This is a genomic window from Kineosporia mesophila (genome assembly GCF_021129235.1).
Classification (GTDB): Bacteria; Actinomycetota; Actinomycetes; order Actinomycetales; family Kineosporiaceae; genus Kineosporia; species Kineosporia mesophila.
This window is the reverse complement of the sequence record NZ_JAJOMA010000024.1, coordinates 57,672-110,871: the sequence shown is the minus strand read 5'-3', so window position 1 is coordinate 110,871 and position 53,200 is coordinate 57,672. Positions and strand designations below refer to the sequence as shown.

Genomic DNA, 53,200 nt, shown 5'->3' with positions numbered 1-53,200 from the left:
CGGTCCCCAGCGTGGTGGTTCGGGTTCCCGCACCCCGATGCGGCGGGTCGTGCTGCTCGTGGTGCTGGTCATCGCGGCGCTCGCGGGTGGGCGGTTCGGCCTGGAGGCCCGCCAGGACAACCCCGACTACGCGCCGCCGGTTCCGCGCGGGGGGTCGGGTGGTCGGGGGGGGGGTGTGGGGGGGGGGGGGGGGGTGGGGGGGGGGGGGGGGTGGGGGGGGTGGGGTCCGGGGTGGGGGCGGCGGGGGGGGGGGTGGCTGCAGGGGTGGCTGCAGGGGTGGCTGCAGGGGTGGCTGCAGGGGTGGCTGCAGGGGTCGGGTCCACGGTCGGAGCTACGGTCGGAGCCGCCGGGGTCGGGGTGGCCGCGGGGGTGGCCGCGGGGGTGGCCGCAGGGGTCGGAGCCGCCGGGGTGACCTCCGGGGCCACGGGGGCCGGGGCCTGCGGCAGGGCCGAGGCCCCGGCCGAGCTGGCCCCGGTGCCGGCCGCGGTGATCGCGGCGACCGAGACCTTGTACGCGACACCGTTGCTCAAGCCGGACACGACCGCCCGGGTGCCGCTGACCGGCTGCACGACCGGGGCACCGGACGGCGTGACGTACGTCAGCGCGTAACCGGTCACCGGCGCTCCGCCGGTCTCGGCCGGGGCGTTCCAGGTGGCGGTGAACGAACCGTCGCCCGAGTCGACCGCCAGGCTCGACGGCGCCTGCGCCACCGTCAGCGGCGTGACCGTCACCGAGGAAGAGGTGGAGCCGGTGCCCGCGGCGTTGACCGCCGCGACGCGGACCCGGTAGGTGATCCCGTTGGTCAGGCCGGTCACCGTGGCGGTGGTGGCGTCGACCTTACGGACGACGTCAGCCCCGGTGCCCGGGGTCGCCGTGAGCACGTACCCGGTGATCGGGGCGCCGCCGGTCTGGGTCGGCGCGCTCCAGCTCGCCGCGAACCGGGCGTCACCGGGAGAGGCCGAGAGCCCGGACGGGGCCGCGGCCACGGTGGACGGGGTCGACGTGACGGCGGACGACGCCGGGCCGCTGCCGGCCGAGCTGGTCGCCGTGACGGTGATGGAGTACGCGGTGCCGTTGCTGAGGCCCGTCAGGGAACCCGTGGTGCCGGTGACCTTCGTCGTGCGGGCCGCCTGGCCCGGAGCGCTGTAGGTGATCGTGTAGCCGGTGATGGCCTTCTTCGAGGACGGCGCGGTCCAGGTCAGGTTGACCCGGGAATCCCCCGCGACCGCGGTCACGCCGGTCACCTGGGCCGGAAGCTGCGCGGCGGCCTGGGCGGCGGCGTTGGCGGCCGCCTGCTCCATGGCCTTCTGGAAGGCGTCGATGAGATCGGAGAAGAATCCGCTGCTTTGACTGGTGGCGCTCTTCTGGGAAATGAAAGCCACTGGAACGGCGATGTCTTCGCCCTGACCGGCAGTACTGCCCGTCGTCAGGTGGACGGCACCGGGAGACGGCGCGTGGGTGCCGACCGCGAACGTGGCGACCAGAACTGCCGCCGCGGCCGCTGAGGCCAGTGTTCCGCGTGAAGAACGCATGAGGGTGGGCTCCTGCCAACTGGTGCGCCCGGATTGAACCGGGGTGAGCGAGTTACCTGAGCGTACACAGAGATATACTCTGTGTAATGAGGCCGTGAGAGTGACGACCCTTCCCGGCGCATCGTCACCCACCCGGACCAGAGCCTGTTACATACGGGTGATTGCATGACCCCATGAACCGCACGGAATGGATCGAGAGATACGCTTCTGCCTGGCGCGCGAGGAGTTCCGCGAACGTCGTGAAACTGTTCACCCCCGGCGCCGCGTACTACTACTCCCCCACGAAGGCGCCGCACCGCGGGCACGACGAGATTGCCGCCCACTGGAAGCGCGCCACCGACACCTTCTCCGAGCTCGATCTGCGGTTCGGCACCCCGATCAGCCAGGGCCGGCGCACCTTCGTCGAAATGTGGGCCACCCTGCGCGATCCGGCCTGGAACCCGGCTGCCCCGAACGACCTGGTGACTTTTCCCGGATGTCTCGTGCTCCGTTTCACCGACGAGGGCCTGTGCGAGGAACACCGCGAGTACTACAACACCGTGTTCGGCGAGAGCATCGCCGCACCGGCTGGCTGGGGCGAGTGATTCCGTAGTGCCGACACTGGATTTCGGACCCCATACCGGGCAGACTGGGTGAATGTCCGAGACCGTGGACGCCCCGGCCGAGCGGTCCGAGAGCCACCCCCGTAGTTCGGCCCGCCAGCGCATCGTCGAGGCCGCGACCGAGCTCTTCAGCACCCGCGGCTACGCCGCCACCACCACGCGCGACATCGCCGACCGCGTCGGCATCAAGCAGCCCTCTTTGTATTCGCATTTCGCGGTGAAGGCCGACATCCTCATCGAGGTGGAACTTCAGACGTTCCGCCCCACCGTGGAGCGTTTCGAGGCCCTGCACGCCGACAAGGCCCTGACCGCCGGCGACCGGCTGGGTCAACTCGTCGAGTTCGACGTGCGCATGCTCTGCACCGGCTCCTGGAACGTCGCCCTGCTCGGCTACCTGCCGGAGGTGCGCCGCGAGGGCCTGGCCGCCGGGATGGCCGCCCACTCGCACGAGCTGTTCCTGGTCTACCGCACCCTGGTCGGCGAGGCTCTGACTGAGAACGGCCGCACCGAAACCGATCTCGGCACCCTGACCGAGGTGGTCTTCAGCCTGGTCGAAGGCATCATCCTGCGGCGGGTGCATGACCCCCATCTCGACGCCGACCGCCTGGCCCCCGCCGTCCGCGACGCCGTGCTGGCCGTCGTCCGGTAGCTACGCCGCAATAGCCGGCGCACGGCCAAGCCCGCGCACGAAGCCCAACGACCTGTCCCTGGCCCGCTGACCCCGACGCTGGGGCCGCCACCTCCTTTTCCATGATCATACGATCCCCCGGCCTTCGGCCGGGAGGTTCCCCCACTTTCCCGGGCAACCTTGGCCTGATCACGGACGAAATGATGGGTCTAGCCGATTGCTGCTGCCCTGCCGAGAGTCTCGCGTTTCTCGCGGGCCCGGCGGCTCACCAGCAGGGCCAGCACCGTGATACACAGGGCCGCCACGCAGCTCCACCAGAGACTGGCGGCGCCGAACCGGGCCAGCGCCAGGCCACCGAGCCCGGCCGCCAGCACCCGTCCCACCGGCCAGCAGAGGCCGTGGACACCCTGGTACGTGGCTTCCAGGGAGCGAGGGGCGATGTCGGCGATCACCGTCGAGGCCACCGGGAAGATGCCCAGTTCGCCGACGGTCCAGAGCACGACCGCCAGGGCCCAGTGCCACCACTGGGTCGCGAAGACCTGCACCAGGTAGCCGACGGCGGTCAGAGCTACCCCGCTGCCCATCACCAGGGTCTTGGGCAGACGCTCCACCACCCGGATCATCGGGATCTGCAGCAAGCACAGCAGCGCCCCGTTGATCGTGAGCAAGGTGCTGTAGGCCGGCACGGAGAAGCCGTCGTCGGTCATGACGATCGGCAGGGTGGCCGTGCCCTGGAGGTACACGGTGAGGTACAGCGTCATGATCGCGGTGAACGCCCAGAGCACGCCGTCGTGGCGAACTTTCGCAAAGGCGTGCACCAGGGTCGGCGTCGCCACCGCGGTGGCGACGGTCGAGCGCAGCAACGGCACCATCACGAGCAGCACCGCCAGCAGCAGCACGGCCTCCAGGTAGAACACCAGCGCGAACGAGTACGTCGACAGCCAGCCGGCGAAGGCCGGGCCGATCGCGTAACCACAGTTGATCGCCCACATCCGCAGCGAGTAGGCCCGTTCCCGCAGGGCCGGCGGAACCAGCCTCCCGATGAGCGAGCTGAGCGCCGGCCCCGGCAGCAGCGACGTGGCCCCGTAGGCGAACAGCAACCCGGCCAGCGTCCCCGTGGAGACCGGCTGCGCCAGCGCCACCAGCAACCCCGCCGACGCGAGCTGCCCGGCGACCACCACCCGCACACCCCCGAACCGGTCGGCCAGGTAACCACCGCAGAGACTGGCCACGATCCCGCCACCCCCGAAGGCGGCCACGACCAACCCGATCGTGGCCGCATCGAGCCCTCGGTCGCGACTGAGCCAGGCCGACATCAAGGGAGCGACGAAGTGCCCGACCGCCAGCACCAGGGTGACCGCCCAGAGCGCCCAGAACGATGCCGGGAGCCCGTACAGGCCAGGCGGTCTCACCTGGTTACGGCTCATTGTGCTCTCACTCCAAGGATATTACCCCGGCCCCGAGCCACCCGGCCCAAGTCCCGAAGGGCCCCCGATCGGGGCCACAACGACCTCCCGTCGCCAGGACCAGGCCATCTCCCCGCCACCTCGACCTCCGACCCGCAAAGCGTCGCCCCGGACCGCCACGTCCCACGCCACGGCAGCCCGCCGGACAGCAGGCCACCACAGCACTCGGGCACCACAACACTCGAGCACCACAGCACCACAGCACCACAGCACCACAGCACCACAGCACCACAGCACCACAGCACCACAGAACCCTGACCAACGCAGCGCTCCAGACCTCAGGTCACAAGCGCCCGGATCACTGCGGCACACCAGATCCCCGGCACCACGCCACCCGAGCCCCGGACCACCAAGGCCCCCGGGGCTCAGACCACCGACGCCGCCGCGGTGCCCAACTCGTTTTCACGCCACTGGCGCCAGCTCGCCCAGCCAGCTCATGACCTCGTCGGACGTGACCAGGGCATCGCGCTGGAGGTAGTTGATCATTTTCAGGGCGTCGTCGTGGGCCTGGACACTCGAACCGGCGGTCAGGTCGGTGGCGACCCGGATGTGGAAGTCGCGCTGGTGGGCGTCGACCGAGGTGTAGAGGATGCAGATATCGGTGAACCCACCTATGAGGATGAGGTTTTCGACGCCGTACGACTTCAGCACGATGTCGAGCTCGGTGGCGAAGAACGAGGAGTACCGCCGCTTGCGGATGTGGAACTCTTCGCCCACCGGCCCCAGACCGGTCGCGATCTCGGTGCCCGGGTTGCCCTCGATGCAGTGCGGCCCCTCGGAACCGTCGAGCTCACGGCCGATGTCGGTGAGGTGGGACTTGTGCACCTCCTGGATCCAGACCACCGGCACCCCCTGGGCCCGGCACTCGGCGACCATCGTCTGGGCCTTCACCAGCTGCCCACGGCCGTAGGCCGCGGCCGGGCCGGAAAGGTCGCCACCCTGGAAGTCGACGACGACGAGAGCGGTCTTGCCACTGATGTTCATGCGGTCTCCTTGATCGGGACGGTCTCCAGCCAGTCGTAGACCGCGACGCTGCTCACGAGCGAGTCACGCTGCAGGTACTTCATGGCGCGCAGCGCGGCGTCGTGCAGTTCCTGGCCCGAGCCGACGACGAGGTCGCTGACCGTGCGGAAGTGGTAGTCGAGCTGGTGCGCGTCGACCGCCGTGTAGTGGATGCAGACGTCGGTCATGCCACCGATGAGGATCACCGTCTCGGCCTTGTACCCACGCAGCAGCAGGTCGAGCTCGGTACCGAAGAAGGCCGAGTAGCGGCGTTTGCGAATCAGGTACTCTTCCGGACGCGGTTCCAGGCCCGGGTGGAGCTCCGTGCGCTGCTCACCCTCGATGCAGTGCGGCCCCTCGGAACCGTCGAGTTCGCGCCCGATGTCGACCAGGCTCGGCTTGTGCACCTCCTGGATGAAGATCACCGGCACCTGCCGGGCCCGGAACGCGTTGACCAGCTCGACGGCCTTGGGGTTACGCACCTCGCGGCCCGGCATGTAGGTCAGCGCCGGGTTGTTGCCCGGGTAGGGGTTCTCGAGCCCACCACCCTGGATGTCGACCACCACGAGAACGATGTTGCCCACGGGCTTGAGGTCGTCGGCGGGTGTCCAGTCGGTCACCTGTAGCGGAGTGTCTGACACGGGTTTCCTTTCTCAGCTGAGGCGCACGCGCGGATCGAGCACCGCGAGCCCCAGGTCGACGAGCGTGTTGACGACGACGTACACCGCGCCCAGCAGCAAGCTGATCGTGGCGACGGAGTTGGTGTCGGCGGCGTTGATGGCTGTGACCAGGTACTGGCCCAGACCGTTCCAGGAGAAGATCTGCTCGACCACCACCAGGCTGGACAGCATCATCCCGATCTGCACCCCGAGCAGGCTCAGGACCGGACCGGCCGCGTTGCGCAGCCCGTGTCGCCGCAGCAGCTGCGACTCGGTCTCGCCCAGAGACCTTGCGGTGCGGGCATAACCGGACCGCAGGCTGGTGTCGAGACCGTCGGCCAGCACCCGGGCCAGAGCGACGCCCGGCCCCAGACTGGCCGCGGTGGCCGGCAGGATCAGGTGTTTCAGCGCGTCGAACGCGTACAGGATGTTGCCGGTGAGCAGCCCGTCGAGCACGTAGAAGCCGCTCAGCCCGCTGCTCGCCCCGTACGACGTGCGGCCCGCGACCGGCAGCCAGCCTAGCTGCCCGAAGAACAGCAGCAGACCACAGGTGGCGATCAGGAATGCCGGGGCACTGGCCGCGCTGAAGAGCACGAACCGGATGATGCCCCCGGCCCGCCCGCGCAGCGAATAGGCCCGGGCCAGAACCAGACCGATGACGATCGACAGGATCACCGTGACGACGGCCAGTTCGAGCGTGGCCGGCAGACGGCTGCTGAGCTCGTCGGCCACCGGGCGTTTGGTGCTCAGGCTGAGCCCGAGATCGCCCTGCAGCAGACGGGTCAGGTAGTCCCAGTACTGCACCACGACGGGCTGGTCGAGACCGAGCCGGGTGCGGGCCGCCGCGATCGCGTCGGGCGATGCGTTGCCCCCGACGTAGGCGTGCACCGGGTCTCCGCCGCCGAACCGGCTGACCACGAAGATCAGCACCGACAGCGCGAACAGCACGATCACCAGCGAACCGATCCGGCTCAGGGTGAAACGCAGCATGATCAGGCTCCTCTCGCCCGCAGGACGGACCGAAGCCCGTCGCCGAGGTAGTTGAAGATCAGCGACAGGAGACCCACCGCGACCGCCGGGAACACCGGGATCCACCAGGAGTCGAGCAGGTACTGCATGCCGGCGCTGGACATCAGCCCCAGCTCCGGCGAGGGCGCCGGTGAGCCCAGCCCGATGAAGGCCAGGGCCGCGAGAGTCATGATGACGCCGCCGATGTCGAGACTGGCGGTGACAAGCACGGTCGGCATCACGGTGGGAACCGTGTGCCGCAGCATCAGCCGGGCACCGTGCGTACCGCTCATGCGTGCCGCCTCGACATGCAGACTGCCTGCGGCCCGGCGGATCTCACCGCGGGCGATGCGGGCGTACAGCGGCCACCAGACGATCGCGATACCGATCATCGAGCTGCGCAGACTGGGCCCGAGCGCCGCCACGATGGCCATCGCGACGATCGTGGCCGGGAAGGCCAGGAACAGGTCGGTGATCCGCATGAGGAGACTATCCACCCAGCCACCGACAAAACCGGCGACGGCGCCGATGAGCAGGCCCAACAGGGCGCTGCCCCCGGTCACGACGAGCGCCGCGAACAGGCTGATGCGGGTTCCGGCCAGCACCCGGGTGAGCACGTCGAAGCCGAGGTTGTCGGTACCGAGCCAGTGCCCGCCCGAGAACGGCGCCAGATAGGGGGTGCCGGAGGGTACGTCGGTCGCGTAGGGCGAGAGCAGCGGACCGAGGAGCGCCAGCAGGACGACGATCACGAGAGCGGCGAGCGCCACGGTCTCCGGGGTCACCTTGCGGCGGGCCCGCGGTGCACCGGCAGAGGACGAGGTGGTCGCCGCCGGGCCGGAGGCGTCGGTTTCAGCTGAGGACGGCATCGAGCAACCTCCGACCGTAGTCGCTGGTGATGGCGGCGCCGAGATCGTCCGAGGGAACGCTCTCGACGATCGCGCCCTGGCTGATCACGACGACGCGGTCGGCGATCACCCGGGCCGCGGCCAGGTCGTGGGTGACGAAGAGCATGGGCAGTCCCAGGTCGTGCCGCAGAAGGTTGAGCAGGTTGAGCACCGAGCAGGCCAGGCTCACGTCGAGTGCGCTGGTCGGCTCGTCGCACAGCAGGAGCGACGGAGGCACCACCACGGCCCGGGCGATCGCCACCCGTTGCCGCTGACCGCCCGACAGTCCGGCCGGTTTCGCGTCGAGCACCGAGGCCGGCAGGGCGACACGTTCCAATGCTGTCCGGAGGTGCGCCTCGCGCTGGGACCGGTCGAGACCGGCTCCGGTGACGGTGTTCCCGAGCCGCTCCATCAGCAGCGAGCGCACGGTGAGCCACGGGGTCAGGGATGCACCCGCGTCCTGGAAGATGACCTGAACTCCCTCGCCGCGACGCCGGTCGACCACGACGTCGCCGGTGTCGGGCTGTTCGAGACCGGCCGCGATCCGCAGGATCGTGGACTTCCCCGAACCGCTCTCCCCCACCAGGGCGACGCTCTCGCGCGTCCCCACCCTCAGGTTCACGTCGTGCAGCACGTCTTTGCGGTGGCGCCGGCCGAAGCCTCCGGTGGAGAAGGACTTCTTCACCTTGGCCAGCTCGAGGGCCGGTGCGCCCGCCCGCGGGCCACCCTCGTCCTCTGCCCTGAAATCGCTCCACCGCAAACTGCCCTCGGTCCACTGACGTTCCAGATCCGCGTCCTGGATCCCTCGGGCCTCGGCCATCGACGCGACGACCGTGGCCTCGGGAAGCCCCACCGGGCGTCCCCGATCGGAATGCAGGGTGAGCCGCGAGGCGACCAGCCGCTGCGTGTAGGGGTTCTGCGGATTCTCGAGCGTGACGGCGGTGCTGCCGTGCTCGACGATCTTCCCCTCCCGGAGCACGGCCACCTCGTCACAGACGGCCCGGGCGACGCCCAGGTCGTGCGTGATGAACAGGACTCCGCAGCCGAGCTGTTCGCGCTCACGACTCAGCAGCTTGAGGATCTGCGCCTGGACGCTGACATCGAGAGCCGTGGTCGGCTCGTCCGCAATCAGCAGTGAAGGCCGTCGAGCCAGGGCCAAGGCGATCATCACCCGCTGACGCATGCCGCCCGAGAGCTGATGCGGGTAACTGCGCAGCACGGTGGCCGGTTCGCGGATCTCCACCTCTTCCAGCCACCGGGTGCTCTCCGCCGTGCTCCCGGCAACCAAGCCGAGCAGCCTCCCGATCGTCATGGTCGGGTCGAGCGACGACATCGGGTCCTGGAAGACGGTGGTGACCCGGTGACCGCGGACGCCCCGCCATCCCGTCTCCTTCGACGGGTCGAGCGGAGTGCCCGCGACGGTCACCGTGCCGTGGGTGGTGACGCCGCGCAGGTCCGTCAGCAGCCCCTGTACCGCGAGCCCGATGGTGCTCTTGCCGGAGCCGGACTCCCCCACCAGGCCGAAACATTGCCCCGGCTCGATGGTGAAGGAGACGTCATCGACCGCGGTCGTACGGGTGTAGTTGACGCTGAGGCTGGCGACAGACAGGGCGGCGGTCATGGTCAGTCTCCCGACGGGCTCAGGGACGCCAGCTGCAGCACACCGGTAATGACCGGGTTCCAGGACGCCTCGACGCCGGTGACGTCTTTCTGGAAGACAGCCGTGCCCAGGCTGTTCGCCACCGAGTACCAGTAGGCCGACTCACTGACCATCGACGCGGCGTCGCCGTACAGCGCGTCGTCGTCCTTCGTCGCGGCCTCGGCCAGCTTGTCGGCCAGACCGGGAACACTCGCACCGAAGAGGTCGAGACCACCGTCAGGCGTGTAGAAGACGATGCCCCAGGCATCCGGGCTGGCGGTGTCGGGGAAGCCTGAGAAGAACGTGACGTCGGGAGCGCCGGCGCCCTTGGCCAGACCCGAGTAGTAGGTGCCGGCGGCGTATCCCGTGCTGTCGGCCTTCACCCCGGCCTTATTCAGCATCGCCGTCAGGTTGTCGCACAGCGCCTGGCCGGACGAGCTGCTCTCGGCGTACCCGCACGAAATGGTCTTACCCTGGAGAGCACCCCCGGCCAGATCGGCGAGCGCACCCTCGTCGTAGCTGATCTTCTGCTGGTTCACGGACTCCGGCAGCAGGTTCTGCGGGAAGACCTGGGTGGTGGAGGTTCCGGTGTCGCCGAGCGCCAGCTTCGTCAGCTCGGGGAAGTCGATGCCGCCGACGAACTCCTTGCGGGTGGTATCGTCGCCGAGTTCGGGGCTCTTTGGGTTCACGAACAGCGTCGGCGTCTGCATGCTCGGGAAGGCGTAGGCCTCGAGGTTCCCGACCTTCTTCAGGGAGCTGAACGAGGAGCTGTCGGTGTACCCGATCAGCCCGTCCACCTCGCCCTTCTTGAGCTGGAGCTGCACGGTCGACATGTTCGAGACGACGTCGAAGTGGACGTCCTGGTAGCCGGGTTCATCACCCCAGTACTGGGTGTAAGTCTTCAGGTCGTACGAGACGCCCGGGTCGAAGCCGGTGTACGTGTACGGCCCGGTGCCCGCGTCGTGGGTGGCGAACCAGTTGTCGTCCTCGCCCTTCCACGGGTGTTCCTTCAGCGCGGCCGGGCTGATCATCTTCGGCCCGAACGGTGAGGCGAGCAGGTCGAGGAAGCTGGAGTTGGCGCTCTTCAGCGTGACGGTGACCTTGTAGTCGCCGTCGATCTTGACGTCTTTCACGCCCTTGACCATGTAGGCGGGGCCGGCGTCGACGTCGACCCGGCGGTCGAAGCTGGCCTTGACCGCGTCGGCGTTGAAGGGGGTGCCGTCGTGGAAGGTCACGCCCTCGCGCAGGGTGAAGGTGAACTCGGTGTTGCCGGCGTTGGCCTCCCACTCGGTGGCGAGCCGGCCCACGAGCTTCGGTTCGGCCTGACCGGGCCGGTAGTCGAGCAGTCCCTCGTAGGCGCTGTTCACGAGGTTGAGCTCGTAGCCGTCGTAGGCCGAGTCCGGGTCGGGTGTGGAGATCGCGCCGAGGAAGGCGAGGTTGAGGGTTGTGTCCGAGCTACCGGTGCTGGTCGTGCCCGGGGTGCTTCCGGAGCAGGCGGTCAGGGCCAGGGCAGTGACCGCGAGGCCTGCTGTGAGAGCGGTGAAGCGCATCCGATGAGGCATGGGGCCTGTGCTTTCTCGGGACGGCTGGACGGTGTGGGTCTATTAGCTATCGCTTGATAGTTACGAGGAGCGACAGTGGTCGTTACCTGGGGGTTTCTCGACAAGATCATCGAAATGTGCTCCGCATCACAAAGGGCTGGGGGCAGCTCACACCTCTGTCGCAGGACCAGCTCCTACGACGGGCGTCGAGTCGCGCCCCCACGGAGCTACCTTCGGAGAGACAGGCGCGCGATGTGTACACCTGGTGCATCCGGTACCGGATGTACCAGGTGTACACATCGACGCAGCCCCTCACCCACACATGAACCGACCGCGCCGCCCTCTGCCCATGAGCAGTGCCATTGCCCGAACCAGACCGCCACCAGCGAAAGCCATTGCCGCACAGACCAGCCACGACGCTCATCGGATACCCTCAAACCCGTCAATCCGACGCGAAAGGCTGACCATGCTGTCGCTGGACCTGCACCCGATCTTCCGGAGCAACCGGGACATCGACACCGCGCTTCGGACATTCATCGTCCGGGCCGCCGCCACCGGGCAGACGGCGGTGGAGATCATTCCCGGCAAGGGCAGCGGGAAGCTGCGGCAGCGGGTGATTACGTTCTTGAAGCAGCCTCAGGTGCGGAAGTTGTATGCCAGCTACGAGCTGGCTCCGGGGAACGACGGCAAGATCATCGTGCGCCTGTGAATAAGTGAACGCTGTCTGCCTCATCGTGAGCTCGCCGCCGACAGGGCGCCCCGCGCGGCCACAGGCGCGCCTCCCCCAGTTTCACGCAGCCTGATTTAGCCTCGTCGTGCATCTACTGCTGATACCTAGGTGCAGGACACGGGGGGGGTCATAGCGGTGGAGGACACACACAAGAGGCCAATCCTCCTGGTGGACAACAGCCCTACTGACGTCGAACTGACGGTGGGGGCGTTCCGGAAGAACGGCATTACGAACAACATCATCGTCGTCCACGACGGCACCCAGGCCCTCGATCTACTCCTGCCTTCCGATGATCACGAGCCGCTGCTGCCCTCGATCGTGCTGATGGACATCAACATGCCCCGCATGGGCGGCCTCGAAGCATTGCGCCGACTGCGAGCAGTCCCCACCACCCAGGCACTCCCGGTAATCATCCTCAGCGACTCCATCGAAGACCGCGACGTCCTGGAAAGCTGCCACCTGAATGCGAACGGCTTCGTCCAGAAGCCGGTCAGTTACTACAAATTCATCGAGGTCGCCCACCATCTCGGGGTCAACTACCTGAACATCGACCCATCCACCGACCCACCCACCCCCAGCCGGTAACCGCCGGCCCAGGATGAGTTGCCGGTTCCCGGCGCAGCCGGTGGAGCGCGACCCCGAAGGCACCGGCCGACCCACCAGCGCAGAAGACGCCCACAGCGTCCCCGATCCAGATCACTGCGCGGCCCTTCTCATCCGCGGTGGGACTGAGCAGCCCCGCCCAGGCGGCGTTGCCCAGCAAGACTCTTCGTGGTGGTTCCCGGTGACGACCGGATCGGCGGGAATCGGCACACGCATCTCCCTGGCGTCGCGCCGCCCGGAAGGGTTCGAAATCCCCGGACGGCCCCGAACACGGTGACACCGTCGGGTCTGGGTACGCGGAGCATGCGCCTTCAGTCGTGGCACTCGGAGAGGTCACCCAGTGAGCATGCTCGACAGTTTCGCAAGTGAATCAGCCCGTCCCGGATACGCGTCTTGATAGTGCCAAGAGGAAGCTTCATCAAAGATGCTACGCGGGCGTAGGAATGGTTGCCGAAATAGGCCAGCTTGATGGTGTCCCGCTGGATCGGGGAAAGGTGTTGGTCAAGGCATCGCCGGAGCCTTGCGGCGTCGAGATCACTTTGGAGGCGGTTCAGGACAGCCTCCTCGAACTCATCGTCAATGAGGTCAAGACCAGTCACGGTCCTGTGTTCTCGCGTGCGTGATCTTTCACTACTCCGCACCCGGTCCACGGCTCGCCTGCGCGTGATGACAGTGATCCACCCTTCGGCACTGCCCTTGGCGGGATCGAAGCCGTCGGCGTGACGCCACAGCTCGAGCATGACCTCTTGTGCGACCTCTTCGGCCTGGTGCCAGTCCCGCAGCACTGTTCGAGCCAGACGGATCACGGTCTTCCTGGTGCGGCGATGGAAAATTTCGAACGCCGGCGCGCTTCCTCGGCTCATCTGCAGCAGAAGGCTTTCCAGGGAGAGTGCCGCTTCCTGGTCGGAAGTCGGCCGGGGCCGAGATCCCTTTTCCTGCACATGACCGAGATGGGCAGGACGAGCGGGATCTACGGTTCCGGTAGAGAGGACAGGTTCGACCGCGTGATGCTGATCAAGCACGCAAAAAACCTTTCCTGGGCGCCGTCACACCGGCAGGTGAGAAATTGACGGCCGCTACGAGAAGTCGAGTTCCTGATGTGTGGGCTCGTTCTGAACCAATTCAGGTAACGGACTGGGCATGCCCAAACTTGACTCCACGTAGGGTATTCGCCGGATCGGCAACGTCAAGATGAAACGCACCGGTGGCGAGGATTGCCGGTGGATGCACCTGATGACTGCCATGCCGCCGGGGGCGCACGGCCTCGTCATCGCGCATCCTCACCGGTCATACGACGGCATTCGAACCGGTCGGTACCACTCTGCCCGGGTCTATGACATACCGGCTGGTTATCCCTTATGTGAGCGGTCTGTGGAGGCGTAGGGCGGCGGGTGGAAGTAGGTGGGCTCGTCGGCCAGCGGGATGCTTTCGTGGCTGGTGGCGCGGAGTGTGTTGATGATCCGCGGATGGTGGCGAGATTCGCCGGTCCGTGGCCGGTGCGGTTGCGACAGTGGTGAAGCGTCCTGGATCTGATGGAGGCTCGGTTAAGGCAAGCTCAGGTATCGAGGCTGCTTTGGTCATCGTGTCATGGTGATGCTGTTCGAACTCGACCGGCGGTAGGTGCCCGATCGAGGAGCACAGGCGGCTGGTGTTGAACCAGTAGATCCAGGAAGCGGTCTCCCGTTCGACCTCGGCCCGGCCGGTCCAGGACCGCTGCCGGTGGATGAGTTCGGTCTTGAACAGGCCGATCGTTAATTCCATCAGTGCGTGGCCCAGGGCATCGCCAACCGATCCGATCGAGCCGGCGATTCCGGCGACAGTGAGGGCCTCGGAGATCGTCAGCGACGTGTATTGGCTGCCGGCGTCGCCGTGATGGACCAAACATGTTGGGGCGAAACGGATGTTTGTCCTCCTGCGGGTGAACAGGATCTGGTCCAGGCGGAGAGAACCAGGGAAGTGGTCTTGCTGGTGGAGGCTCTCCAGCCGAGGATCCGGCGGGAGTAGACGTCGGTCACGAAAGATACGTAAACGAACCCGGCCAGCGTCCATACATAAATGAAATCCGAGACCCACCACTGATCCGGGGCCGTGGGCGCATCCCACTGCCGGTCGATGAGATCTGGGTTTCGGGGCGCTTTCTCGTCCCTTGTGTGGTGATTGTGTGGTGCTTTCCGCGGCGGATCCCTTCGACTCCGGCGATCCGCATCAGCCGGGCGACCTGGTCACGGCCGACCACGTGGCCGGCCCGGCGCAGGGCGTGCCAGCCTGTGCGACTCCCGTGAACGCCGCGGTTGGCCCGGTGCAGGTCCAGCAGCGTGTTGACCGCGTAGGCGCCGCCCAGTTCCGCCTCGATCACCGGTTCGGTGCGGCGCGCGTGATAGGTGCTCGGGGCGATCTGGATGCCGTGCTGACTCAGCAGGCGGCAGATCGGCTCGATCCCGAAGCGGTCCTTGTGCTCATCGATGTAGGCGATGATCATCTGAGGCGGCGGTCGAGCTCCGCCGCCGCGAAAAATGCTGAAGCAGCCTTGAGGATCTCGTTCGCCCGTTTCAGCTCGGCATTCTCCCGTCGCAACGCCGCCAGCTCCTCATTCACCTCAGTGAGCGTTCCGGGGCGCTGACATGCATCGATCTCATCCTTCTCGGCCCGGTTCCGCAGCGTTGCCGGGTTGATGCCCAGCAGTTCACCTACGTGCCGGCGGGCGCCGACCTGCGTGTCTTTATAGTCTCAGATGCGGTTCTCGACTATCCGAACGGCCCGGGCACGGGTCTCATCATCGTACTTTCGCGGAGCAGCCACTAATCCCGTCTCCTTGCTGGTTCACAGAGCCTCCGCCAGTGAGCTGCCGCGCGTTTTCCGGAGTCCCTGATATTGGGTTTCAGGCTGCTCTGTCGGCCGCGTAGTACTCGTCCATGGCTTCTTGTGGTGTTTGATACCCCAGGTAGGAGTGGAACCTTCGGGTATTGAAGAAGAGTTCGATGTATCTGGCAATTTCCTTCGTGGCGTAGGCGCGGGTCGGGTATTCCTCTCGGTTAACGAGTTCGACTTTCAGGGCGCCGTTGGTTGATTCGGCCAGGGAGTTGTCGTAGCAGATCCCGGTGCGGCCCACGGATTGTTTCAATCCGAGATTTCCCAGGGTGGCGGCGAAGTCGTCAGATGTGTAATTCGAGCCGCGATCCGAATGAAAGACCGCGCCCGGTGGAAGATTAAGACTTCGGGCTGCCATGGCGACGGCGGCCTGGATGAGCGGGGTCTTGTAGTTGTCGTCCATGGCCCAGCCGACGATCTTGCGGGTGCAGCACCCGATCACCAGGGCAACGTAGAGCCAGCCTTCCCAGGTCCGCACGTAGGTGATGTCCCCGACCAGTTTCTGGCCCGGCACGTCGGCGCTGAAGTCACGGTTGACCAGATCGGGGATGTCAGCGAATTTCTCTGCCTGGCGGGTTGTTCCGCGTCGTGAACATCGTGGCTGGCAGGGCACCAGGTCTAGTTCCCGCATCAGTGAACGCACCAGTTCAGGGCCGCACAGGTGCCCGCGTCGGATCAGCGCCTCGTGGATACGCCGGTAGCCGTAACGGCCCTCGAACTCGGTGAAGGTCACGCCGATCAGGGCTGCCAGGCGCTCACGCCGGCCAGCGGTCGGCGACTGAGGCCTCGAAGCCCACTCATAGTAGCCAGATTCCGAAACTCCCAGCCATCGGCACATCGCGGCGACCGCATACCGAGGGGCACCGGACTCGTCAACGCTGGCCCTCTGCGCGTCAAGGAACGCGTACCGGTCGCTTACCGGTACTCCTTCGCGAAGAAGGCCGCGGCTTTTCCCAGGAACTCACGCTCCAGCCGCAGTTCCCGCACTTCGCGTTCCAGCTCACGAAGGCGCGCCCGTTCCGAGATCGACAGCGGTTCTTCCTCTGCTGGATGCGCTTTCTCGTATACTTTCACCCAGTTCCGCAGAGTCTCCGGCTGGACACCGTTTTCCCGGGCAACCTGCGAGACCGTTTTCTTGCCTTGTTGATCCAGATACAGTTTCACCAATTCATCCTTGAACTCACTGGTGAAACTCGACCGCTTACGTGACACGAGCACCTCTCCTTCGGATTCGACCCTATTGGGTCCGGACTCCGAGGGAACGGGGCAGCTCACTCTCGCTGTGGGCCAGGCGGGGTTCGAACCCGCGGCCTACGGATTATGAGTCCGCTGCTTTGGCAGCCGGATTGTTGGCTCTGAGCTGGCAGGATGCGGGGATGACGTCCACTGCATCCTGCCCTTGGGGGCGTATTGGGGCCGTATGTCTTTGAGACGAGGTAGGGCTAGACAACATGATCGGGCCTGATGCAGAAGCGGTAGGTGCCAAGAAGCCGGGACCAGCGGGTGTTAGACGGCCGGCGTTTCGGCCTGCAGGTCAGGTCGGTTGATCCAGGCCCGGTCGGGCGGTTGAAGGCCTTGGGCAGGGTCTGGCTGGTGGTGAAGCGTTCGGGATGCTCGCCTTGGCCCGCTGCAGCAACTCAGGCAGGAGACCAGTTTCCAGAGAAGACGTACAGGAACTGCCTGGCGGCGTGTTCGACAGACAGCCTAACCGCATGTGTGGACGCTTCAAGTAGGTGGATGCTTCGCGTAAAGGCATGAATGTCGCGGCGCAGGATGCCATCCATCCCCTGAATCAGCACTGCGATTGGTGGTTCTTCCCATTGGGTAAGCGTCTGGTAAAGCAAAGAGCAATGCGAATTCCAGTTGGTTCCTGATGCTTCTGGCCAGTGTAGGGCCTCCGCCACCTTGCGGAGAAGAATCTCCTCCGTGAAGGATGTATCACTCTCGATTTCAACGTGAGCAACAATGAATCCTAAATTTGAGAGCTTCTCGCTAATTTTTTGGCGATCATCGTCGTCACACAGATATGGTCGCGCCTCCAGTTGAGGGATGAGCGATTCGACCTGAACCCAGTCAGGACCGACAAATCTTTTGAAGATCATGCCTTCCCTCCGAACTTGGCCCATGCCCCTGGAAATACGTACTCGAGTTGCGCGAGCTCGGGGTATTCAGGCGATCGATACGCCTCGGTCATACCGAGCAGGCCATGCACGCATTGTAGATATGCTTGGACATTCCTGCGGAGTATGGCGTCAAGACCGTGGACGACTATTACTAGGGGTTTCCCCTCATCAACTAAGAGGTCTCCTAGCCAATCGTTGAAGGCAGGCCAGTTGACAGGTCCTTCTGTTGACAATCCCAATGCTTTGGATATTTCTCCGAGGAGATCATCCACTGTGCGGACATGCTGGCTGTCAGCTCGTACGGTAACGATCCTGAATCCCTCATCCGCGAAACGTCCGTTCACCGCTTCCACGTGCTCTGGAGCGATCAGGTGAGGCCGCAGCGGTAACAGGTCAAACAGGGGCTGTGGAGAAACTCGCATCGCGTCAGACATTTAAGTGGCATTACTCCTAGGGCCCGCCCTCGGATTCTCTTCCTTTCAACAGACGCAATCGAGTCACCATGACTATCTGATTCGCTCGGCCTCTCGACGGATCGTGCCAATTCGGGGAACTCGATCCCACCACCATTCGCCATTCGATCGCTTCCCGCCATCGAGACAACTAACAATTTCAGATTTATCAATTTCAGTGAATTGCCTAAACCTGGAGTCAACATCATCGAGCGCGCGCCTGAATCCCACAAGGAAATCTGATTCGGTGTTTTTCATGCCGAGATAGATGAAGCTCCTGAGTGCGAGGGCGGCAATCAAGTCATAGACACCCCACACCGTCCTATCGGAATCGGGTAGCCCAATCTCCGCCTCAATCCTGAAAACGTGATTGCGTCAGTTTTCCAGCAGCTCAACCAGCCCTAAAGTCCGCTCCGGGGGTAACTGAAACTGATACGCCCTTCAGCCGACGGATATCCGTGTCCGTAAGGAAGCATCCGAGCCATTCACCTCTTTCGCTTGTATTCATTTATTCACCTGCCAGGGTAGTAAGACGTGGACCCCACGACATATCCCAGTTGACAATTACGCGGACACCATAGTGGTCAAACTTTGACGAGTTCTGCCCAGCCAACTGGCGCGAACCAGCCTGCCGAAGCGTCGTCTCAACTTCCGCGGAGGACGGGCGTCCCCGTTGCCGGGTCTCCCCCACCCGTGTGCCCGTACGCGAACCCAACCATCTCGTCGAAACTGTACCCACTTCTATCGCTGACCATCCGATAGGACAACCGCACGCGACGGCGGTCGCACTCTGCAATTCAGCTAAAGGCGACCCCGCGAAAGTCGCATAAAATCCATTCCCCCTTAATCCCCTAGGAACCATAGATAGAGGTGTGAGCTATTTTCGACCCTCCGACAAAGCGTCTCGATCTCCGATGCATTTTCTTCGCCAAGGATGTCGCGCACAGATTGGCTCTCCACCTCCATCCTAAGCCTTTCTACCTGTCGCCCATTGAACATAGTGTCCGCATATGGGAGCAGTCCAGCGAGGCAGGGGAATTTCTCTCGATCGATTTGCGCTAGGGCGTCCGACCAGCGAATACCTGGAGTAGACCCGCGCGTCACGATCTCACCCCCTTCAGAGCGAATTTGCATATTGATCATCACAGCACCTCAGTATGGATGAACACTTTCCACCGCGCCATTGCGGACCCACACCGCCACTGAATACAGATCATTCCCATCCGCGTCATATCCAATCGGGTACCGACTCTTGATATCCAGGACGTGCCGGTGCGCGGAACCGGTGCCGACGTTCATATTATCCATCGGCTTCCTCATCGCCAGCTTCGCCCAGTTGCGAATGTGATCCGGCGCGACCCAGTCTTCAAACTTGGATTTCTCGGCCCACTTCCACGCATCTGCGTGATCTGCGTCGTGGCGAGGAAGAATGTGATCCTTCATGATCTTGTCCGAAACGTTCCCGGTCCCGCAGTTATGGACGAGGACCGGCGTGGCTCCCGTCAGGACATAGTACGTGTGAATGTCTGCGACGGTGAGGTTGTACATCGTTGCAGAGCCGTCGAAGACTCTGACCTGCATAACCTCAGGGAGTGCCCCCGTGGTCGGGGTCAGCTGGTCTCCGGCCTTCAGGTCGCGGGCGTCCGTCCACTGCCTGTCCCCCGCATTCCAGAAGGGGTGTTCCTGGGTGGTGTGAACGACGGCTGTCTTACCGGACTCATCACGGATGGACAGGTCGGTGAGTTCGGTGTCCTGGTGAACCATGACCGCGGTCACGGTGCGGGCACCCGATTCACCCGTCGCAGGATCTGTGGCCAGGACCTTGTCACCGATTTCGACATCCTTGATCGGCTTGCTGGTCCCGTCGGCCATCAGAACGAGAGTTGGTCCGGCGAAACTGTTCAGGCACTTCGACAGACCTTTCGTCGCGGCGCCGGCCTCGTCTCCCGCGTTAGCAGCCTTTGCACCCTTCTGAAGGAAACGGGCTCCCTTCCATCCAGCTTTCGCACCTTTGGCTCCCAATTTGACGATCCGGGCGGGTGGGAACAGCGTGATCCCGGTCATGGTGCACCCGGCCACGTCACCTTCCATGAGGCAGTTCTTCGCGTCATTGAATCCGGTGACCTCGCCGGCGACGACCTTCGTGTATTTCCACGTGGTGCCCCAGAACCCGGAATGGTGTTCCTTCTCGACCACCGGCAGGGCCGGTGCGATGTCGATGGGGGCCTTGGGCGGCCCGTACCACCACACGTGGGATGTTCCTCGGCTGGAAGAACCGGACGAGGTACCGGTGGAGTTACTCGAAGTCGAGGCGTGCCCATTGGCCTCTTTCTTCTTCTTGTTGTGCTCCTTGCGCGAGGTCGCCTTCCCGTCACCCCCGACCATGCAGTCCGGGCCGTCGTCCGACGTGCACGGATTCAGGCCGGAGGGGTCGGCGAGAGTGACGGGATTGTCGTTCGCGTACGAGTACCCGTTCCACTGGTCAGGTTTTGTCAGGTCCATGACCGGGTCCACCGAGACGAACCGGCCAAGTTTCGGGTCGTACTCGCGCGCACCCAGGTGAGTCAGGCCGGTGTTGTCCTTGGTTCCTCCCAGGAATCCCTTGTCCCCGGGCCAGGAGGCCGGCGCGGTGCCGCGGTCTTCTCCGAAGGGCAGCATGCGCCGGCGGGTGGCCACGAGACCGACGGCGGCCACGAACGCGGTACTGGTGCCGTGGTGGTCGTTCAAGAGCCAATTCAGACCCGCTTTGGTTCGCACGGCAACGTTTTCGCCGTCGTGGCTGTAGTAGCGGGTAGCGGTGGCGGTGCCGCTGGTCGGTTTGCGCACTTCCTGTCCACCGGTCAGGTAGACGGTCGTGCCGGTGGGGTCGCGACGGATCAGGCGGTTGCCGTCGGCGTCGTAGACGTAGCTGGTGGTGCCGCTCTTATCTGTCGCGGTGCTCTGGCTGCCTTCGTCCGTCCAGGTCAGGGCCTGTCCGGCGGCGTCTTTCGTGCCGGTGGACGGGCAGGTGTTAGCCGTGGCCCCGGTAGGCCGGCAGGTCATGTTGCCTGCTTCGTCGTACGCGTACTTCTGGGTGACTGCCGCGGCGGTGCCGGTGACGCTGGCCACGCTGGTGACGGCGTGCGGAGCGCTGCCCGGGGCTCCGCCAGAGGCCGGGTAGGTGTAGGTGCGGGTGGTGTCCGTGGTGGCGTGCGCGGTTTCGCTCTTACGGTTGCCGGCCGCGTCGTAGGTATAAGAGCGCCAGTACGGGGCGGGCCCGCCCAGGGCGGCCTTGTTGGGGGCGGCTGTGCACGACAGGGATGTCGGGGTCCAGGCTTCGCTCAGGCGCTGACGGTAGTCGTAGGTGAAGCACTGGGTTTCTGACGGTTGTCCGCCTTCGGGAGCGTCTTTGATCGAGGTGACGTTGCCGGAGTCGGTGTACGTGTACGTCTGGTTGTACACGTAGGTCTTGTTGTCGGGCAGTGCGAAGTACTTGGTCAGACGTCCGGTCGGTTCGTCGAACCGGTAGGACTGGGTGACGCGGTTGCCGTACTCGCCCAGTCCCTTGCGCAGGACCTGATCGAACTGGTTGTACACGACGTCCTGAACGTAGACCTGGCTTCCGGCTCCGGTCAGGGCGCCGCTGAAGCCGCCGGTGTGGCCCCGCTCGTAGTAGGTGGTGGTCAGGGTTTCCTGCGGCAGGTCAGCGGCTGCGGGCACGGAAACCTTGCTGATCTGGCCGTTGGGCCGGTACAGCATCTGCTGGGTGTAGGCGCACTTGTTCGTGGCACCCGACACACACAACCCTGTCTCGGTGGACGGCAGGGTCAGGGTGCTGCTGAGGGGCTGGCCGTCCACGTTGTACGAGCCGATCGAGGTCGTGTACGCGGAGGCGGTTCCGGCCGAGTCATACTCGTAGCGAATCGATTTGGCCAGGCGACCGACGCCGTTGGTTGCGACGGAGTCGTACTGCCACTCGGCGAGTTCTCTGCCGTCGCTGGTGCCCTTGCGCAGAAAAGTCTGGCGCCCGAGCTTGTCGTAGCTGTAAGCGAGAACCTTGCCGCGCGCGTCCTTCGTGGTGAGCAGTCCCGTCCGTCAATCGCCTGATAGGGAAGCGGTCAAGGCACGTGCGGGTTGTGCGCCGGCTTCGGGTCGGTGATGTCGGGGAGCGGCGAGACCTGGCCCGGAGGTCGCTCGCGCCCCGGTCGGGGGTTCTCCAGAAAGGCCAGCAGACGCAGCAACCCTGTCAGGTGCTCCAGTGAATGCCACAGCACTTGCTCATCGGGTTCGTCGAGCATCTCGGCCAGTTCTTCGAGGTCATCGCTGATTTGGCCGACGTTCACGTACAGACCGGGATCGGCGTGCATGGCGTAGGCGATGTCAGTGGGAAGTTGCCAGTAGTAGTCGTTGTACTCCAATACCTGATCAACATCGATCGTCGTGCCGAAGCGAGCAGCAGCCAGATCGACCACGCTGTTCAACGCGAAGCGGAGCTGCTCCAGGTCGAGGATGTGCGGGCGAGTACCGGGCGGTTGAGTCACATTGGACCGTACCCTCATCGGTTTCCTAACCGTGTGTCAGAAAATCGTGCTGATGCCAGCGTGTTGCCCGCCCAATGGCAGATCCAAGATCTTTGTACTCCGGCACGCTCGATTGGGCTACTGCTCTGTGCCGGATCGCGTGAAGGGTTCGCTCGATCTCTGCCGGGTACTCGTCTGTCTACGTACCTTGCGATCGCTCGAACCTGGGGGCTCATTAGGGGCGACAGCCGTGGATCCCCGAAGTCAGCCTCCGAGGAACCCTGGAGCAAGGACTCTCGAAACCGCAGGTCAAAGGCTATTTCGAGCGCAAAACAAGGTGGGCCAGGCGGGGTTCGAACCCGCGACCTACGGATTATGAGTCCGCTGCTCTAACCTATTGAGCTACTGGCCCGCCCTGCACCACGTCACTGTGGGCAGGCAGCACCCGGGGGTGCCGCAGGCAAGATTACCGGCAGCGCGGGTGCCCACGGTCCCGGTCCCGGACATCTGGTGGACAACGGATGCCAGGAGCCACGTCTGCCCTGGTCAGGCGGATATGACGAATTCCGACATGCGGACGCCCCGGCACAGGACAGAGTGGACCCCGTGCACACGCCACCGTCCCGTGACGACCACCGTGACCGGCAGCACAAGAACATGCGGGAACTCGTGCAACAGACCACCGCTCCTCCGTCGTCAGAAGCACAGACACTGACATCAGCTCATGACAGACGGGAACGATCGGTACGGGTGAACCCTCGAAGGCGCAGCACCATGGTGGTAGCCAGTGGCACGGCCCTGTTCGCGGCAGCCGTGCTGTCCGGATGCGGTAGTCAGCCGCAGAAAGACCACCAGGGTGTGTGCGTGAACCAGACGACACAGACCCGGGTCGACGACGACCAGTGCGACCACAACGGCGGTAGCTCGTCCCACGGCGGCGGCATCTTCCTCTGGCGCCTCTTCCCCCGCGGCACGTCATTCCCGGCCGTGGGCGGCAAGATGTCCAGCTACCCCGGCTCGGTCAGCTCGATCCCGAGCGGCCACGGGGCGGTCTACGGCGGTGGCGACACGGCCGGCGGCACGGTGACGAAGCAGAGCACCAAGTCGGCGCTCTCGAGGGGCGGCTTCGGCAAGACCAGCCGTGCCCACGGTGGGAGCGTGGGCGGGTGATCCGGCTTCCGCAGACACCTCGTCCCGACGTCTACCGCATCGTCGAGGAAGAGGGCCTGGCCTACGCCCGCGAGCGCAACGACGGTGGGGACGAGCTGCCGTACTGGTTCGAGGGGGCGGCGTACCGGTTCTCCGGGATTCAGGTGGACGAGCTCGAGCGGGTCACGAACGAGCTGCACCAGATGGCCATGCACGCCACCCGGGTGATGTGCCACGACACGGAAACGCTGAAGAAGCTCGGCATCCCGGAGTACGCGTGGCCTTACCTGCGGAAGTCGGCGGAGGAGAACTGGTCGCTGTACGGGCGTTTCGATCTGATCTGGGACGGCGTGGGGCCGGCCAAGATGCTGGAGTACAACGCCGACACCCCGGCGGCGCTGGTCGAGACCGCGGTGACGCAGTGGACCTGGCTGGAGACCGTTCAGCCCGACCGTGACCAGTGGAACATGCTGCACGAGCGTCTGGTTCACACCTGGCAGCAGCATCTGAAGGACGCCGAGTTCGTGCATCTGGTGGCGGGGGTCTCGGAGCCGCTGGAAGACTGGAACACGATCGCCTACGTCGCCGACACGGTGCGGGAGGCGGGAGGCCGGGCGATCACGCTGCCGATCGATCAGCTCGGCCTGCGGCCCGGCTCGACGACCTTCATGGGGCTTGAGAACGACGAGGTGAAGACCTGTTTCGCCATGTATCCGTGGGAGTGGATGCTGGCGGAGGAGTTCGGGCAGCGGGCACTCGAGAGCAGTACCACCTGGCTGGAGCCCGTGCACAAGGTGCTCACCGGGTCGAAGGCCGTGCTGGCGACGATGTGGGAGCTGTACGAGGGGCACCCGAACCTGCTGCCGGCCTACTGGTCGCCGGAGAAGCTGGGTCGTGACTACGTGGTGAAGCCCGTGCACGGCTGGGAGGGCGCGGGCGTCAAGGTGATCAGGAACGGACGGGTCGCGGCCGGGGTCGAGGAGCGGCACACCCACGGCCAGACCGCGATCTACCAGAAGTACCAGGAGGTTCCGCGGATCGGGGACTGCCTTCCGGTCCTGGGGACGTGGGTGATCGGCGACCAGGCGGCGGGGCTGGGGATCCGGGAGACGGACGCGGGGCGTCTGATCACGGACACGCAGGCCCGGTTCGTCCCACACTTCATCGACGCACCCCGGTCCAGCCCGGAACAGGTGCAGGCCTGGATGGGCGAGCAGTAGCCGGCCACTTCTAGCGTGATCATGCGAGTCTTCCCCGGGGAAGGCTCGCATGATCACGAACAAAAAAGGGGTGGGGCGGCCTAAGCCACCGCGGCGCGCTCCGCCAGCAACGGCGTCACCGACTGCGCCGCCAGCCGCGCCACCTCCACCGGATGCCGGGCGTCGAGCTGGTCGGACAGCACCTCGACGGCCAGGGGCAGGTCGACGCCGATCCCGGTCAGTGCCCCGAGGAAACCGTTCAGGTCCACCACGCCCTCCCCGGGCAGGAGGCGCTCGTGACGGCCCTCGTGACGCAGGTCGGGGTTCGGGACGGCGGACGCGTCGCACAGCTGCACGGCGAACACCTCGGAAGCGCTCAGGGCCCGCAGTTCGTCGGGGGTACCGCCGGAGCGGTGCCAGTGCCACGCGTCGAGCATCAGCCCGGCGTTGCCGGTGTCGGCGCAGGAGACCAGCTCACGGGCCGCGTCGAGGGTGCGCAGGCTGCTGTAGGGCATGAACTCCAGGGCGATGCGGACGCCGTGGTCGGCGGCCCGGGTGCACAGGCGGCGGAACTGCTGCTTCTGGACGTCCATGGGCACCTCGGCGAAGAGGCCCACATTGATCTGGGGAACCTCGAGCAGGTCGGCCAGATAGAAAAGAAGATCTTCTTCGAGGCGTACGCCCCGCACATCGGCCTCACGCCACCAGTCGGCCAGGAATTCCAGCTCGACGACCCGCAGGCCGTGCCGGGACACGTAATCCGCGAGCTGTTCCTCGGAGAACTCCGAGCGCCGCGCGTCCAGATAGTCGACCGCGCCCAGACCGATACCGCTGAACCCCGCGGCGGCCGCGGCCAGAACCCGGTCCGAGAAAGAGCAGTAACGCAAAGTCATTGCCGAGAGGTGCAGCTCTTGGGGGGTGGAGCGCACCGGAGCACGACGACGGGTGGCCCACGGGCTGGGGGTCTCGGTCATGCGCTCACCCTACGAAACTGGCACCAGCAAGTGTGGTCCTTCTCCGATTTCTCTCAGCCATCACCCACTAAGGGGCCAGGCCATTTACTACCCTAGTGACATCAATAGGTGCATTACAACCCTGTGTCTACCTATGGGTTTCACTTGCTCTCGCGACCGATTCCCGGTCTCCTTGGCATATTGGTGAGCGTTGATCGTGAAGTCTCTCGCAACGTCAGGATTAGCAAATATGACGTTGCGTCAGACCTAGGGAGGGGCCAGGAATGAGCGCGCAAGCCGTTCAGACGGAGCGCCATGTCGATCCGTTGGCGTACACGGACGTCGAGGCGGGCAGCGTCGCTCGGCTACACCATGTAGTTGCTTCCCAGCCCCGTGCGCTGGCCGTGCACGACGGCGAACTGCGCCTGACGTACGGCGAGTTCGCCCTGCGCGTGGCCGCGGTGAGGCGTCAGGTACGGTCCGCGGCCGCCGGTTCGCCGGCCGAGCGGCCGGTCGCCCTGCTGTACTCGCACGGCGCCGCCGCTGTCGCCGCGCTGTGGGGCATCGTCACCTCCGGCCACCCGATCCTGGTGCTCGACCCGCGCACTCCCCCGGCCCGGCTCCAGGCCTTCGTCGAGCGGGTGGACGTGCGGCTGTGCCTGACCGATCAGGCCAACGCGGAGGCCGCGGCGCAGCTCGTGGAGCAGGTCGTGGTCGACGGCTCGGCCGAGACCTGCGGTACTGAGTCCGATCTCGAAGATCTCTGGGCCAGCGGCCCGGCGCCCACCGACGCGGCCGCCTACGCCTTCACCTCCGGTTCCACCGGGCGTCCCAAGGTCGTCGTCAACGATCACCGCATGCTGGTGCGCGACGCCTGGGCCAATGCCGGCGCCACCCACTGCTACGGCGCCGGCGACGTGGTCGCCCACACCCTGCCGATGGCCTTCCACGCCGGGCTGATGGCCACCTGCGCCGGCATCCTGGTCGGCACCACCATGGCCATGTACGACATCCGCAGCCGCGGCATCGGCTCGCTGCCGGCCTGGATCGAGCAGAACGACGTCACGATCATGCAGGCCAGCCCGGCCATCCTGCGAAATTTGGTGGGTATTTCGCCGAACCCACAGCTCCTGCGGCAGCTCACCAGTGTCACGATCGCCGGTGAGGCCGCGTACGGGCCCGACATCGAGGCCGCCCGGGCCCTGCTGCCGTCCGGCTGCCTGATCCGCAACCGTTACGGCTCGTCCGAGACCGGCCTGCTCACCGAGTACCGTGTGGACAGCCCGCACCCAGTACTCGAAGGGCTTCTGCCGGTGGGTCAGCCGATACCCGACGTCGAGCTGATGCTGGTGGACGAGTCCGGATCGATCGTCCCCGCAGACGGTTCCGGCACCGTGACGCTGATCGGGCGGAACTTCGCCGTCGGCTATCTGGGTGATCAGGTGGCCACCGACGCGGCCTTCACCCCGACCCCGCGCGGTACCGACGGCTCCCGCACCTACCGCAGCAGCGATGTCGGCACGGTGGACGAGAACGGTGCGCTGCGGCTGCTGGGCCGCCGCGACCACAGTGTGAAGATCCGCGGCTACCTGGTGGAACCGGGCGAGGTGGACGCGGCGCTCTCGGCGCTGGACGACATCACCGAGTCGCTGACCGTCGGCGCCGAGAAGAGTGGCGAGAGCGGCGGAAAGCGCCTGGTCTCGTACCTCGTGTCGACCGCCGAGCGGCCGGGCGCGGCCTCGGTGCGGCAGCGGCTGACCGAGGTCTTGCCCTCGTACATGGTTCCCGAGAGCATCGTCTTCCTCGAGGCGCTGCCCCGCACCGACCGCGGCAAACTGGACCGGGCCGGGCTGCCCGAACCGCCCGAAGTGCGCGCCGGTGCCACCAAGGAGCACCTGTCCGAGTGGCAGGAAGTGGTCCGCGCGCTCTGGTGCAGTGTGCTGGCCCTGCCCGAGATCAGCCTGAGCGACGACTTCTTCGAGCTGGGGGGCGACTCGCTGGCCGCCGAGAGCCTGATGAGCCGGATGCACTCCGAGCTCGGGGTCTCGACCAACGAGGCGCAGACCACGGTGCTGGTGCAGGCGCCCACGCTGGGTGAGTTCGCCGAACGGGTCACCCGCCAGGTCGACGCCGCCAACCAGACCCTGATCCCGTTGCGGGCCAAGGGTTCCCGTCCCCCACTGTTCCTGCTGACGGGTGGCGGTGGACTCGGCGTGACGCTGGTGCCGCTAGTGCGCCAACTGCCCGACGACCAGCCGGTCTACGCGCTGCAGGCCTACGGGCTGGAGGCGCGCGGCATCCCGGACTGGACGGTCGAGGCCTCGGCCCGCCGACACATCCGGATGCTGCGCCAGATCCAGCCCAGCGGGCCTTATTTCATCGGTGGTCACTCGTTCGGCGGGGTAGTCGCGACCGAGGTCGCGCACCAGCTGCGCGACGCCGGTGAGGAGATCGGCCTGCTGATCGTGCTCGACTCGTTCCCACCGGACCGGAAATCCCACGCCAACTCGGAGGGTTCGCCGGTGCAGCGGCTGAAGACGGCGCTCGGCGTGGCCACCACGGGCCTGCGCGGCACCCCCGGAGACGACCAGTACTGGCGCTTCTGGCGGCAGAGCAACTACCTGCACCGCATGTACAAGGGCAAGCCGTTCGACGGGGAGACCCTCGTGATCGTGGCCGCCGACAGCGAGGAGAAGGAGGACCGCCGCGCCTGGGCGCCCTACCTGACCGGCACCTGGCGGCTCACCCACGTGCCCGGCGACCACATGTCGATTCTGCGTGACCCATTCGCCCTCAAGACGTCCGAGGTGATCTGGGAAGCGCTGGAACCGGCTCAGGAACGCACCCCGGCGGGCACCCGTCGCCGTCGGGAACAGGTGCGTCCCCGGCTGTTCCGCCGCAGCAAGTCCTGGCCGAATCAGTACTAAGAGTTGTCGGTGACCCGGGGTGAGAGCCCGTCCAGGAGGTCGTCGTAGGAGTCGCTCAGTGAGGTGGGCATCCGCCAGCCCCACACGCCGTACGGCCTCCAGACCGCCTCGACCAGCACGGTTCGCCCCTCGATCGGGATGAAGGTGGCCCGCACGCGGGCGCCGTCGGTGATCTTCGTGCACTCCTGACTCGAGGGGCCCCGGCCCGCCCCGTAGATGCTCGTGTCGTCCAGACTGCTACCGCCCCGCCAGCCGCAGAACAGCGGGAGGCGGGCGTAGCGGCTCTGGGGTTCGGCCATCGCCGAGCGCCGGTAGTCGAGCTGCATGGCCTTACGCCCGTCCACCTGCACCTGGCGGATGCCGCTGACATACACATCCGGATGAGCCTGCAACCAGGCCGCCGGATCGGCCGGCATCGCGGTACGCGTGCCGTCGGGCTGCACCACCTGCTCGGGCACGGTGACCAGGACCCAGCCGCCACCGGCGAACTGCACCCCGACATAGCTGTCGTCGGCCGTCGCGGTGGCTCCCTCGGGCAGGTGCAGCGCCACCGGAGCCATCAGATGCTTCCCCAGCACCACGGTCTCCCCCGCCGACGGGGGCTCCTCGTCCCCGAACAGCGCCGGCACCGCCAGACCGGCCAGCGCCAGCACGAAAATGGCCGCCGCAGTGAGGAAGAGCCTTCGGCGACCGGAGGACGCCGGGGTCGCCCTACCCCCCTCGTCCACCCACCCGTCGGGTTGGTCGAGATCGGTCGCCCAGTCCGACGCGTCTTCAATCTTGATGTCTTTCCCGGGCACCACCGACCGGTCGCCGAGATCGAACTCGGCCACCTGCCCCTGCCCGTCGAGACTTTCGAGCACGGGTGTGGGCTGGATGGCGGTGCGGTTCGGCACGATGGTGGACGTCCAGGTCGGCGCATCCGGTGACGGCCGGCCCGGCGGGGTGGTCGGGTTGATGTCGACCGGCTCCTGCCCCGGCGGCCCCCACAACGCTGCCGAGTCCGGTTCAGATCCTGCTTCGGACCCCGTTACCCGTGCCCGTGAATCCGCCATTGCCGACTCCTCGTCCAACCCGCATCCGCGCAGCCATTGTCACATCCCGATAACGATTAGGCTCGTCGGGTGTGACGGTGGACGGGATGGGAAGGATTCAGGCGTCTTCGGAGCGGGTGTGCCGGGCCAGGTTGCTCACGTCCTCGTCGCCGAAGCCCGCGGCGACCAGCTTCTCCTCGATACCCGCGACCAGCTCGGCGACCTCGAGCGGAAGGTCCATGGCAGCGGCCTCGCGCAGGGCGATGCGCACGTCCTTGAGGTGCAACGACGTGCGGAACCCGAGCGGGTAGGCGCCCTTCACCATGTTGCCGGCCCGCTGCCGCAGCACCCACGAGTCGGCCGCGCCCGCACTCAGCGCGGGCAGCAGCTGCTCGAAGGGCAGGCCGAACTTCTCCGCCAGCACGATGCCCTCGGCCACGCCCGCGTACGCCCCGGCCAGCACCACCTGGTTGACCGCCTTCGCCGCCTGCCCCGAGCCCGCCTCACCGAGGTGCGTGATCCGGGCCCCGAAGGTCTGCACCACCGGCAGGGCCTTGGCCACCGCGTCCGCCGAGCCACCGAGAAAGACCGTCAGCGTGCCCTTCTCCGCGCCCTCCGAACCGCCGGAGACCGGGGCGTCGACGAACATCCGGCCGGTCCGGGCCAGATCCCAGGCCAGATCGCGCGCCAGCGAAGGGGACGCCGTCGAGCAGTCGACCAGCACCGAACCGGACGGCAGCGTCTCCCCCACACCGTTCTCGCCCAGCACCACGGCCCGCAGGTCCGGATCGTCCGAGACACAGGTGAGAACGGCGTCCGCACCCTCGGCCACTGCGGCCGGTGAATCACCCCGGGTCGCTCCGAGCACGGCCAGCGGCTCTTCCTTCGACCGGGTGCGGTTCCACACCGTCACCTCATGACCGGCGGCGATCAGATGGCGGGCCATCGGCGCCCCCATCGTCCCGAGCCCGACGACCCCGACCTTCAGCACAGTGCGCTCCGTCATGTCCCGAGCCTGTCACGCCCGGGCATCTCTACAGGAAGGACGTGTCGCTGTTCTGGGACTGCGTCGACGAGCTGGGGGCCGGAGAGCTGGGGGCCGGCGTGCCCTCGTCCCCCTGCTGGTCGCCCCTCTGCCGGCCCGGACCACCCTGGAAGTGACCCCGCGGACCGTTCTCGACCAGGTCGGTGATGCGCTTCTTCAGCTCCGGCTTCAGGTCGTCGGCGCGGTCCTGCGACAGCTTCCCGTCCTTGACGGCCTGGTCGATCTTCGTGGTCGCCGCCGTGACCAGGGCATCGATCACGTCGTCGACGTCCTTGCCCTGCTTCTGGGCCAGCTCCCGGACCGACGTGCCGTCGGCCAGGGCGCTGCGCAGCTCGTCGGAGGACAGGCCCAGCGCCTTGGCCAGCTCGTCCTGAGCCACCCCGAAGCCGCCACCGAACCCACCGCCGAATCCGCCCCCGAAGCCACCCCGGTGCTGACCCCCGCGAGACCCCTGGGAGTCGGCAAGTTTCTCCGCCACCTTGTCGGCCTGGTCCTGAGTGATGGTGCCGTCGTCGACCAGTCCCTTGAGCGCGTCCTGGATCCGGTCCGGCCCCGCCGCTGCCCCGATGCTGGAACTGGGGCCGGGCGTGTCATCGGCGAAGGCCGGGTACGCAGCGAAGCCGGCTGCCCCCAGCGCGACGGCCCCCGCGGCCACCGCGACAGTCAGACGTAGTGCGCGCATGATTCGATCCCCTCGATCCGGGCCGCACCCGGCATGGGCGGCGCCATCCTCCACGAAGCTCGACCCGCCACCTGTGCCCCGCCTTGGCTTCTCCTGGCAGTTCCCTGTGAAGCTGTGACCCGCCTGTGCCGACCCTGTGACCGAGGTCCCAGGTTCCGGACCCGCCACGCCCACGGGGGATGGTCAGCAGCACCCTCTGGGGTTTGGTAGAGTTTTTCTCGCCGGAGGGAACTTCGGTGGGAACGATCCCCCCTAGCTCAATTGGCAGAGCATGCGACTGTTAATCGCAGGGTTACTGGTTCAAGTCCAGTGGGGGGAGCCTAAGCCCCAGGTCAGCGAGTTGCAGCTTCCCTGGGGCGCCGGACGGGCGACATCTTTCAGACAGTTTTAGCCGTCCTGGTCGTCGAACAGGTCTTCCAGAGCATCAGCCGTCTCCCGGTCCGTCAGCCCCCGAGCGATGTAGTAGTCCTCCGTCATGGACAGCCGGGCGTGCCCCAGCTGGTCACTGATCTTGCGCCGCTGAACCTTCGCGTCGTCCAGGTGACTGGCCACGGTCTTGCGCAGGAGATGAGTCACCAGGTCGTCCACGTTGAGCACTTCGCTGGCCGCCTCGGGCAGGTCTGCGCGCACCTCCCGCCACACGCGCTGAACGTTGGACGGGTCACGCCAGCCACCGAGGGAATCCGGGAACACCGGCTGCACGCCGTCCTTGATCAGTGCTCGACGACGGTGCAGGATCTCGACCGCCCACAGGGGCAGCGGTAGCAGCCTCTCCCCCGACTCGCCGGACTTGGTCGAGGGCCGACGTTGAAGACCGGCACCGGTCTTGCGGACGATGTGCCAGGTGACGTTCACGGTTGCCGCGTCCAGGTCGACTTCATCCCAGCCGATCGCCAGGACCTCACCGATGCGCACGCCCGTGGCCAGCATGAGGCGAGTCAGATCCGGCAGGTCCCAGTCCCGGGCACGTGGACTCGCGTCGAGCGCCGACAGCCACACCTCGCGCTGCTGAGCGTTGAGGGTCTTGGGCTTGCGCTTCTTCTTGCGCTTGGTCTCGATCCGGTCGGTCTCCCGGACCGGGTTGTTCTCGATGGCACCGTGCCGAATCGCCACCTTCATGACGCTGGCGATGACCGTCTTGGACAGCTTGGCGTTGCCCACCGACTTCGCCTTGATTGCCGAAAGAATCTGATCCACCAAAGGAGTCGTCACCTCGCGCAGCCGGACAGCGTCCAGGGCAGGTGCGACGTGGTTCTTGTAGACCGACCCGTAAACCCTCAGCGTCTCAGAACTACGCTCTTCCTCGATCTCCTTCTTGATCAGTCCTTCCATCCAGACCTCAGCGGCCGCACTGAACGGTGAATCACGTGTGAGGCGAGCACCTTTGAAAGGTGTTTGCCGTTCTGCCAGAGCTTTTTTCAGGGCATTCTGTGCGGCCGTCTTGGTCTTGGCCTGACGCCGGACCTGCCGCACGACGCCATCGAAGTCACGGAACAGGGTCCGGGCGAGGAACCCATCTCCGACCGGCCGCACCCGGATGGTGCCGTAACTGCCGAGTGGCAGAGGTTCGCGCGGCATCAGAGGTCCCCCGATTCCTGCTGAGCCAGCGTCCAGGCTCGGACCAGGTCCGGGTCATACCGGATGTACTTACCAATCTTCGCTGACGGCGGACCCTTTCGCTGGCTACGCCACGTGTACAGCGTGTTCTTCGGGACCTGTAGGTACTCGGCCACATCACCGATAGTCCACAGCGGAGCAATCATTTCGCCGTACCCTCTCTGCCATTGCCAGTTGCCGAAAGTTCTTCGTCCGTGGGTGGTGGTTGCCCGTTCTTGGCGGCATCCAGTGCGGCGCGCCACTTTTGGCGGTTCGCCACAGCGATGAGGAGCCGGTGTGTCAGTGGTTTCAGGGCTTCGTCTCGTTCGGCCATTCGCCACGAGTACCGCTCACGTGTCATGTCATCGGCCGGGGTGGCGGTGTCAGATCGGCCGGCACTCTGGTCTTGGACTCCGAGGGTGGCCATGACCCAGGCGCGGCGGTCGTGTTTGTGGTCGGCGAGTGTCTTGCCAGACCATTTGCGGCTGACCAGGATGCGGCGTCCGGCGTAGCCCAGGTGCTCGCGGCGGTGTGCCTTGGAGCGGCAGGAGCCCGGTCGCATGCCGTGGTGAGCGTTCTTGGGCGTGATGCCGTAGCGCAGCCAGTTCGGACAGGTGGGCGAGCACGGCTCGACAGCCAGAGCAGCGACCAGGCGGTCCAGGTGGGCGCTCTGCGGGCCGTCCTCGGGCTCGTGGGCCTCGGTCATGGACTTGGTCAGGTACTTGGCCAGGTAACGCACGCGCCGGTCCGCTTCGGGGGTGCCCGACAGCAGGCCCTGGACATCGACCTGGGAGCCGAGGCGGGCCACGTGGTAGGGCTCGACGTCACAGTCCAGTTCGGTGGCTACGTCGATGGCGTCCAGGGCGTCATCCCACGCGATCAGTGGCGAGCCAGATACGGGGTCGACGAACGTCCCGGCGTACCGGTCTTCGCGGTTGTCGCGGTCGGCCTGCCACAGGGGCCGGTGCAGGTCGTCATAGACCGGTGCGCCAGTTTCGGGCCACCAGACCTGATGGTAGGTGGCAGCCACGACCTGCTTGATCAGGGCGCGGGGAATCGTGCCCCGGATCGCGAAGTGGGCATGAGCGGCCAACCGGCGCTGCGGCTCGACAGCGGCAAAGTACTGCACGTCGTAACCCGCGACCCGGCGCAGGTTCTGGATCAGCCGGTCGATCAGACGGGAGAACGCGATGGCGTCCCGGGCCGCGCGGCGGTAGTCGTAGGTGCCCGGATCGGCCGGCGTGCCGTCGGAGCGCACCCGACCGTACGAGGGCAGGGTGACGGTCAGGAACATGCTGGGGCGGAACACCTGCCCGTCACGGCCGGTGAAGGCGCGGCCGAGAGTGGTGTTGACCATGTCGCGCTTGGGCAGGTCGGGGGTATCCTCGCGGCGGCGGGTGGAGCGGATCCGGCGGGGTTTGAGCGGCGGGTCGATGTCACCGCGGATTCCGGCCTTGCGGAGTTCGGCGTCGGTCATCTGTAGGGCCTCGGTCGCGGCCAGGGAGGACAGGTCATCACCGGCAGCGGTGAATTCGTCCCGGGCAGCCGTCATGTCCGCGCGAGCCGTAGCGAGGTCGCGTTGTTCGTCGTTCGGGACGTCGGGGGTCAGGTCGGGTTCTGCCTCAAGGTGCCATCCTTCGCGGCACTGGTGAACCCGCAGACGCCGAGCCCGTTCAGCGCAGGAGGGGCATTTGGCTGCCAGGGTGGCTCCACAGGGCACGTCAACGTCGCGGATGCGGCCGGTGAGCTCGTCGGTGACCCTCATCAGGACGGGGCGGATGCAGACCCCGTGAGAGACCGCAACGGCCTCGACGACGTCCTTGGCCAGCGGCATCCGGGCGCGCTGGATCCGGGAACCGGGACGGGCAGGCTCACGCTCGTCCGTGACCGACAGGTACAAGGGTTCGGTCCGGGTGACGTCGTCGAGGCTCGTCACGGTTTACAGCACCTCCGGGTGAACATGTGTGGTGTGTGAAAGTGCTTGCTGGTCGGCGCATTCGGGGTCGGATGTGGTGGTGGTCCACAGGCATCCGGGAGACAGGCAGTCAGCGGCCCACATCCCGGCGGAGCCGACCAGGACGAACGGTGAGGCCGGACGGTTGCGGCTCATGCGTGGCCACCCCGGTATCCATCAAAGTTGACCGCCTCCCGCAACGTGCCCAGGTCGATGCCCAGGTGTTCGCAGTGCTCGGCCACGCGATCGGTGACGTCGTCGAAAGAGAGTCCTATGGAGAGGTTTTGGCTTGTGCAGCTTGCGCAGAGCCCGAGGCAGACCACACCCACCGTGTACCGCACCGTGCTGACGGCGACGTCTTTGGTACTCCGGCAGTTTTCGCAGCGTTCCCGGCGGGTGCAGTCGCTGGTGTCGTCGAGCTGACTCGGATCGACCAAGTACGTCTGCACCTGTGCCTTGACCACGATGCCGCACCAGCGCAGGTGTGCCAGCTCCAGGCCCTGCACCAGGGAGGCTTCATGCACGATGTCCCGGGCATCGCATTCCCAGCACCACAGGAGCCAGCGCTTCTTGATGTCAATGCTCATGCTGCGTGGCCCTTCTCGATCTGGGCGAGGTAGACGCCTCGCATCCGGGGACGGGTGAGGCCGAGGTGTTCGCAGTGGTCCTGAATCGCCTCGTCGATTCGGCCGGCGTCGAGGCGGTCGGCCGCATCAGCGCCGCAGGAGGAGCAGGTCCGCAGGCACGCGACCAGGGCCATGCTGGGGACCTGCACCGTGAGCGAGTAGCTGTCGCTGGCACCGCAGGAGATGCAGTCACCGCAGCGAGCACAGCCGGAGGTGTCGAGCAGATCCACGGCCGGACGAGGAGCCGGAGCCCTGGTTCCGAACTGTCCCTTGGTGCAGTAGTAGTCGCGGTGCACCTGGCGGTCGTAGAAGGACAGGCCACAGGTCGGGCACTGGTAGATGCTCTTCACTGTTCTGCCCCGCCGGTGATGCGGCCGGTCAGGTGCGAGGTGACCCGGCGCAGCTTGTCCAGGTTGACGGTCAGCTCGTTGATCTGGCTGCTGACGCCGGTCAGGTTCTCGCGCAGATTCCGCAGTTCCGGTGCGACGTCGAGGCCCGCATCGTGGCCGACCTTTCCGGCCTGGTGCTCGCGGACCAGCCAGTTGAAGGCCTGTCCGAGGGCCTGGTCCATGCCCGCCACGGTCGAGGACAGGTGAGCGATAACGGCATCCACGTCCGAGGGCCACTCGTAGCCGGGGCTGTCGCGGTGGATGGTGAGGTGGTTCAGGCTGCGGATCGCTTCGGCAGCCTCGTCGGCGTACTTGTCCGGGTGCTGGTGCCGTCGGGGGCTCATCGGCGCACCGCCCACCAGATCAGACCGATCACGAGGGCCTGGAAGAGACCGACCGCGATCAGGCACCACATGCCGCCGAGGATGAACGCGGCCAGCGGGAAGACCAGCATCCAGAACAGCACGGTCCGGACAACCCTCGTGATCCACTGAACGTCCGTGGAGATGTGAATCTGTGCCATGTCAGCCCACCACCCTGATCGAGCCCGTAGGCCCGTCGTCGTCGTTGTCGAGGTCGTCGAACTTGTCGTTCTGGATGACGCGGAACCCGAATCCGGTCGTGACGTACCGCACCAGTTGAGCGATTTCGGCGTCATCGACGTACGCAGCACGCACCCGGACCGGGACACGAGAGGTGCGGATCTTGAACCCGATACCGGCCGTGCTCGGGTCGTTGGGGATCTCGTCCGCCGCAGCACCCCGCAGCCGGGCACCATCACCCAGGACCATGTCGGGATGAGCGGCGGACGTGACCCGCAGGCAGACGCGCACAGTGAACAGGTCACGGATCGGCAGGACATCCTTGGAGGGCTCCTGGACCTCACCGAGGATGCTGTGACCGGTGGCGCGTCCCTGCGTTCCGATCTCTTCCAGCGCTTTACGGATCTCGCGGTTGTTCTTCCCGAAAGACAGCAACGCCGCGATCTCATCCAGCACCAGCAGGTTGAACGGCGTCTGGCGCGACATGGCGAACTTCGCCTTGGAGTCCGCCGCGTGACGACGCTGGGTAGCCCGGCAGTCCTCCACGAAATCATCGATCAGTCGGACGATCTCGTCGGGTTCGGAAGCGTACTGGTAGGCCACGTCACGCCCACGGGCCAGCTCCATGCGCTTGGGGTCCACCATCCAGACCCGCACCAGGCCGTCACGGATCAGCGGGGCGATCGAGCGCAGCGGAGCCCAGATCAGCGAAGCCTTCCCCGCACCCGTGGCACCAGCAATCAGCCAGTGCTGACCGATCAAGGACTCGCTCCAGTCGGCCCCGTACTCGTCTTCGCCCAGGTAGACCGCGCTCAGGTCGACCGTGGACGAATCGGCCGGCATGACCGGGGCATCGAGAATCTCGGTGAACGGCTCGGACCGCTCGATGACCAGGCCCACGACCTGCGGGCGGATACGCTCGACGGCAACCCGGATCGCTCCCAGGGCATCGGCGATGATCTCGGCCTTGTCCTCCCAGACCTTCACCGACTGTCCCGGAGCCATCCGGACCATGACCGTGTCGATGCTCGGGGAGTACGACAGCACCCGCAGCACGCGGGGAATCTGCGTGACGCCGGTACGGCGCTTGGTCGGTGCCAGATCCACGGCCATGCAGACATCGGCCCAGTGACGGCCCGCGTAAGCACTCCAGCGGCGACCGAACGAGCGAAGCCGTGGGGCAATCAGGCGGTCATAGGAGTTGGGGTGACCCCGGTACCAGGCACAGACGCCCACAGCCGTTCCACCGGCAATGCCTGCCATCGTGGTCGGACCCAGCTCGATCGTCCCGGCAGCAATAGCCGTCGTGGACGCGGTGATCCCCGGGTGACGGAGCATCCACAGCGCAGCGCGCCACTCGACACCGACCTCACGAGAGGACTGCCGATCCGGCGCCGGGACCACCGACTTTTTCGAAGAGAACGTGAGAACGCCCATGAGGAAACCTCAATCGTGAAAGTGGGCAGGGCAGAGCCCCGGCCTGACCGCTCGCGTTCGAGGGACAGCCAGGCCGGAACCCGCCATACGTAAGGAACGTCCGGCAGATGCCGGGGGAAATGCCTACCGGTCGTTCTCGGCCGAGTAGGCGCGGCTGGCGTCGTCCATGACCAGGATCAGGACCGCGACGTCACGCGTCAGACGGTCGTGAGCGCCCTTGAGCTTGGCCGAATCCGGAGCACCCTTGGTGACCGGGCGCAGCAGCTTCATGGCGTTGGTCAGGTCGTCCATGCTGTCTTCGAGGTCAACCCGTGCCATGTCAGTACCTCCAGTCCTGAGCCAGCAGCTCTGCCTGACCGCGCCGGACACGACCCTCCAGGGCCTCCAGCGAGTCTTCCGCCTTCTTCACCAGCGCCAGCAGCAGATCCGGCGGGACCGCACGACGAGAAGCGCTCTGCGGGTCCAGCTTCGACACCACATCCCGCGCCTCGTCCAGGACGATCCGGGTGTGTTCCATCATCGAGACCAGCCGATCGAACTTGCGGCGGCTGCGCGGGTTGATGACGAGCGTGACGACAGGCGAGGTCACAGCAGACCACCCACCATCACCAGGCTGCCGACCAGGCCGCCACGGGTGCCCGGCATGCACACCTCACGCTGACCCGAGAAGAACCGGCCCTGGTTGTCACGCAGCGGCAGAGTCGGCTGAACCGCACACGCACCGCACTTTCCGTTCGCCAGCGACTCGGACGACACGAGCGCGTTGCACTGACCGCAACGCACCCTCCGCCCGGCGTGGATAATCTGATCCTGCATCGCGATGGACTCCTATTCATCCGCTGATGTACGCCCCCGGGACCGGTAGCCGCCGATCCCGGGGGCACCTGATGCGACCCTGTGAAGCTGTCAGGCCGCCTTGTCACCCTCACTGGACGCCTGCCGGGAACCACGGCCCGTCGTGGGCGCCGCAGTCCCCGGGGCCTTGCCCTGAGGGTGAACAGCTGTGGCACGAAACGACAGCGCCATACGCGCCCGGCCGTTACCGCGACCCTCCTGGATGTACGGCGTCACCACGAGGCCGGTGAACTCCACAGCCCGCAGACCCGATCCGGGAAGAACTTCCTCGGGAAGCATCGGCGTATGAGGCGCCGTGACCTTGATCTTTACTTCCTTCTCACGCGCCTCGGGGTCACGGTCGATACACGTGACCGTCCAGACCAGCTCCCCGGTCTGCTTGTCCTTCGAAGGCGTCTGACGACCCGTCTTCTGGTCGTAATCCATCGCCTGCTGCACACCCATCGCATACAGACCATGCGGGAATGCATCCGCCATCGGCACCGTGAACCGGTACCCACCCATGAGCGCCATGCGCTTGTCCTCTCATCGATCAGGAACCCGAACCATCTCCATTAGGAGTGGTCCTATTCGAGCACACCGATCGCGACTGCGTCAATAGAGCCGGTTCTATTGACATTGGTGGGGCCAACGGGTCGATACGGCTAGCCTTGATCCAGGAGGTGAGGCGCATGGCCATCGGGCATCGCGAACTGGCGGAGAAGCTGCGTGAGGGGATCCAACGCGGCGCGTACCCGCCTGACTCGACCCTGCCTAAGCAGGACGAGCTAGCAGCTGAGTACGGCGTGAACATCAAGACGGTTCGCCAGGCCGTGGGCCTATTGGCCGCCGAGGGTCTTGTCACACCGGTTCGCAGGCGCGGGACCGTGGTGAGATCACGGCCGCCGATGAAGCGCCTCGGGATCGAGCGGTACGCCAAAAGCAAATGGAAGTTCGGTTTGGTAGCGTTTGCCGCAGACCGCGAGGCCAGCGGCAGGGAGTGGAAGCCTACCGACCAAACGCAGACGATCAGTCTGGTACCGGCCGACGAACTGACCGCCGATGCACTTCAAATTTCAATAGGAGAACCCGTTTACGCGCGGGCACGGCTGGTCAAAGACGCCAACAGTCCGACTCATACCCTCACCAGCTACTACCGACCCGAAGATGTGGCAGACACACCACTGGTCGACCCCGAACCAGGCCCGGCTGGACGTGGTGGCGGCTTCCAGGTCCTCACCTTGAAAGGCCTTGAACCGCACCACATCAGGGAGAGTTTTCATGCCCGGATGCCAACACCCGAAGAAATCGCCACCCTGGAACTCCCCCAGGGCGAACCCGTTGTGGTCTTGCATCGGACGACCTTCACCGAAGAAGGGCAACCGGTGGAGTCGGCAGTCGGCGTGCATTCTGCGAGTCGGTTCACCTGGACCTACGAATTTGACATCCCTGAATGAGAAATGAGGCCTCCTTGACTACACAGACCGCAGAGCTTCCTCACAGCATCCGATCTGCTGTCGAGGTGCTCTGGGCCTACCACGATCTACATCACGCTCTGGAGCCCACGGACGTCGGCATCGGTCTGGGCAGCCACGATCTTGGAGTTGCCACGTGCGCAGCTGACCTCTATTCGGCCGGCACTTTTCCACTCATCGTCTTTACCGGCGCCAACGCCCCCACAACCATCGACCGATTCCCCCGGGGCGAAGCCGTGCACTACCGCGAGCATGCACTGACCCTGGGCGTGCCTGATGAGGCAATCATGGTCGAACCGGAAGCGCGCAACACCGGGGACAACATCACCTTGGCTCGAAAGTTGCTCCAGAAAAGAGGGCTTGAACCGAATTCGGTCACGCTCATTTCACGTCCCTACCAACAGCGCCGAGCCTTCGCGACCTGTCGCAAGCTCTGGCCCCAAGTCAGCGTTCAGTGCGCATCGCTTCCGTTGACCTTGGACGACTACGTGTCCAGCATTGGGGACTTTGAACGCGTCGTGAACATGCTCGTAGGCGACACCCAGCGAATCAAGGTCTACGCCGAGAAGGGCTTTGCCATCGAGCAGTCCATGCCGGACGAGGTCCGATCGGCTTTCCAGCAGCTCGTGGACGACGGATACACGACACGCCTGATCTGACGTTGTCCGTTGCTGCCGAATTTACCTTTTAGAAGTCAAGGCGGCCCGCTCCGCGGGCCGCAGCGCCGGGTTCTTCCCCGGGCGGCATGCGGCCTGGCGGCCGGTCCACCCGGGGAAACCCGGCGCACGGCGTTTGGGCCGACAACGGCACTTCGATCGGCCTGCGGGTAGCCTGCCGAAGCGACCCCCGGAGATAGGCACTGCTACGCCCTTCACCGGGCAGCCACCCTGCGTGCAAGCGTGCGAGTGGTAGGTATGCGCCGCGAGGCCGCCCGTAGCGGAGACGCCGCCGGGGGTCGCACTTGGCTTACATCGCGAAGATGAGCCAATCACCGGCCTGGGCATGCGAGTGACGGTGACGCCGTGGTCGGGGTCCGTCAGTCATGGAGGCGGGGATGGCTCCACACGGGGTCCAGATGGTCTCCCCGGGCATCTCCGCCAGCAGCCGGGTTCTAGACCGGCATGGCCGTCCCAGCGGGGCCCAGATGCGCTCACGCGTCGTCGCCTCGGTCCGTGGCCGGGATGCCGCCATGATTGCGCCACAAATCAGGCCGTGATCGACGCCAAACAACCACAAGGGCCCGTGACCGCGTGGGAGTTCCAGCGCAGGTCAGGGCCCATACCAAGGGTTTTCCGGGAAATCGGTCCGTCTATCGCAGGGTTACTGGTTCAAGTCCAGTGGGGGGAGCTTCATCCCAGGTCACAGACCTGGGCCGGTCGATAGGCAAGATCATCGACATGGTTTATGCACGACTAACGTCCTCTTCGGTCTCAGACTGGCTGACGGATTCCAGCACTCTTGCCGCCCCGGTCTGGGCAATGCCGCGACCGAAATAGTGGTCCTGCGTCATCGAGACCTTGGCATGGCCCAACTGGTCTGCGGCTGCTCTGGCACTCAATCCCGCTTCATCCATCAGGGTGGCCACCGTGCGGCGAAACGTGTGCGAAGTGATGTCCCCGTACCCGATCCGGGAGAACACATCTCGCAGGTCTGCCTGCGTGTTACTCGGGTCACGCAGGTGCCCCAACGGGGACGTGAACACCGCTCCCCACTGGTTGGCCGGCATCGAATCCTTGCGGCGCTTCAGCATGGCCACCGCCCACTTCGGCAGCACGACAATGCGCCATCCGGCCCGGCTCTTGGGCTTGAGCTTGATCTGTAGCCCCTGCCCCTTGACCCGGATTACGGTGCCGCGCACCTCCACGGTCCCCTTCTCCAGGTCAACCGCTTCCCAGGTGATCGCCGTTGCCTCACCGATCCGCAGGCCGGTGGAGAGCATCACGTCGACCAGATCGGGCAGTTCCCAGTCAACCGCCGGCTGATCGGCCCCGAGCTTCGCCCGTAGATCCCACACCTCGGCCAATGTGAGCGTGCGGTGGGGGCTCTTGCCGGCTGACGGCAGGGTGGCGGTCTCGCGCACCGGGTTGGCCGGCATGGCGTCGTGCCGGACGGCCAGCCCGAACATGCCCGACAGGACCGTGCGGGTGGTCTTGGCGATGGACACCCCGTTCGACTCCCGGACCCGCTTGATCAGCAGGTCGGTCCGGGAGACGGTCACCTCGCGCAGTCGCAGCGCCCCGAACGCCGGGAGCACCTGGTTGTCGAGCCGATCGCGGTAGGCCCGACCGGTCCCGGGCGACCTGTCCCCCATCTGGACAGCCAAAGCCACCTCACTGAACCACTCCTCGGCCAGAGCCTTGACCGTCGTGTCCCGGGTGATCTCGGCAGCCGCATCGGTCCGGCCACGATCCCGGCACGCTTCCTTCAGCCGGTTCCCAGCCGCCGGCTTGGTCCGGCCCGTCCGCCCGACCTGACGGGTGATCCCGTCATAGTCCCGGTAGTACGTGACGGCCCTGTAGCCCTTCGACGTTGGGTAGTAGCGGATTTCCCCCATGGTGCCCAGGGGCAGCGGCGGACGGGCCATGAAACTGTCTTCCTTTCAGGAGTTCACGCGGAGAGGGTCAGGGAGTCAAGCCACGCGGCAACGTCTTCCTCCTTGTACCGCAGGTACTTTCCGACCTTCCTCGCGGGCGGGCCGTAGTGACGAGTGCGCCAGCTATAGAGGGTCTGCACCGGAACCCCCAGGTACTCGGACACGTCCTCGATGGACCAGAGTCGTGACGCCATGGGTTAATCCCTTCCCGCAGTGGTGGTGAGTGCCGGTGCCGAACTGATGCCATGCAATCCGCGCGGCGAATGCATGGTGTGACGTTGGGTGGGCGGCTGACAGTTAGCTGACGACGGCTGATCGGTGCGTCCCGATGTCTGGATCTGACGTCTGTAGCGCAACCGACCTTGGGGAACCCCGCAAACCCCGCAAGATCGCCTTATAGGGCCCTGGCCTGGGGTTATGGGTTGCGGGGTTCGCTGTTTTGAACCCCGCAAATCTGCGGGGTTTGCGGGGTTCAACCTGTTGATCTTGCGGGGTTTGCGGGGTTCATGCGGGGTTCCCGCGGGGTTCAAAAGTTGGGTCTTTTTGCAGGTCAGACCGGAAGTTGCGGGGTTTGCGGGGTTCAAACGCGAGATCTCATTCGGAGCCGCGCCGAACCGGTTCATGGCTGGTACTCCTCGACCCAATACTGATTAGCCTTGGCGTGACTGTCGGTGATGACGCGCAGGGTCATGGCGGGGTCGCCGTGAAAGCGGTCCACCTGGCCGGCGAGCATCCGCCCGAGCATCTGCGGGCTCTTGGGCCGCCGACCGCGCTCGTCGGTGATGAAGTCGCCGTCCCACGGGTCCACGTCGTGCCCTGCGGCGAAGTCCCGGACAATCTCGCCGTCGGCTAGAACGGCGTTCACTTTCAGAGGCTTGTCCCCGAGGCGTTCGCGCCAGCGTCCGAGGAAGATCGCCCATTTCTGGTCTTCCTCGTCCATGCCGCGGGTCACGTGCAGGTTGGTCAGGAACCCGGTGATGCCGTGGTGGGTCAGGAATCCTCCGACGCCGTGGGCCCACGGGGTGAACTGCCGCATCGGCGGGGTGCTGGTGTCGCGGGGGGTGCCGGCCGCGACCCAGTCCGCGACCAGGACCAGCAGGCGCCACAGCAGTTCGGCCCGGTGGTTGGGGTCCATGATCCAGCCCTGGAGGTCAGGAATCGCGAACCCCGTGCGGGTTTCGGGGTGCGGGGCTTTGGGCTTGAGGCGGATGTAAACCGATCGTGAGGCGATGTCCCCACCCACGCGCAGGTTGTTGCCGGTGACCATCCAGAGCCGGTCGTTGACCCATGCGCCCATGCCGGTCTTGCCCAGGATCCGGCTCGACCACATGGGGTTGGTCAGCAGGTTTGCCAGGATCGGGCTGCTGATCGCTTCTCCCTCGGCGATGTTGTCGAAGATGACCGCCCCGGACTCCTGCGTGAACGTCGCAGTGATCAGCTTCTCCAGCTCGACATCGTTATCGGCCGGCCACGGCACGACCTGCTGACCGACCAGCAACCCGACCAGACCGGTCAACAAACTCTTGCCCGAACTGGCGGTGGAGGCCGACACGATCGCCAGCGGCGCCAGGGCTTTCAGCGGCCGGCGCAGGAACGGTGTGACCAGCATCGCGACGAAGTTCGCCAGGCTCGCGGCGTCTTCCCACTCGAAATCACCCAGGAGTGTGGAGGTCACGAACTCGCGAGCCTTGGCTACCTGCGCCGGACTCGGCCTCACCGGAACCGGCGGCAACGCCACGGTCGGGGCAAGGTACAGACCCGAGGCGGGGTCATACCCGGGGTTCTGCAACAGCGACCAGTCCCGGCGCAGGACCGGAGTCCCGATGATCCCGGCCAGGGTCGGGGTGTGCGGCCACTCCGCCCCGGCCAGGACCGCGCTCAGGACCGGCGGGGGCGGGGTGATCTCTTCCCGGAAGAACTCCGGCTTGCCCTGCTCGTCCTTCCTGACCTTGGTCTGAAACGTGTACGTGTGCGCGGCCAGCAGGTTGGCCAGCAGCGCCCCCGTGACCTTCGTCGGGACCACCGGCAGCGGCGCGTCCTCGTCCAGGTCGACCGCCAGGGTCCCGGAAACTCGCTCGATCCGCACCGGGGCCCCACCCGTCACATACAGGTCCGGGATAGCACCAGAACCGACAGCTCGCTTGAGTTTCCGGATCGCATCGGGGTTACCGGACACCTCGATGTAGGCGCGCCCGTCGTGCTCGTCGCCATCCTGCTCGTCCCCCGCGCCCTGCCCGCCGACGGTGTCCTCGTCGGTGGGCACGGCGCGCAACGGACGTCGCGATGACGCAGCACGAACAGCGGGCGCAGTGCCGGCCAACTCGTCGAAGAGTTCAGCCGGCAGGTCGTTCAGGTCGATCAGGTCGTCGGCGACGTCGGTGGGGATGTCGGCCGGGATGCCGTTCATGGGGACCTCCTTCAAGTGGTGCGAATGCTCAGGAGTGCTGCGGGCGTTCGATCGCCAGCGGTCGGGGTCGGGTGCGTCCTGGCGTGCGAGCGTGCGCGGCGTGGACGATGTGGGCGGGATGGGTGCGTGCGCGGCCTTGAGACAGGCCTGAGGCGATCGCTGCGGACGCCTCGCGCTCCGAGAGGCCTACGCCGCATCCGGCGGCCAGCAGGTGTGCTGTGACGGCCTCGCGGCTGAGGTGCCCGGCTTCGACGTGTCGGGCGAGCTTGTACGCCGCCCGGTTGAGCGTGGCGTTGCGGCCGCTGCCGCCGGCTGCGCCGGCCACGGATGCGGCGATGTTCTCCAGCTCCCCGGTCAAGGCGGCATCGGCGTACCCGGCCCCGATGCTCGGTGAGCCCGCAGACCGGGCCCTGGCGGGCGTTGCACCGCGGGATGGCATGGCCTCAGGTCCGCCCGATCGTTCGGGGGCCGCGATGGCGTGCAGCAGGTGCAGGAGCCAGGGCGGGGTTGGCGCGACAGCGCCCTTGATGATCGCGGCGTAGCCGTCCGTCGATGCTCTGATCCGTGAACCCGGCCCGACCACGTACCCGCCGACGGCGCGCACGTCGACCGACCACCCAAGCCCCGTGATCCGGGTCCGTTCGCCGGTGCCGGTGTGCCCGGTGGAGGACCGCACCTCGACCCCTTCGGGGGCGGCGTAGTACAGGTGTGTCCCACCGGAGGGGGTGGCCACGGTCAGGGTGTCGCCCCACTCGATCACCGCCCCGGCCCGTTCAGCGGCCCAGGTCAGCACGTCGGCTCCGTCCAGGATCCCGGCCGGGGTCACCTCGCTCGTGTGCTGGTCGGGTAGCACCTGCGCTGGCGGGGTGCCCTTGCCGGTGTCCAGGTCGACGACCACCAGATCGGCTCCGCCGCAGTTGATGCCGTAGTTCGCGCGCGGCCACCGACGCCACCACGCGCCGATCACGTTCGGGTCGGTGCTGGCGTCGTACAGGCCGTGTCCCTCCCGGCCGCACTCGCCCCGGCAAACGTCGCCGTTTGCCGACCCGACGTCGGCAGGGTGGGCGGAGCGGATCACCGGGAACTTCTTGCCCGGGATCAGCGGGAACACCGGCCAGCCCCGCCCGGCGGCGTGGAGTGCGGCGGGCAGCACGGAGGGGTTACGCGGCATGACGGGCACCTCCGGTCATGGTGGGGGTGAGTGTGGCGTGCAGGTGGGTGCCGATCCAGTGCGTGTAGGCGGGCGGGATGGCCTCGCGCAGGCCGTCTCTGGTCATCCAGTCGATGCCCATGGCCAAGCGTGCGGCGGCCACACCGGAGAAGTTCCCGACCACGTGCATCACCTCGTCCGGGCGCGGCGGGCGGCCCATCTTGGTGTGCCGCTTGGTGTGCGGGCGGTGCTCCATGCGCGGCAGGGTGAAGCCGCCCCCGGTCTCAAACCAGCGCGGCCGATACGTGCCCGGATCAGTGGTGAACATGCACATGCACAACTCGACCGGGTCCCGCAGTGGGGCCCCGGGCACGTTCTCCATGACCCATGGCAGGCCCGTCGCGTTCAGGGCTTCCCGGCCAACGTCGATCAGGTCGGGGTGCTCGTTGCGCTGAATCTGCCAGCACGCGGTGTAGGCCTGGCACGGGAAAGACGCCGCGATCGCATTGAACTCGTGCCCGTGCTCGGCGATAAACGTGATCGCGTCTCCCTGGTGAAACGGGTAGGGGTAGCGCGGTTGCGGCGTGATGTCGACGCCCTGCACCGTGAACCCGGCCTCGGCATACCCCCGCGAGGCACCGCCCTGGCAGCAGCACAGATCCACCAGACGCAGACCCCCGCTGGCCCCCTTCACGCCGCATCCCCCACGGCCGTGACGTCCTGCCCGATCACGCTGGTGACGTACAGCACCGGCGGGCGGCCCGGATCGGGCTGGCAGACCTGCCCGGCCAGCACCACCGTTGCTCCGACCGTGACCAGGCGCCGGAACGTCACCCATTCCCCCGGGAAGATCATCGCCGACCCCGGAAGGGCCTGACCGTCCACGGTCTCCAGCCGCAGCAGGCCGTACGGGTGCCGGTTACAGGTGTGCAGGATCCTCACCTCAGCGATGCGAGCCGTGAGGCTCATAGCGGCCACGGTGGCGACCGTGGCGCCCTTGGTGGCCGTGTTCGGGTTGCTCTTGCGGATCATGGTGTCCCCCTTGCAGGTAGTGGTTTCGGAGTCGGCCGGGCCGGTGTCGCGACCGGATCAGGCGGGCCGGTTTATGCGGCTTGCGCGGCGAGATGCCCGCGGCTGGTGCGGCGTTCGCGGAAGATCGGGATGCCGGCGGCGTCGGCCATGTCGGCACACCGGCTCGCGCCGCGGCTGGAATCGAGGATGAACGCCATGCATCCGTCGGCGCCGGCCTCGACCATGGCCCGGTTCCGCACCGGACCGGCCGCACGTCCCAGGCCCCGCCAGTCGGTCGGCCATGGATCGGTCGGGACCCCGTTGGCTCGTGCCCAGGTCTCGGCGATCGCGTCGGCCCCGGCGGGGCATGCGCCGTGCCGGATGATCAGGCCCGGGTGCCGCGCCAGGACCCCGTCCAGCCGGCGGGTGATCGTGGCGACGTCGTTCCACCGGCGAGAACCGGTCAGCAGCAGGCGGAACACCTCGATGCCCGGCGCCATGGGCATTGGTGGCGCCGCAGGTACCGACGAGATCGGGACCAGTGGCTCCCGGACCGGCGCCGGCGCGGCCTCGGTGCGCTGCGGTACCCAGACGATGCCCGGTCGCGGGTCGGTGCGGTGCCGGCGCCGCTCGCGGGTGGGCTCGTAGATCGTGCTGGCGCCCTGGCCCTGTTCCCGGGCCAGCATGTAGGCAGCGGTCTGCTGGCGGGCGGCCCAGTCCGCGGCGGTGAACCACTGCCCGTCCATCAGTCCGCCGACGCACGCGATCAGCTCCTCATCCGGCGTGAGGTGAGCATCCCCCGCTCCCGCCCTCGGCGCGCCCATCAGGCACCCACCTCGACCGGCACGGGCACGACGAACCCGACACTCGGGTGCCCGGCGTGGCAGACGTCGCACCGCCACAGCTCCCCGTCCGTGACCCATACCTGCTCGATCGCCTCACGGATCAGCTCGCGCCGCAGGAGGAAGTGCAGCCCGAAACCGCTATCAAGGTCCTCCAAGTTGGCTCCGCAGCGGTCGCAGGTCAGGAACACGCACCGGTGCGGCAGCAGACTCACGTGCACGCCGGTCAGGGCCTGGATGCCGTGGCCCTCGATCAGCTCGGCCCGCCCCTTGAAAGCCCGGATCGGGTCGCCGTAATGAGCGTCGAAGAACTCGGTGCCGATATCGGGGACCTCGTCGTTCCTGGCGCGCAGAACCCAGCAGCGGGCGGTCTGGATGCTCATGGGTCAGCTCCCCTGCACGACGAGAGCGTGCGCGAGCACGGCGATCATGGCCAGGGCCAGGGCGACCTTGGCAGTTACGGTGCTCTGCCGGGTGGCCAGGAACCAGACGGCCCGGGCGGTGCAACCCAGACCGAGCACGGTCAGGACCAGGGCAGCCAGCAGGATCTTCACGGTGAGGTGCTGGCGTACGAACCACAGGTCTTTCTCAGCGGCGATGATCACGAGCGTTCCTTCCGAAAGTCGTTGCCAGGGATCGAGCGTTGGGCGCCGGGGTGGGTGTCAGCTCTTCGACGTGGTCTCGGGACGGTCGTGGCGGGGGCAGGGAATCGACTCGGGGCACGAGTAGCGCGGAGTCAGACCGCGCGCGATGTCGCCGAGGATTTCCCACTCTTCATCGGGTTTCCCGCACTGTTGAGCGGTCGGGATGCTGCCGCACTCTTCACACATCGTTTTCTCCTGTTGGGTCGGGATGTTCAGCGCGGGTCGCGGGTGCGGCCGAATTCGCGGCGGGCGAGGTCCCAGAGCCAGCGCCCGACGCGCAGGCGGGCTCCGGTGCCCCGGCAGCGCCGGCAGGTGCGCCACGCCTTGCCGGACGGGGAGCGATGTCGGCCCGCTCCGTCGCAGGTCACGCACGCGGCGTAGGGCCAGATCCGACACGCCACCATGTAACCCAGCGTGACGACGGTGGTGGCCAGGGCTAGGAGTAGAGCGGGGCTCATAACGCCTCCTCAGTGGGATCTACGGCTATTTGTGCAGGTCAGGTCTAGGATCTAGGGGCCAGGTCAGGGCATGGGGGCGCGTCTAGGGGTGCCTCTAGCCCTAGAGGGTGCTGACCCCTAGGACCGAGGCTTGGGCCTTGCGCTTGGTTGTTACGTTCGGTGATGGATTGGGTTAGTCGTCGGTGTCGGTGGGGTCGCTGGTCTCGTCATCGTGGGTGGCGGCCTTGCGGGCTCGGACGGCGGCGCGGATCTCGCTGAGCTTGTAGCCGTTGCGGTTGACGCCGCCGCGGGAGACCTGTCCGGAGGTGATGTTGTAGGGCTTGAGGGCCCGGGTCAGGGCCGCCTCGTCGGCCATGCCGGCGTAGCGGTCGGGGTGAATGTCCTTGAGGCGGGCCAGGATCACGTACGCGTGGACCTTGGCCTCATCGCCGGGCCAGATGGCGGCCACGTCTTGCAGGACCGTGATGGTGATCTCCACCGGGGCGGCATCGCCGATCGCGGCGCCGCGCAGGGTGTCAGCGTCCTCGCGGCGCTTGCGGCCGACCGCGCAGGCCCGGGCGAACTCGGCCGGCATCAGCAGGTCGGTACGGGCGACCTGAAGGTCTCCACCCTTGCCGGTGCTGATCCCGCCGATGACCGCGGCGCCCTTGTGGCTCTCAAGGAAGCGGTCCGTGCGGTACCCGGTGGCTGAGATGTCCGATCCGAGAATGGCGTCCGAGCCCTGACGGGTCTTGGTCCGCAGCGCGATCCGGACGCTCATGATGTCCCGAAGGTCGGAGGGGATGACGTCCGCGGCCGGGCGCTGGGTGATCAGGATCAGGATGTACCCCGCTTTGGGGGCCGTCTTGGCCAGCCACACCAGCACTTCGAGCGCGGCCTTGCGGATCTCTTTGTTGTTCGCGCGCAGCAGGTTTTGCAGCTCATCCACGACGATGGCGTGCGGGCGCATCCCGTCCGCGGCCAGCGCCCGGGTCAGCTTGTCCTCGGGCATCTCCGCCGCGGACATCTTCCGGAACTTCGCCAGCCGCTCCCGGGCCTCGTCCCGGATCCGGTTCAGGATCGCCACGATCCGCAGGAGGTCTTCCTCCTCGTCCCCGGCCACGTAGTCCACCGCGATCTCCTGCGTGGGCAGCCAGTCACGGCCACCACCGCAGTCCAGCACCGTCAGGTCACAGTGCGGATCCAGGACCGCCGGCGCGACCAGGCACTTGGCCGCGAACGACTTGCCCGAGCGCGGCAGCGCCCCGACCAGGAACGAATTGAACATCAGCGTGGCCTTCACCGCAGCACTCAGGGGCGTGCGGGCCAGCGGGTTTGCCTCCCACACGGAGGCTTTCGGCAGGCGGGCCAGCGGGGAGCGGTGCGGCGGCAGCAGCATCGGGTCTTCATCGGCCACGTACAGGGACACCCGCCGAGACTTCCCGGCGACCGGTTCGGGGAAGACCTGCGCGGTGTCCACATCCAGGCCGGATGCGATCTTGTCCACCGCGGCGGCAGCATCGCCGGCGGTCTTGCCGTACGGCAGATCCACCACCACCTCGTAGCCGCGACCGTTCGCCGACCGGGCGATCGGCTGAGCCAGGGTCGGGCGGGTGTCCTCCTCGATCTCGTTACCGTTCTTGTCGACCTTGGCCACCGAACCACCCAGACCAGCGGCCTTCAGCGCCCGCATCACGATCGCGTCGGTCAGCTCCCGGTACCGGCCCGAGGCGGCCATCGCCGCCCCGATCAGGGGCCGGTCCTGGTCCGAGCCCACCCACGCCAGCGCCGCCACCGCGCCCGCGGCGGCCAGCGTCCCGCCCCCGGTCGGCAACTGCGACACCGCGACCGCACCGCCCACGGCCGAGACCACGGTGCCCGCGGCGACGGTCGCCAGCCGGGCGCGGACCCGGATCGAGCGGTTCTCCCGCAACTGGATGAAGGTGGCCGTGTCCATCTTCGTCCCCGAGGCCAACGCCTGCTCCAGGGCATCGGCGCGGGTGTCCAGCGCCCACCGTGTCAGGCCCGAGGTGATCCGCCAGACCCCCCGCGGAGCCCGCCACGCGATCCGTGCCACGTACGTCGGGATCCGGATCCCGTGAAACTTTGCCCGGTGCCACTGCACGTGGAACCACCAGCCGGCGACCGCCTTGCGGCCCTCCCCCGAGGCCAGCCACGCCGGAACGATCGGGCGCAGATCTTCGGCGCCGTCCGGGCCGAAAATCCTGTCCGGTTCCAGCACCGGCACGACCAGCTCACCGGACATCTCCTGTGGCCCTTCACCGGACATGTCCTGCGACATGTCCGGGTACGGCTCCAACGCAGCGCCGGTCAGGTCGTGAGCCCGCATCTCTTTACCGGCGCGGGGCATGCCGGTCAGAGGCATGCCCTGTTCCTGCATCTGCCGGTACAGCGCCAGCAGCTCCCGGACCGCCTCATCCGCCATCATGTCCGCGGCGGGGGCCGGGGAACCCCAGCTCGGCCCCGCAATCGTGTCCGCCTCGGCAACCGGTGTCACGTCATCGGCACCGGCCCGGTCAGCCAGGTCGGCGTCCGGGTCGGCGTCCGGCATCGCGTACGGGGACATGGCCAGAGCGCCATCGTTCTGCGGCTCGTCGCCCGCGGTGCCGGCCCGGGTCGCGCTCGTGTTGGGGCGCTCGTCCGGGTCGGGACGGCGGCCGAACGGCAGGATGTTCGCCATGATGCTCACTCCTTCTTGGTCATCCATCCGAAGCTGCTGAGAACTGCCGGGGGGCCGGGAATGCCGGTCAGGACCGGCGTCGGGCGCGTTGCGCGGTCGATCGGGCGGCGCCGTTCTTGTGGTGCGGGCACCCGCCCTTGGCGTTGCGGCAGGGCGTCCCGTCCTGGGTCGGCGCCCCGCACATGCCCCCGCGGGCCTGATCCTTCGGCGCTGTGGTCTGCTGGTCGGTCTGCGGGGCGGCCTGTTCGGTGGCCTGCGCTGATGACTCCTGCTCCTGCATGCGCATGAGCCGTAGCTCTTCGAGCGCCGCGAACGTTTCTAGACCGCTTCGTAATTGGGCATGCCGCTCGTCAATCTCGGTTGCACTGAGGCCGCTCGCCCGCCACTGCTGGATTGCCCGGATCTCCTCCTGCTGCTGCCGGGCCTTTAGCTGAGCCCGAAGCTCAGCCCGCTCCCGCCGGTGAGCCGTGGCCTTCACCGCCCAGTTCTGGGGATCGACCGGTTTTGCCTTGTGGACAATGTGCGACGCGCCGGCGCGCTTACCCTTCTGCCCTGTCGTTTTCCGGGCGCCGGAGCCGTTACGACCGGGTCGGGCACGGACATCTGCCGGGACCTTCAGCCCCTCGACCTCTCCGGCCGCGATCTTCCGGCGCCACTCCTGCCGCTGCGCCGTGCGCTCGGCGTCCCGGCGCTCCTTGGCCGCCATCTGCTCAACCTGCTTAGCTGTGTACCGGCCATTCTTCGTCTTCTGCGCGCGCGTTTTCGACTCCCACCGCGCGTTCTTACCCAGCTTCACCGACTGCTTGCCGGTCCGGCTGTTGTACGACCAGCCACCCACATGCCACGTCACGGTGCGGCCGGACTTGCCGTCACTGATCCGCACGAACGGCAACCGCAGCGCCTTGAACTTGAATGCCATCACGTTCCCCTTCCCTGAGTGTGTGATTCGCTGACCGGACCGACGGGGTTCAGGCGGCCGGGCTCTGCGCCGGGCTCTCGCTCGCGCCGTCGCCGTTCAGGTAGCGGCGAGTCGTGCGGTCCGAAACGCCCACCTGCTTGGCGATCTTCGCGACCGTCCAATCCGGGTGCTTCTCCCGCAGGCCCAGGACCTTGTCCCGCGTGCTCGTCGTGCGCCCCGGACGCCGGGACACGCTCGGCTTGACCGTCGGCGCCGGGGTGGCCGGGGTGTCCTGCGGCTCGGTGTCGGCCAGGGCCTCGGGACCGCTCTCGGGCGCCGCGTCCGCAACGGCCGTGATGGCGCGAGGGGCAGGGGTCGGCAGGACACCGCCCGGGGCCAGGGCGCCGGCCACATCGGTCACGGTCTCGGTCGGCCAGTC

General features: G+C 66.6%; 53 protein-coding genes, 2 tRNA genes, 1 pseudogene and 1 other annotated feature (1 of these 57 running past the window's edge). Of the genes and pseudogenes, 11 read left to right on the top strand and 45 right to left on the bottom strand.

Going from position 1 to position 53,200, the window contains the following annotated elements; genetic code table 11:
- Nucleotides 1-68: 68 nt before the first annotated feature.
- Entirely contained in the window at nt 69-1,235 is a 1,167-nt protein-coding gene (locus LR393_RS37250; protein WP_407937366.1) for a fibronectin type III domain-containing protein, read from the bottom strand.
- On the opposite strand from LR393_RS37250, the gene LR393_RS27625 reads away from it, so the two are divergent.
- From LR393_RS27625 to LR393_RS27615, 3 genes are all read left to right on the top strand, one after another.
- Complete coding sequence (locus LR393_RS27625) at nt 1,165-1,350, top strand: hypothetical protein (protein ID WP_231487818.1); 186 nt, start codon at nt 1,165-1,167, stop codon at nt 1,348-1,350. The two genes, LR393_RS37250 and LR393_RS27625, sit on opposite strands and share 71 nt — an antisense overlap.
- A 355-nt stretch (nt 1,351-1,705) precedes the next feature.
- Complete coding sequence (locus tag LR393_RS27620) at nt 1,706-2,116, top strand: nuclear transport factor 2 family protein (RefSeq protein ID WP_269327978.1); 411 nt, start codon at nt 1,706-1,708, stop codon at nt 2,114-2,116.
- Nucleotides 2,117-2,168: 52 nt separating this feature from the next.
- The gene (locus LR393_RS27615) at nt 2,169-2,783 is read left to right on the top strand and encodes a TetR/AcrR family transcriptional regulator (RefSeq protein ID WP_231487816.1); all 615 of its coding nucleotides are present in this window, start codon (nt 2,169-2,171) and stop codon (nt 2,781-2,783) included.
- A 188-nt stretch (nt 2,784-2,971) separates the two neighbouring features.
- On the opposite strand, the gene LR393_RS27610 is transcribed toward LR393_RS27615, so the two are convergent.
- The 7 genes from LR393_RS27610 to LR393_RS27580 form a co-directional block, all read right to left on the bottom strand.
- Complete coding sequence (locus LR393_RS27610; protein WP_231487815.1) at nt 2,972-4,174, bottom strand: MFS transporter; 1,203 nt, start codon at nt 4,172-4,174, stop codon at nt 2,972-2,974.
- A gap of 456 nt (nt 4,175-4,630) precedes the next feature.
- Nucleotides 4,631-5,212, bottom strand: coding sequence for a cysteine hydrolase family protein (locus tag LR393_RS27605; RefSeq protein WP_231487814.1), 582 nt, complete (start codon nt 5,210-5,212; stop codon nt 4,631-4,633).
- A complete protein-coding gene (locus tag LR393_RS27600; RefSeq protein WP_231487813.1) occupies nt 5,209-5,871 on the bottom strand; it encodes a cysteine hydrolase family protein in 663 nt (220 codons plus the stop codon). Before LR393_RS27600 ends, LR393_RS27605 begins: the two co-directional genes overlap by 4 nt.
- Before the next feature lie 12 nt (nt 5,872-5,883).
- On the bottom strand, nt 5,884-6,879 hold the full coding sequence (locus tag LR393_RS27595) for an ABC transporter permease (RefSeq protein ID WP_231487812.1): 996 nt from the start codon (nt 6,877-6,879) through the stop codon (nt 5,884-5,886).
- 2 nt (nt 6,880-6,881) lie between these two features.
- Nucleotides 6,882-7,763 carry an ABC transporter permease gene (locus LR393_RS27590; protein ID WP_231487811.1) on the bottom strand — a complete coding sequence of 294 codons (882 nt, stop codon included), beginning with the start codon at nt 7,761-7,763 and terminating at the stop codon, nt 6,882-6,884.
- A complete protein-coding gene (locus LR393_RS27585; protein ID WP_231487810.1) occupies nt 7,747-9,402 on the bottom strand; it encodes an ATP-binding cassette domain-containing protein in 1,656 nt (551 codons plus the stop codon). Before LR393_RS27585 ends, LR393_RS27590 begins: the two co-directional genes overlap by 17 nt.
- A 2-nt stretch (nt 9,403-9,404) precedes the next feature.
- Nucleotides 9,405-10,970 carry an ABC transporter substrate-binding protein gene (locus LR393_RS27580; protein ID WP_231487809.1) on the bottom strand — a complete coding sequence of 522 codons (1,566 nt, stop codon included), beginning with the start codon at nt 10,968-10,970 and terminating at the stop codon, nt 9,405-9,407.
- A 457-nt stretch (nt 10,971-11,427) separates the two neighbouring features.
- Between LR393_RS27580 and LR393_RS27575 the strand changes: the two genes are divergently transcribed.
- Together LR393_RS27575 and LR393_RS27570 are read left to right on the top strand one after the other, a co-directional pair.
- Nucleotides 11,428-11,670: a Smr/MutS family protein gene (locus LR393_RS27575; RefSeq protein ID WP_231487808.1), complete on the top strand. Its 243-nt coding sequence runs from the start codon at nt 11,428-11,430 to the stop codon at nt 11,668-11,670.
- A gap of 156 nt (nt 11,671-11,826) precedes the next feature.
- Nucleotides 11,827-12,276: a response regulator gene (locus LR393_RS27570; RefSeq protein WP_231487807.1), complete on the top strand. Its 450-nt coding sequence runs from the start codon at nt 11,827-11,829 to the stop codon at nt 12,274-12,276.
- Between the two features lie 329 nt (nt 12,277-12,605).
- Here LR393_RS27570 and LR393_RS27565 read toward each other — a convergent pair whose 3' ends face one another.
- The 8 genes and pseudogenes from LR393_RS27565 to LR393_RS27535 all read right to left on the bottom strand — a co-directional run bounded on the left by LR393_RS27565 (nt 12,606) and on the right by LR393_RS27535 (nt 22,648).
- The gene (locus tag LR393_RS27565) at nt 12,606-13,316 is read right to left on the bottom strand and encodes a sigma-70 family RNA polymerase sigma factor (protein WP_231487806.1); all 711 of its coding nucleotides are present in this window, start codon (nt 13,314-13,316) and stop codon (nt 12,606-12,608) included.
- A gap of 526 nt (nt 13,317-13,842) precedes the next feature.
- Nucleotides 13,843-15,093 (bottom strand): annotated as a pseudogene (locus tag LR393_RS27560) (IS3 family transposase); the annotation flags it as partial.
- Nucleotides 14,681-14,812, bottom strand: a sequence feature (AL1L pseudoknot). It overlaps the preceding pseudogene by 132 nt.
- A 79-nt stretch (nt 15,094-15,172) precedes the next feature.
- A protein-coding gene (locus LR393_RS27555) for an IS3 family transposase (protein ID WP_231487805.1) occupies nt 15,173-16,374 on the bottom strand; the annotation gives its coding sequence in 2 pieces (ribosomal slippage) (nt 15,173-16,116 and nt 16,116-16,374; 1,203 coding nt in all).
- A gap of 425 nt (nt 16,375-16,799) precedes the next feature.
- Nucleotides 16,800-17,264 carry a barstar family protein gene (locus LR393_RS27550; protein WP_231487804.1) on the bottom strand — a complete coding sequence of 155 codons (465 nt, stop codon included), beginning with the start codon at nt 17,262-17,264 and terminating at the stop codon, nt 16,800-16,802.
- The gene (locus tag LR393_RS37245; protein WP_407937365.1) at nt 17,261-17,707 is read right to left on the bottom strand and encodes a barstar family protein; all 447 of its coding nucleotides are present in this window, start codon (nt 17,705-17,707) and stop codon (nt 17,261-17,263) included. The genes LR393_RS27550 and LR393_RS37245 overlap by 4 nt, the downstream gene beginning before the upstream one ends.
- A gap of 1,182 nt (nt 17,708-18,889) precedes the next feature.
- Nucleotides 18,890-21,475, bottom strand: a complete 2,586-nt coding sequence (locus LR393_RS27545; protein ID WP_231487803.1) for a polymorphic toxin-type HINT domain-containing protein — start codon at nt 21,473-21,475, stop codon at nt 18,890-18,892.
- A 359-nt stretch (nt 21,476-21,834) separates the two neighbouring features.
- On the bottom strand, nt 21,835-22,275 hold the full coding sequence (locus tag LR393_RS27540; protein WP_231487802.1) for a hypothetical protein: 441 nt from the start codon (nt 22,273-22,275) through the stop codon (nt 21,835-21,837).
- A gap of 299 nt (nt 22,276-22,574) precedes the next feature.
- A tRNA-Ile gene (locus LR393_RS27535) sits at nt 22,575-22,648 on the bottom strand.
- A gap of 362 nt (nt 22,649-23,010) precedes the next feature.
- Between LR393_RS27535 and LR393_RS27530 the strand changes: the two genes are divergently transcribed.
- On the top strand, nt 23,011-23,406 hold the full coding sequence (locus LR393_RS27530) for a hypothetical protein (protein ID WP_231487801.1): 396 nt from the start codon (nt 23,011-23,013) through the stop codon (nt 23,404-23,406).
- Nucleotides 23,403-24,605, top strand: coding sequence for a glutathionylspermidine synthase family protein (locus LR393_RS27525; protein ID WP_231487800.1), 1,203 nt, complete (start codon nt 23,403-23,405; stop codon nt 24,603-24,605). Before LR393_RS27530 ends, LR393_RS27525 begins: the two co-directional genes overlap by 4 nt.
- Nucleotides 24,606-24,685: 80 nt before the next feature.
- Here the strand turns inward: LR393_RS27525 and LR393_RS27520 are convergent, their stop codons facing one another.
- The gene (locus LR393_RS27520; protein WP_231487799.1) at nt 24,686-25,558 is read right to left on the bottom strand and encodes a sugar phosphate isomerase/epimerase family protein; all 873 of its coding nucleotides are present in this window, start codon (nt 25,556-25,558) and stop codon (nt 24,686-24,688) included.
- 263 nt (nt 25,559-25,821) lie between these two features.
- Between LR393_RS27520 and LR393_RS27515 the strand changes: the two genes are divergently transcribed.
- Nucleotides 25,822-28,464 (top strand): AMP-binding protein, encoded by a 2,643-nt coding sequence (locus tag LR393_RS27515; RefSeq protein WP_231487798.1) that lies wholly within the window; start codon nt 25,822-25,824, stop codon nt 28,462-28,464.
- Here LR393_RS27515 and LR393_RS27510 read toward each other — a convergent pair.
- The 3 genes from LR393_RS27510 to LR393_RS27500 form a co-directional block, all read right to left on the bottom strand.
- A complete protein-coding gene (locus LR393_RS27510; RefSeq protein WP_231487797.1) occupies nt 28,461-29,519 on the bottom strand; it encodes a hypothetical protein in 1,059 nt (352 codons plus the stop codon). The two genes, LR393_RS27515 and LR393_RS27510, sit on opposite strands and share 4 nt — an antisense overlap.
- 97 nt (nt 29,520-29,616) lie before the next feature.
- Nucleotides 29,617-30,504: an NAD(P)-dependent oxidoreductase gene (locus LR393_RS27505; protein WP_231487796.1), complete on the bottom strand. Its 888-nt coding sequence runs from the start codon at nt 30,502-30,504 to the stop codon at nt 29,617-29,619.
- 28 nt (nt 30,505-30,532) lie between these two features.
- The gene (locus tag LR393_RS27500) at nt 30,533-31,225 is read right to left on the bottom strand and encodes a hypothetical protein (protein WP_231487795.1); all 693 of its coding nucleotides are present in this window, start codon (nt 31,223-31,225) and stop codon (nt 30,533-30,535) included.
- A gap of 246 nt (nt 31,226-31,471) precedes the next feature.
- Between LR393_RS27500 and LR393_RS27495 the strand changes: the two genes are divergently transcribed.
- Nucleotides 31,472-31,544, top strand: a tRNA-Asn gene (locus LR393_RS27495).
- A gap of 68 nt (nt 31,545-31,612) precedes the next feature.
- Here LR393_RS27495 and LR393_RS27490 read toward each other — a convergent pair.
- The 12 genes from LR393_RS27490 to LR393_RS27440 form a co-directional block, all read right to left on the bottom strand.
- Nucleotides 31,613-32,803, bottom strand: coding sequence for a site-specific integrase (locus tag LR393_RS27490; RefSeq protein ID WP_231487794.1), 1,191 nt, complete (start codon nt 32,801-32,803; stop codon nt 31,613-31,615).
- Nucleotides 32,803-32,988, bottom strand: a complete 186-nt coding sequence (locus LR393_RS36710; protein ID WP_331282998.1) for a helix-turn-helix domain-containing protein — start codon at nt 32,986-32,988, stop codon at nt 32,803-32,805. Before LR393_RS36710 ends, LR393_RS27490 begins: the two co-directional genes overlap by 1 nt.
- A complete protein-coding gene (locus LR393_RS27485) occupies nt 32,985-34,757 on the bottom strand; it encodes a replication initiator (protein WP_231487793.1) in 1,773 nt (590 codons plus the stop codon). Before LR393_RS27485 ends, LR393_RS36710 begins: the two co-directional genes overlap by 4 nt.
- A gap of 170 nt (nt 34,758-34,927) precedes the next feature.
- The gene (locus tag LR393_RS27480; protein WP_231487792.1) at nt 34,928-35,362 is read right to left on the bottom strand and encodes a hypothetical protein; all 435 of its coding nucleotides are present in this window, start codon (nt 35,360-35,362) and stop codon (nt 34,928-34,930) included.
- Nucleotides 35,359-35,751 carry a hypothetical protein gene (locus LR393_RS27475; RefSeq protein ID WP_231487791.1) on the bottom strand — a complete coding sequence of 131 codons (393 nt, stop codon included), beginning with the start codon at nt 35,749-35,751 and terminating at the stop codon, nt 35,359-35,361. The genes LR393_RS27480 and LR393_RS27475 overlap by 4 nt, the downstream gene beginning before the upstream one ends.
- The gene (locus LR393_RS27470; protein WP_231487790.1) at nt 35,748-36,134 is read right to left on the bottom strand and encodes a hypothetical protein; all 387 of its coding nucleotides are present in this window, start codon (nt 36,132-36,134) and stop codon (nt 35,748-35,750) included. The genes LR393_RS27475 and LR393_RS27470 overlap by 4 nt, the downstream gene beginning before the upstream one ends.
- The gene (locus LR393_RS27465) at nt 36,131-36,313 is read right to left on the bottom strand and encodes a hypothetical protein (RefSeq protein ID WP_231487789.1); all 183 of its coding nucleotides are present in this window, start codon (nt 36,311-36,313) and stop codon (nt 36,131-36,133) included. The genes LR393_RS27470 and LR393_RS27465 overlap by 4 nt, the downstream gene beginning before the upstream one ends.
- A gap of 1 nt (nt 36,314) precedes the next feature.
- Entirely contained in the window at nt 36,315-37,445 is a 1,131-nt protein-coding gene (locus LR393_RS27460) for an FtsK/SpoIIIE domain-containing protein (RefSeq protein ID WP_231487788.1), read from the bottom strand.
- Between the two features lie 447 nt (nt 37,446-37,892).
- A complete protein-coding gene (locus LR393_RS27455; RefSeq protein WP_231487787.1) occupies nt 37,893-38,087 on the bottom strand; it encodes a hypothetical protein in 195 nt (64 codons plus the stop codon).
- Between the two features lies 1 nt (nt 38,088).
- A complete protein-coding gene (locus tag LR393_RS27450) occupies nt 38,089-38,358 on the bottom strand; it encodes a hypothetical protein (RefSeq protein ID WP_231487786.1) in 270 nt (89 codons plus the stop codon).
- On the bottom strand, nt 38,355-38,585 hold the full coding sequence (locus LR393_RS27445; RefSeq protein ID WP_231487785.1) for a hypothetical protein: 231 nt from the start codon (nt 38,583-38,585) through the stop codon (nt 38,355-38,357). The genes LR393_RS27450 and LR393_RS27445 overlap by 4 nt, the downstream gene beginning before the upstream one ends.
- Nucleotides 38,586-38,675: 90 nt before the next feature.
- Entirely contained in the window at nt 38,676-39,137 is a 462-nt protein-coding gene (locus LR393_RS27440; RefSeq protein ID WP_231487784.1) for a hypothetical protein, read from the bottom strand.
- 158 nt (nt 39,138-39,295) lie between these two features.
- On the opposite strand from LR393_RS27440, the gene LR393_RS27435 reads away from it, so the two are divergent.
- The gene (locus LR393_RS27435) at nt 39,296-40,060 is read left to right on the top strand and encodes a GntR family transcriptional regulator (RefSeq protein ID WP_231487783.1); all 765 of its coding nucleotides are present in this window, start codon (nt 39,296-39,298) and stop codon (nt 40,058-40,060) included.
- Nucleotides 40,057-40,737, top strand: a complete 681-nt coding sequence (locus LR393_RS27430; protein WP_345718785.1) for a YdcF family protein — start codon at nt 40,057-40,059, stop codon at nt 40,735-40,737. Before LR393_RS27435 ends, LR393_RS27430 begins: the two co-directional genes overlap by 4 nt.
- A gap of 743 nt (nt 40,738-41,480) precedes the next feature.
- Here the strand turns inward: LR393_RS27430 and LR393_RS27425 are convergent.
- From LR393_RS27425 to LR393_RS27365, 13 genes are all read right to left on the bottom strand, one after another.
- Nucleotides 41,481-42,662, bottom strand: coding sequence for a tyrosine-type recombinase/integrase (locus tag LR393_RS27425; protein WP_231487781.1), 1,182 nt, complete (start codon nt 42,660-42,662; stop codon nt 41,481-41,483).
- Between the two features lie 23 nt (nt 42,663-42,685).
- Nucleotides 42,686-42,865: a helix-turn-helix transcriptional regulator gene (locus LR393_RS27420; RefSeq protein ID WP_231487780.1), complete on the bottom strand. Its 180-nt coding sequence runs from the start codon at nt 42,863-42,865 to the stop codon at nt 42,686-42,688.
- A 425-nt stretch (nt 42,866-43,290) separates the two neighbouring features.
- The gene (locus LR393_RS27415) at nt 43,291-45,078 is read right to left on the bottom strand and encodes a hypothetical protein (RefSeq protein WP_231487779.1); all 1,788 of its coding nucleotides are present in this window, start codon (nt 45,076-45,078) and stop codon (nt 43,291-43,293) included.
- Nucleotides 45,079-45,106: 28 nt separating this feature from the next.
- On the bottom strand, nt 45,107-46,249 hold the full coding sequence (locus LR393_RS27410) for a bifunctional DNA primase/polymerase (RefSeq protein ID WP_231487778.1): 1,143 nt from the start codon (nt 46,247-46,249) through the stop codon (nt 45,107-45,109).
- A complete protein-coding gene (locus tag LR393_RS27405) occupies nt 46,239-46,922 on the bottom strand; it encodes a DNA cytosine methyltransferase (RefSeq protein ID WP_231487777.1) in 684 nt (227 codons plus the stop codon). Before LR393_RS27405 ends, LR393_RS27410 begins: the two co-directional genes overlap by 11 nt.
- Nucleotides 46,919-47,260 (bottom strand): single stranded DNA-binding domain-containing protein, encoded by a 342-nt coding sequence (locus LR393_RS27400; RefSeq protein WP_231487776.1) that lies wholly within the window; start codon nt 47,258-47,260, stop codon nt 46,919-46,921. Before LR393_RS27400 ends, LR393_RS27405 begins: the two co-directional genes overlap by 4 nt.
- Nucleotides 47,261-47,331: 71 nt before the next feature.
- A complete protein-coding gene (locus LR393_RS27395) occupies nt 47,332-48,063 on the bottom strand; it encodes a DUF2493 domain-containing protein (protein WP_231487775.1) in 732 nt (243 codons plus the stop codon).
- Nucleotides 48,063-48,464, bottom strand: a complete 402-nt coding sequence (locus LR393_RS27390; RefSeq protein WP_231487774.1) for a hypothetical protein — start codon at nt 48,462-48,464, stop codon at nt 48,063-48,065. Before LR393_RS27390 ends, LR393_RS27395 begins: the two co-directional genes overlap by 1 nt.
- Nucleotides 48,465-48,467: 3 nt before the next feature.
- Nucleotides 48,468-48,686 carry a hypothetical protein gene (locus LR393_RS27385; protein ID WP_231487773.1) on the bottom strand — a complete coding sequence of 73 codons (219 nt, stop codon included), beginning with the start codon at nt 48,684-48,686 and terminating at the stop codon, nt 48,468-48,470.
- Nucleotides 48,687-48,937: 251 nt separating this feature from the next.
- Complete coding sequence (locus tag LR393_RS27380; protein WP_231487772.1) at nt 48,938-49,183, bottom strand: DnaJ-like cysteine-rich domain-containing protein; 246 nt, start codon at nt 49,181-49,183, stop codon at nt 48,938-48,940.
- 172 nt (nt 49,184-49,355) lie between these two features.
- The gene (locus tag LR393_RS27375) at nt 49,356-51,863 is read right to left on the bottom strand and encodes an FtsK/SpoIIIE domain-containing protein (protein WP_231487771.1); all 2,508 of its coding nucleotides are present in this window, start codon (nt 51,861-51,863) and stop codon (nt 49,356-49,358) included.
- Between the two features lie 67 nt (nt 51,864-51,930).
- The gene (locus tag LR393_RS27370) at nt 51,931-52,782 is read right to left on the bottom strand and encodes a hypothetical protein (protein ID WP_231487770.1); all 852 of its coding nucleotides are present in this window, start codon (nt 52,780-52,782) and stop codon (nt 51,931-51,933) included.
- A 49-nt stretch (nt 52,783-52,831) separates the two neighbouring features.
- Nucleotides 52,832-53,200, bottom strand: the 3' portion of a protein-coding gene (locus tag LR393_RS27365; RefSeq protein ID WP_231487769.1) for a DUF2637 domain-containing protein. It continues 903 nt past the right edge of the window; only the last 369 of its 1,272 coding nucleotides appear in the window; its start codon lies off the right edge, out of view; the stop codon is at nt 52,832-52,834.

Excerpts from the sequence above, each read along its gene's own strand:
- LR393_RS27490 (WP_231487794.1), bottom strand. The coding sequence starts at position 32,803 with ATGCCGCGCGAACCTCTGCCACTCGGCAGTTACGGCACCATCCGGGTG.
- LR393_RS27620 (WP_269327978.1), top strand. The coding sequence starts at position 1,706 with ATGAACCGCACGGAATGGATCGAGAGATACGCTTCTGCCTGGCGCGCG.
- LR393_RS37245 (WP_407937365.1), bottom strand. The coding sequence starts at position 17,707 with ATGCGAGTTTCTCCACAGCCCCTGTTTGACCTGTTACCGCTGCGGCCT.
- LR393_RS27545 (WP_231487803.1), bottom strand. The coding sequence starts at position 21,475 with ATGCTGTACCGGCCCAACGGCCAGATCAGCAAGGTTTCCGTGCCCGCA.
- LR393_RS27425 (WP_231487781.1), bottom strand. The coding sequence starts at position 42,662 with ATGGCCCGTCCGCCGCTGCCCCTGGGCACCATGGGGGAAATCCGCTAC.
- LR393_RS27520 (WP_231487799.1), bottom strand. The coding sequence starts at position 25,558 with ATGACCGAGACCCCCAGCCCGTGGGCCACCCGTCGTCGTGCTCCGGTG.
- LR393_RS27615 (WP_231487816.1), top strand. The coding sequence starts at position 2,169 with ATGTCCGAGACCGTGGACGCCCCGGCCGAGCGGTCCGAGAGCCACCCC.
- LR393_RS27445 (WP_231487785.1), bottom strand. The coding sequence starts at position 38,585 with ATGCAGGATCAGATTATCCACGCCGGGCGGAGGGTGCGTTGCGGTCAG.
- LR393_RS27510 (WP_231487797.1), bottom strand. The coding sequence starts at position 29,519 with ATGGCGGATTCACGGGCACGGGTAACGGGGTCCGAAGCAGGATCTGAA.
- LR393_RS27540 (WP_231487802.1), bottom strand. The coding sequence starts at position 22,275 with ATGAGGGTACGGTCCAATGTGACTCAACCGCCCGGTACTCGCCCGCAC.
- LR393_RS27440 (WP_231487784.1), bottom strand. The coding sequence starts at position 39,137 with ATGGCGCTCATGGGTGGGTACCGGTTCACGGTGCCGATGGCGGATGCA.
- LR393_RS27480 (WP_231487792.1), bottom strand. The coding sequence starts at position 35,362 with ATGAGCATTGACATCAAGAAGCGCTGGCTCCTGTGGTGCTGGGAATGC.
- LR393_RS27500 (WP_231487795.1), bottom strand. The coding sequence starts at position 31,225 with ATGCGCGCACTACGTCTGACTGTCGCGGTGGCCGCGGGGGCCGTCGCG.
- LR393_RS27530 (WP_231487801.1), top strand. The coding sequence starts at position 23,011 with ATGGTGGTAGCCAGTGGCACGGCCCTGTTCGCGGCAGCCGTGCTGTCC.
- LR393_RS27515 (WP_231487798.1), top strand. The coding sequence starts at position 25,822 with ATGAGCGCGCAAGCCGTTCAGACGGAGCGCCATGTCGATCCGTTGGCG.
- LR393_RS27460 (WP_231487788.1), bottom strand. The coding sequence starts at position 37,445 with ATGGCCGTGGATCTGGCACCGACCAAGCGCCGTACCGGCGTCACGCAG.
- LR393_RS27505 (WP_231487796.1), bottom strand. The coding sequence starts at position 30,504 with ATGACGGAGCGCACTGTGCTGAAGGTCGGGGTCGTCGGGCTCGGGACG.
- LR393_RS27585 (WP_231487810.1), bottom strand. The coding sequence starts at position 9,402 with ATGACCGCCGCCCTGTCTGTCGCCAGCCTCAGCGTCAACTACACCCGT.
- LR393_RS27370 (WP_231487770.1), bottom strand. The coding sequence starts at position 52,782 with ATGGCATTCAAGTTCAAGGCGCTGCGGTTGCCGTTCGTGCGGATCAGT.
- LR393_RS27410 (WP_231487778.1), bottom strand. The coding sequence starts at position 46,249 with ATGCCGCGTAACCCCTCCGTGCTGCCCGCCGCACTCCACGCCGCCGGG.
- LR393_RS27415 (WP_231487779.1), bottom strand. The coding sequence starts at position 45,078 with ATGAACGGCATCCCGGCCGACATCCCCACCGACGTCGCCGACGACCTG.
- LR393_RS27580 (WP_231487809.1), bottom strand. The coding sequence starts at position 10,970 with ATGCGCTTCACCGCTCTCACAGCAGGCCTCGCGGTCACTGCCCTGGCC.
- LR393_RS27465 (WP_231487789.1), bottom strand. The coding sequence starts at position 36,313 with ATGGCACAGATTCACATCTCCACGGACGTTCAGTGGATCACGAGGGTT.
- LR393_RS27390 (WP_231487774.1), bottom strand. The coding sequence starts at position 48,464 with ATGAGCATCCAGACCGCCCGCTGCTGGGTTCTGCGCGCCAGGAACGAC.
- LR393_RS27470 (WP_231487790.1), bottom strand. The coding sequence starts at position 36,134 with ATGAGCCCCCGACGGCACCAGCACCCGGACAAGTACGCCGACGAGGCT.
- LR393_RS27590 (WP_231487811.1), bottom strand. The coding sequence starts at position 7,763 with ATGCCGTCCTCAGCTGAAACCGACGCCTCCGGCCCGGCGGCGACCACC.
- LR393_RS27420 (WP_231487780.1), bottom strand. The coding sequence starts at position 42,865 with ATGGCGTCACGACTCTGGTCCATCGAGGACGTGTCCGAGTACCTGGGG.
- LR393_RS27375 (WP_231487771.1), bottom strand. The coding sequence starts at position 51,863 with ATGGCGAACATCCTGCCGTTCGGCCGCCGTCCCGACCCGGACGAGCGC.
- LR393_RS27380 (WP_231487772.1), bottom strand. The coding sequence starts at position 49,183 with ATGAGCCCCGCTCTACTCCTAGCCCTGGCCACCACCGTCGTCACGCTG.
- LR393_RS27575 (WP_231487808.1), top strand. The coding sequence starts at position 11,428 with ATGCTGTCGCTGGACCTGCACCCGATCTTCCGGAGCAACCGGGACATC.
- LR393_RS27400 (WP_231487776.1), bottom strand. The coding sequence starts at position 47,260 with ATGATCCGCAAGAGCAACCCGAACACGGCCACCAAGGGCGCCACGGTC.
- LR393_RS36710 (WP_331282998.1), bottom strand. The coding sequence starts at position 32,988 with ATGATTGCTCCGCTGTGGACTATCGGTGATGTGGCCGAGTACCTACAG.
- LR393_RS27455 (WP_231487787.1), bottom strand. The coding sequence starts at position 38,087 with ATGGCACGGGTTGACCTCGAAGACAGCATGGACGACCTGACCAACGCC.
- LR393_RS27605 (WP_231487814.1), bottom strand. The coding sequence starts at position 5,212 with ATGAACATCAGTGGCAAGACCGCTCTCGTCGTCGTCGACTTCCAGGGT.
- LR393_RS27435 (WP_231487783.1), top strand. The coding sequence starts at position 39,296 with ATGGCCATCGGGCATCGCGAACTGGCGGAGAAGCTGCGTGAGGGGATC.
- LR393_RS27550 (WP_231487804.1), bottom strand. The coding sequence starts at position 17,264 with ATGATCTTCAAAAGATTTGTCGGTCCTGACTGGGTTCAGGTCGAATCG.
- LR393_RS27430 (WP_345718785.1), top strand. The coding sequence starts at position 40,057 with ATGAGAAATGAGGCCTCCTTGACTACACAGACCGCAGAGCTTCCTCAC.
- LR393_RS27395 (WP_231487775.1), bottom strand. The coding sequence starts at position 48,063 with ATGGGCGCGCCGAGGGCGGGAGCGGGGGATGCTCACCTCACGCCGGAT.
- LR393_RS27595 (WP_231487812.1), bottom strand. The coding sequence starts at position 6,879 with ATGCTGCGTTTCACCCTGAGCCGGATCGGTTCGCTGGTGATCGTGCTG.